At 63.8% G+C, this 56,172-nt stretch carries 56 protein-coding genes (2 of these 56 only partly in view); 33 read left to right on the forward strand and 23 right to left on the reverse strand.

Annotation, left to right across the window (positions count from 1 at the left end; all coding sequences use genetic code 11):
* Positions 1–160, reverse strand: the 5' portion of a protein-coding gene (locus CQ012_RS00910) for a CsbD family protein (RefSeq protein WP_105657701.1). 32 nt of this gene lie to the left of the window's left edge; only the first 160 of its 192 coding nucleotides appear in the window; the start codon lies at positions 158–160; its stop codon lies beyond the left edge, outside the window.
* 260 nt (positions 161–420) lie between these two features.
* Between CQ012_RS00910 and CQ012_RS00915 the strand changes: the two genes are divergently transcribed.
* From CQ012_RS00915 to CQ012_RS00925, 3 genes are read left to right on the forward strand one after another with little or no spacing between them, the layout of a single operon-like run.
* Positions 421–1,482 carry an acyl-CoA dehydrogenase family protein gene (locus CQ012_RS00915; RefSeq protein WP_105661185.1) on the forward strand — a complete coding sequence of 354 codons (1,062 nt, stop codon included), beginning with the start codon at positions 421–423 and terminating at the stop codon, positions 1,480–1,482.
* Positions 1,476–2,846 (forward strand): PIG-L family deacetylase, encoded by a 1,371-nt coding sequence (locus CQ012_RS00920; protein WP_105661186.1) that lies wholly within the window; start codon positions 1,476–1,478, stop codon positions 2,844–2,846. Before CQ012_RS00915 ends, CQ012_RS00920 begins: the two co-directional genes overlap by 7 nt.
* The gene (locus CQ012_RS00925; protein WP_105661187.1) at positions 2,839–3,573 is read left to right on the forward strand and encodes a glycosyltransferase family 2 protein; all 735 of its coding nucleotides are present in this window, start codon (positions 2,839–2,841) and stop codon (positions 3,571–3,573) included. The genes CQ012_RS00920 and CQ012_RS00925 overlap by 8 nt, the downstream gene beginning before the upstream one ends.
* A gap of 105 nt (positions 3,574–3,678) precedes the next feature.
* Here CQ012_RS00925 and CQ012_RS00930 read toward each other — a convergent pair whose 3' ends face one another.
* From CQ012_RS00930 to CQ012_RS00960, 7 genes are all read right to left on the reverse strand, one after another.
* Complete coding sequence (locus CQ012_RS00930) at positions 3,679–4,005, reverse strand: hypothetical protein (protein ID WP_286134535.1); 327 nt, start codon at positions 4,003–4,005, stop codon at positions 3,679–3,681.
* A gap of 359 nt (positions 4,006–4,364) precedes the next feature.
* Positions 4,365–5,792, reverse strand: coding sequence for a phytoene desaturase family protein (locus CQ012_RS00935; RefSeq protein ID WP_105661189.1), 1,428 nt, complete (start codon positions 5,790–5,792; stop codon positions 4,365–4,367).
* Positions 5,789–6,319: a hypothetical protein gene (locus CQ012_RS00940; protein ID WP_105661190.1), complete on the reverse strand. Its 531-nt coding sequence runs from the start codon at positions 6,317–6,319 to the stop codon at positions 5,789–5,791. Before CQ012_RS00940 ends, CQ012_RS00935 begins: the two co-directional genes overlap by 4 nt.
* A 120-nt stretch (positions 6,320–6,439) precedes the next feature.
* Complete coding sequence (locus tag CQ012_RS00945) at positions 6,440–7,054, reverse strand: flavodoxin family protein (protein WP_105661191.1); 615 nt, start codon at positions 7,052–7,054, stop codon at positions 6,440–6,442.
* A 43-nt stretch (positions 7,055–7,097) separates the two neighbouring features.
* On the reverse strand, positions 7,098–7,733 hold the full coding sequence (locus CQ012_RS00950; protein WP_105661192.1) for a cyclodeaminase/cyclohydrolase family protein: 636 nt from the start codon (positions 7,731–7,733) through the stop codon (positions 7,098–7,100).
* On the reverse strand, positions 7,723–7,926 hold the full coding sequence (locus CQ012_RS00955) for a DUF6480 family protein (protein ID WP_105657709.1): 204 nt from the start codon (positions 7,924–7,926) through the stop codon (positions 7,723–7,725). The genes CQ012_RS00950 and CQ012_RS00955 overlap by 11 nt, the downstream gene beginning before the upstream one ends.
* 141 nt (positions 7,927–8,067) lie before the next feature.
* The gene (locus CQ012_RS00960; RefSeq protein ID WP_286134536.1) at positions 8,068–8,793 is read right to left on the reverse strand and encodes a lipase family protein; all 726 of its coding nucleotides are present in this window, start codon (positions 8,791–8,793) and stop codon (positions 8,068–8,070) included.
* A gap of 843 nt (positions 8,794–9,636) precedes the next feature.
* Here CQ012_RS00960 and CQ012_RS00965 point away from each other — a divergent pair.
* The 4 genes from CQ012_RS00965 (at position 9,637) to CQ012_RS00980 (ending at position 15,543) form a co-directional block, all read left to right on the forward strand.
* Positions 9,637–11,280: a M23 family metallopeptidase gene (locus CQ012_RS00965; RefSeq protein WP_181148986.1), complete on the forward strand. Its 1,644-nt coding sequence runs from the start codon at positions 9,637–9,639 to the stop codon at positions 11,278–11,280.
* Positions 11,281–11,474: 194 nt separating this feature from the next.
* Entirely contained in the window at positions 11,475–13,040 is a 1,566-nt protein-coding gene (ffh, locus tag CQ012_RS00970) for a signal recognition particle protein (protein ID WP_105661194.1), read from the forward strand.
* Positions 13,027–14,250 (forward strand): hypothetical protein, encoded by a 1,224-nt coding sequence (locus CQ012_RS00975; RefSeq protein WP_146112881.1) that lies wholly within the window; start codon positions 13,027–13,029, stop codon positions 14,248–14,250. Before ffh ends, CQ012_RS00975 begins: the two co-directional genes overlap by 14 nt.
* A gap of 99 nt (positions 14,251–14,349) precedes the next feature.
* The gene (locus tag CQ012_RS00980) at positions 14,350–15,543 is read left to right on the forward strand and encodes a hypothetical protein (RefSeq protein WP_105661196.1); all 1,194 of its coding nucleotides are present in this window, start codon (positions 14,350–14,352) and stop codon (positions 15,541–15,543) included.
* A 77-nt stretch (positions 15,544–15,620) separates the two neighbouring features.
* On the opposite strand, the gene CQ012_RS00985 is transcribed toward CQ012_RS00980, so the two are convergent.
* Positions 15,621–17,333 (reverse strand): AMP-binding protein, encoded by a 1,713-nt coding sequence (locus CQ012_RS00985; RefSeq protein WP_105661197.1) that lies wholly within the window; start codon positions 17,331–17,333, stop codon positions 15,621–15,623.
* A gap of 295 nt (positions 17,334–17,628) precedes the next feature.
* Here CQ012_RS00985 and CQ012_RS00990 point away from each other — a divergent pair, with 295 nt between their 5' ends.
* Entirely contained in the window at positions 17,629–18,432 is an 804-nt protein-coding gene (locus tag CQ012_RS00990; protein ID WP_105661198.1) for an IclR family transcriptional regulator, read from the forward strand.
* A gap of 49 nt (positions 18,433–18,481) precedes the next feature.
* On the opposite strand, the gene CQ012_RS00995 is transcribed toward CQ012_RS00990, so the two are convergent.
* From CQ012_RS00995 to CQ012_RS01010, 4 genes are all read right to left on the reverse strand, one after another.
* Positions 18,482–19,444 carry a hydroxymethylglutaryl-CoA lyase-like TIM-barrel protein gene (locus tag CQ012_RS00995; protein WP_105661199.1) on the reverse strand — a complete coding sequence of 321 codons (963 nt, stop codon included), beginning with the start codon at positions 19,442–19,444 and terminating at the stop codon, positions 18,482–18,484.
* Entirely contained in the window at positions 19,441–20,682 is a 1,242-nt protein-coding gene (locus CQ012_RS01000) for a CaiB/BaiF CoA transferase family protein (protein WP_105661200.1), read from the reverse strand. Before CQ012_RS01000 ends, CQ012_RS00995 begins: the two co-directional genes overlap by 4 nt.
* Before the next feature lie 25 nt (positions 20,683–20,707).
* Positions 20,708–22,129: a GntP family permease gene (locus tag CQ012_RS01005; protein WP_105661201.1), complete on the reverse strand. Its 1,422-nt coding sequence runs from the start codon at positions 22,127–22,129 to the stop codon at positions 20,708–20,710.
* Between the two features lie 259 nt (positions 22,130–22,388).
* Positions 22,389–24,095, reverse strand: a complete 1,707-nt coding sequence (locus CQ012_RS01010; RefSeq protein WP_105661202.1) for an AMP-binding protein — start codon at positions 24,093–24,095, stop codon at positions 22,389–22,391.
* 756 nt (positions 24,096–24,851) lie between these two features.
* Here CQ012_RS01010 and CQ012_RS01015 point away from each other — a divergent pair.
* The 3 genes from CQ012_RS01015 (at position 24,852) to CQ012_RS01025 (ending at position 26,831) form a co-directional block, all read left to right on the forward strand.
* Positions 24,852–25,100, forward strand: coding sequence for a type II toxin-antitoxin system Phd/YefM family antitoxin (locus CQ012_RS01015; RefSeq protein WP_105657720.1), 249 nt, complete (start codon positions 24,852–24,854; stop codon positions 25,098–25,100).
* An 87-nt stretch (positions 25,101–25,187) separates the two neighbouring features.
* Entirely contained in the window at positions 25,188–25,298 is a 111-nt protein-coding gene (locus CQ012_RS17960) for a type II toxin-antitoxin system YoeB family toxin (protein WP_353615991.1), read from the forward strand.
* A gap of 663 nt (positions 25,299–25,961) precedes the next feature.
* Positions 25,962–26,831, forward strand: coding sequence for a VOC family protein (locus CQ012_RS01025; RefSeq protein ID WP_105661554.1), 870 nt, complete (start codon positions 25,962–25,964; stop codon positions 26,829–26,831).
* 77 nt (positions 26,832–26,908) lie between these two features.
* Here the strand turns inward: CQ012_RS01025 and CQ012_RS17965 are convergent, their stop codons facing one another.
* Positions 26,909–27,700: a CatB-related O-acetyltransferase gene (locus CQ012_RS17965; RefSeq protein ID WP_105661203.1), complete on the reverse strand. Its 792-nt coding sequence runs from the start codon at positions 27,698–27,700 to the stop codon at positions 26,909–26,911.
* A 78-nt stretch (positions 27,701–27,778) separates the two neighbouring features.
* Positions 27,779–29,587: a glycosyltransferase gene (locus CQ012_RS01035; RefSeq protein ID WP_105661204.1), complete on the reverse strand. Its 1,809-nt coding sequence runs from the start codon at positions 29,585–29,587 to the stop codon at positions 27,779–27,781.
* A 358-nt stretch (positions 29,588–29,945) separates the two neighbouring features.
* Here CQ012_RS01035 and CQ012_RS17815 point away from each other — a divergent pair, with 358 nt between their 5' ends.
* Positions 29,946–30,074 carry a hypothetical protein gene (locus CQ012_RS17815; protein ID WP_286134218.1) on the forward strand — a complete coding sequence of 43 codons (129 nt, stop codon included), beginning with the start codon at positions 29,946–29,948 and terminating at the stop codon, positions 30,072–30,074.
* A gap of 118 nt (positions 30,075–30,192) precedes the next feature.
* Here the strand turns inward: CQ012_RS17815 and CQ012_RS01040 are convergent, their stop codons facing one another.
* Positions 30,193–31,200 (reverse strand): ABC transporter substrate-binding protein, encoded by a 1,008-nt coding sequence (locus CQ012_RS01040; protein ID WP_105661205.1) that lies wholly within the window; start codon positions 31,198–31,200, stop codon positions 30,193–30,195.
* 253 nt (positions 31,201–31,453) lie between these two features.
* Between CQ012_RS01040 and CQ012_RS01045 the strand changes: the two genes are divergently transcribed.
* The 3 genes from CQ012_RS01045 to CQ012_RS01055 all read left to right on the forward strand — a co-directional run bounded on the left by CQ012_RS01045 (position 31,454) and on the right by CQ012_RS01055 (position 35,253).
* A complete protein-coding gene (locus tag CQ012_RS01045; protein ID WP_286134219.1) occupies positions 31,454–32,401 on the forward strand; it encodes a FecCD family ABC transporter permease in 948 nt (315 codons plus the stop codon).
* Positions 32,398–33,453, forward strand: coding sequence for a FecCD family ABC transporter permease (locus CQ012_RS01050; RefSeq protein ID WP_105661206.1), 1,056 nt, complete (start codon positions 32,398–32,400; stop codon positions 33,451–33,453). The genes CQ012_RS01045 and CQ012_RS01050 overlap by 4 nt, the downstream gene beginning before the upstream one ends.
* A gap of 63 nt (positions 33,454–33,516) precedes the next feature.
* Positions 33,517–35,253 (forward strand): HNH endonuclease signature motif containing protein, encoded by a 1,737-nt coding sequence (locus CQ012_RS01055; protein ID WP_105661207.1) that lies wholly within the window; start codon positions 33,517–33,519, stop codon positions 35,251–35,253.
* Between the two features lie 46 nt (positions 35,254–35,299).
* On the opposite strand, the gene CQ012_RS01060 is transcribed toward CQ012_RS01055, so the two are convergent.
* Complete coding sequence (locus tag CQ012_RS01060) at positions 35,300–35,929, reverse strand: LysE family translocator (protein ID WP_105661208.1); 630 nt, start codon at positions 35,927–35,929, stop codon at positions 35,300–35,302.
* A gap of 250 nt (positions 35,930–36,179) precedes the next feature.
* Here CQ012_RS01060 and rpsP point away from each other — a divergent pair, with 250 nt between their 5' ends.
* The 17 genes from rpsP (at position 36,180) to CQ012_RS01145 (ending at position 50,597) form a co-directional block, all read left to right on the forward strand.
* Positions 36,180–36,590: a 30S ribosomal protein S16 gene (gene rpsP / locus CQ012_RS01065; protein ID WP_105657730.1), complete on the forward strand. Its 411-nt coding sequence runs from the start codon at positions 36,180–36,182 to the stop codon at positions 36,588–36,590.
* Between the two features lie 2 nt (positions 36,591–36,592).
* Complete coding sequence (locus CQ012_RS01070) at positions 36,593–36,835, forward strand: RNA-binding protein (RefSeq protein ID WP_038991490.1); 243 nt, start codon at positions 36,593–36,595, stop codon at positions 36,833–36,835.
* 154 nt (positions 36,836–36,989) lie between these two features.
* Positions 36,990–37,532, forward strand: coding sequence for a ribosome maturation factor RimM (gene rimM / locus CQ012_RS01075; protein ID WP_105661209.1), 543 nt, complete (start codon positions 36,990–36,992; stop codon positions 37,530–37,532).
* A gap of 3 nt (positions 37,533–37,535) precedes the next feature.
* A complete protein-coding gene (trmD, locus tag CQ012_RS01080) occupies positions 37,536–38,360 on the forward strand; it encodes a tRNA (guanosine(37)-N1)-methyltransferase TrmD (RefSeq protein ID WP_105661210.1) in 825 nt (274 codons plus the stop codon).
* Positions 38,361–38,610: 250 nt separating this feature from the next.
* On the forward strand, positions 38,611–38,970 hold the full coding sequence (gene rplS / locus CQ012_RS01085; protein ID WP_105657733.1) for a 50S ribosomal protein L19: 360 nt from the start codon (positions 38,611–38,613) through the stop codon (positions 38,968–38,970).
* 13 nt (positions 38,971–38,983) lie between these two features.
* On the forward strand, positions 38,984–39,631 hold the full coding sequence (gene lepB, locus CQ012_RS01090) for a signal peptidase I (RefSeq protein WP_105661211.1): 648 nt from the start codon (positions 38,984–38,986) through the stop codon (positions 39,629–39,631).
* A 424-nt stretch (positions 39,632–40,055) separates the two neighbouring features.
* The gene (locus CQ012_RS17365; RefSeq protein WP_146112882.1) at positions 40,056–42,218 is read left to right on the forward strand and encodes a trypsin-like serine protease; all 2,163 of its coding nucleotides are present in this window, start codon (positions 40,056–40,058) and stop codon (positions 42,216–42,218) included.
* 230 nt (positions 42,219–42,448) lie between these two features.
* On the forward strand, positions 42,449–42,979 hold the full coding sequence (locus tag CQ012_RS01100; RefSeq protein ID WP_146112883.1) for a DUF3558 domain-containing protein: 531 nt from the start codon (positions 42,449–42,451) through the stop codon (positions 42,977–42,979).
* 164 nt (positions 42,980–43,143) lie between these two features.
* Positions 43,144–43,848: a signal peptidase I gene (gene lepB, locus CQ012_RS01105; protein WP_286134539.1), complete on the forward strand. Its 705-nt coding sequence runs from the start codon at positions 43,144–43,146 to the stop codon at positions 43,846–43,848.
* An 11-nt stretch (positions 43,849–43,859) separates the two neighbouring features.
* Positions 43,860–44,585 carry a ribonuclease HII gene (rnhB, locus tag CQ012_RS01110; protein ID WP_105661214.1) on the forward strand — a complete coding sequence of 242 codons (726 nt, stop codon included), beginning with the start codon at positions 43,860–43,862 and terminating at the stop codon, positions 44,583–44,585.
* Positions 44,585–44,905 carry a DUF2469 domain-containing protein gene (locus tag CQ012_RS01115; RefSeq protein ID WP_105657739.1) on the forward strand — a complete coding sequence of 107 codons (321 nt, stop codon included), beginning with the start codon at positions 44,585–44,587 and terminating at the stop codon, positions 44,903–44,905. Before rnhB ends, CQ012_RS01115 begins: the two co-directional genes overlap by 1 nt.
* A 161-nt stretch (positions 44,906–45,066) precedes the next feature.
* Positions 45,067–45,429 carry a YraN family protein gene (locus CQ012_RS01120; protein WP_105661215.1) on the forward strand — a complete coding sequence of 121 codons (363 nt, stop codon included), beginning with the start codon at positions 45,067–45,069 and terminating at the stop codon, positions 45,427–45,429.
* On the forward strand, positions 45,426–46,985 hold the full coding sequence (locus CQ012_RS01125) for a YifB family Mg chelatase-like AAA ATPase (protein ID WP_105657741.1): 1,560 nt from the start codon (positions 45,426–45,428) through the stop codon (positions 46,983–46,985). The genes CQ012_RS01120 and CQ012_RS01125 overlap by 4 nt, the downstream gene beginning before the upstream one ends.
* An 8-nt stretch (positions 46,986–46,993) precedes the next feature.
* Positions 46,994–48,238 carry a DNA-processing protein DprA gene (gene dprA, locus CQ012_RS01130; protein WP_286134221.1) on the forward strand — a complete coding sequence of 415 codons (1,245 nt, stop codon included), beginning with the start codon at positions 46,994–46,996 and terminating at the stop codon, positions 48,236–48,238.
* Positions 48,239–48,271: 33 nt separating this feature from the next.
* On the forward strand, positions 48,272–49,267 hold the full coding sequence (locus CQ012_RS01135; protein WP_105657856.1) for a tyrosine recombinase XerC: 996 nt from the start codon (positions 48,272–48,274) through the stop codon (positions 49,265–49,267).
* 141 nt (positions 49,268–49,408) lie between these two features.
* Complete coding sequence (locus tag CQ012_RS01140) at positions 49,409–49,912, forward strand: DUF3145 domain-containing protein (protein ID WP_105657742.1); 504 nt, start codon at positions 49,409–49,411, stop codon at positions 49,910–49,912.
* A gap of 298 nt (positions 49,913–50,210) precedes the next feature.
* On the forward strand, positions 50,211–50,597 hold the full coding sequence (locus CQ012_RS01145) for a VOC family protein (RefSeq protein ID WP_105657743.1): 387 nt from the start codon (positions 50,211–50,213) through the stop codon (positions 50,595–50,597).
* A gap of 6 nt (positions 50,598–50,603) precedes the next feature.
* On the opposite strand, the gene CQ012_RS01150 is transcribed toward CQ012_RS01145, so the two are convergent.
* From CQ012_RS01150 to CQ012_RS01170, 5 genes are all read right to left on the reverse strand, one after another.
* Entirely contained in the window at positions 50,604–51,179 is a 576-nt protein-coding gene (locus tag CQ012_RS01150; protein ID WP_105657744.1) for a dihydrofolate reductase family protein, read from the reverse strand.
* 193 nt (positions 51,180–51,372) lie between these two features.
* A complete protein-coding gene (gene fabF / locus CQ012_RS01155) occupies positions 51,373–52,620 on the reverse strand; it encodes a beta-ketoacyl-ACP synthase II (RefSeq protein ID WP_105657745.1) in 1,248 nt (415 codons plus the stop codon).
* A gap of 120 nt (positions 52,621–52,740) precedes the next feature.
* Entirely contained in the window at positions 52,741–52,986 is a 246-nt protein-coding gene (locus CQ012_RS01160) for an acyl carrier protein (protein ID WP_105657746.1), read from the reverse strand.
* Between the two features lie 219 nt (positions 52,987–53,205).
* Positions 53,206–54,129 carry an ACP S-malonyltransferase gene (locus CQ012_RS01165; protein WP_105657747.1) on the reverse strand — a complete coding sequence of 308 codons (924 nt, stop codon included), beginning with the start codon at positions 54,127–54,129 and terminating at the stop codon, positions 53,206–53,208.
* A 176-nt stretch (positions 54,130–54,305) separates the two neighbouring features.
* Positions 54,306–55,517, reverse strand: a complete 1,212-nt coding sequence (locus CQ012_RS01170) for a PucR family transcriptional regulator (protein WP_105657748.1) — start codon at positions 55,515–55,517, stop codon at positions 54,306–54,308.
* A 62-nt stretch (positions 55,518–55,579) separates the two neighbouring features.
* Between CQ012_RS01170 and CQ012_RS17820 the strand changes: the two genes are divergently transcribed.
* A complete protein-coding gene (locus CQ012_RS17820; protein WP_286134540.1) occupies positions 55,580–55,714 on the forward strand; it encodes a hypothetical protein in 135 nt (44 codons plus the stop codon).
* Here the strand turns inward: CQ012_RS17820 and aceE are convergent.
* A protein-coding gene (gene aceE, locus CQ012_RS01175) for a pyruvate dehydrogenase (acetyl-transferring), homodimeric type (protein WP_105657749.1) crosses the window boundary here: on the reverse strand, positions 55,674–56,172 show its final stretch. Its footprint extends 2,246 nt past the window's final position; the window shows 499 of its 2,745 coding nt (coding positions 2,247–2,745); the start codon falls outside the window, past its right edge; the stop codon is at positions 55,674–55,676. The genes CQ012_RS17820 and aceE overlap by 41 nt on opposite strands.

The following is a 56,172-nucleotide window of genomic DNA, read 5'->3' on the forward strand; positions in this document are numbered from 1 at the left end:
CGTCCTTGACGTGTTCTCCTGCTTGCTTTGCCTTGGCGGCGGCCTGGTCCTTCACCCCTTCGGCTTGCAGGCGCTCATTATCAGTGGCATCGCCGTAGGCCTCCTTGGCCTTGCCAGATGCTTCCTGGGCCTTGTTCTGGATCTTGTCTCCAATTCCCATGATTCTTACCTCCTGTGTGGATCTGGTTACTGACAATTTGAACTATAGGGCAGATTGCAAATCGGGGTCCCGAAGCTGAAAGTTTGCTTGCGGCCAACTTTACAGATCATCAAAGCGCCGCCGTCGCGGCGGCCAATCCCATAAGCTGCCTCGCCGCGTTGCGCTGTCCTTTGCGGTTATCAGGAGTCATTCAGCTGGGCCGGGCACGAATGGGCCGTGACCTAGACTGGCCAAAAGTTCCGCGCAGAGAAGGAGAGTCGATGGACCAGTGGCCGGTGTCGTTTAGTGCAGCCGAACCAGGATCCCGCCCCCGCAACAGCGAGTCATGGTGGGGCGCCGAAGTCGCGGTGCGTGCGGCCGCCGTGCGCTGCGAGGGCAACCCGGAAGCGATGCTGCGTACGCTGGAAAGCTCGGGGGAGGAACCTCCGGTGCCAGCGGCCGGACAGACCCAGCGCCTGTGGGAACTGCTGGCCTCCGTGGCCGCCACCGACCTGGTCGCGGCCAGGACGCTGGAACCGCATTTGGATGCCGCGGGAATCCTGAGCCAGGCGGGCATGTCGTGGCCGGGCGGCACTGCATGGGGCGTTTTCGCTGCGCAGCCGCCCAACGCCACCCTGGAAGCCGTTCGCCAGTCCGGCGGGGGATGGGAGCTGAATGGCATCAAGCCCTGGTGCTCGTTGGCCGCGCAGCTGACGCATGCCCTGGTCACCGCCCCCACGCCCGATGGTGGCCGGCTGTTCATGGTTTCCTTGCGGCATCCGGGCGTTGAACCGGTACCGGATGCCTGGGTCAGCCGCGGCATGGCGCAGCTGCCCAGCGGCAGCGTGAACTTCACCGGCGTGCCGGCCCAACCGGTGCAAGACGCCGGCTGGTACCTGTCCCGTCCCGGGTTCGCTGTCGGGGGCGTTGGCGTCGCCGCCTGCTGGTTCGGGGCAGCGGTGGGAATCTACCGCCATCTGCTGCGCAGCGCCCAAGCGCGCACCCCGGATCAGCTGGCCCTGGCTTGGCTCGGCGAAGCAGACCGCTTGCTGGCCGGCTGCGCCGCGCTGCTGGAACAGGCCGCCGGGCTGGCCGATGCCGGAACGCTGGATGCCATTTCGGCCCATCGGATCCGCGGCCAGGTGGCCGGGGCCTGCGAGCGGGTGTTGCAGCTCAGCGGCCAAGCCACCGGCCCGGGCCCGCTGACCGCCGATGAGGAGCATGCGCGGCGCGCAGCAGATCTGGGCATCTATCTGCGCCAGCACCACGCGGCCCGCGACGACGCGGCGCTGGGCCAGTTGATTGCGGACCGCGCCGGAACGGAAAGTGGCAGCGCATGGTGAACTTCTCGCATCAGGACCAGGGAACATCTGCAAGCTGCTGGCAGCAGGCTGGGCTTGAGCGGATCGCCGCACTGGATCCGGAGAAGCTCTTCCACGCAATCGCATCGGTGGTTGTCCTGGCCGCCCACCCGGATGACGAGACGCTGGGAGCCGGAGGGCTGATCCGCATGGCCCTTGGCCGGGGGATCGATGTCCACGTGATCGTCTGCAGCTTCGGGGAAGCCTCGCATCCGGATTCCACCACACACTCCCCAGCCCAGTTGGCCGCGCTGCGCCAGGCCGAGCTGGCCGAGGCCATGGACACGCTGCGCGCACAAGGACCGCGCAGCGGAACGCTGCATCTGCACTGCTTGGGCCTGGGCGACGGGAAACTCGAAGCGCAGCAGGAGCCGATCCGCGCAGCCCTTGAGCAGCACGCCGGCGAGCGCTGCCTGATCGCCAGCACCTACCGCGGCGACGGGCACCCGGACCACGAAATCCTGGGCCTGCTCGCCGCGGACTGGGCCCTGGCGCACAATGCCTGCCATCTGGAATTCCCCATCTGGTTCTGGCACTGGGCGCAACCGGGCCGGCAGCCCAGCTTCAGGCATTGGCGCCGGCTGGCCCTGGATGCATCCAGCGCGGATGCCAAGGCCCGCGCCCTGGAGGCCCACCGTTCCCAAACCCGGCCGCTCTCCGCCCTGCCAGGAGACGAGGTCCTCCTTAGCGAAGGCTTCCTTCAGCATTTTTCCCGCGGCGCCGAGATCTTCCGCGCCACCTGGCCTGGCCACAAGGACGCCGCGTCGGCTCCGGTGGTGTTCGAGGAGCTCTACGGGCAGCGCGAAGATCCGTGGGAGTACCGCAGCAGCCGCTATGAGCAGCGCAAGCAGCAGATCCTGCTCGCCTCCCTGCCCCGGGAGCAGTATGCGGCGGTTCTGGAGCTGGGATGCTCCATCGGGGTGCAGAGCGCCGAGCTGGCCCGCCGCAGCACCAGCCTGCTGGCGGTGGATGCCAGCGCTACCGCGTTAGCCCAGGCCCGGCGTGCCGTGGCCGGAATGGAGCATGTCAGCTTGCTGCAGGCCACGGTGCCTCGGCAATTTCCGCAGTTGGAGCCGGGAAGCGTGCAGCTGGTAGTGCTCAGCGAGATCGGCTATTTCCTGGCCGCCGACGAATTGGAGCAGGTGCTCGCCGCCAGTGCCGCCGCACTGGAAGCCGGCGGAGAGCTGGTGCTCTGCCATTGGCTGCATCCCATTGAAGGCTGGCCGCTGGACGGGGAGGATGTGCACCGGATGGCGGGAGACCTGGGGTGGGAGCGCATCGTGGAGCATCGCGAGGCCGATTTCCTGCTTGAAATACTGAGCAAGCCCGCTGGTGCCCATGGGTAGGCAGCTGGCGGCCATGGCGGTCATCATCCCGGCCCATGACGAGGAAGAACGCCTGGGCCGTTGCCTGGATTCGGTGCGTGCGGCCATGGACCGGTTGGCGTGTGCCCGCCCGCAGGTGCAGGTCCGGGCCATCGTGGTTGCCGATAGCTGCACCGACGGCACGGTACAGGTTGCCCAGCGGCAGATTAGCGCAGATCAGCGGATCAGCTTGCTGCAGGCCAGCTTCGGCAATGTCGGAGCCAGCCGGGCTGCCGGGGCGCGCCACGCCCTGGCCAGCTTCGGCGCGGACGCGGACCCGAGCGCCATCTGGCTGGCCAGCACCGACGCGGATACCTGCGTCGCCGAGCATTGGCTGGAGGGCTTTGCCACCCTGCACGCCGGCGGGGCCGATGCGGTGGCCGGAACCGTGGAACCGGACCGCGGCGAACTCGATGAGCATATCTTCGCCTTATGGGAGCAGGCCTACCAGCCGATCGAGGGGCATGGCCATATCCACGGCGCGAACTTCGGAGTGTGCGCTGCTGCCTACCTGGATGTTGGAGGCTTCGAGCCCTTGGCGGCCCGGGAGGATGTGGCCTTGGTCGAGGCGCTGCGCCGCGCCGGCTACCGGGTCCAGGCCACGGCCCGCCTGCAGGCGATCACCTCGGGGCGCTTGCGCGGGCGGTTGCGCGAGGGCTTCGCGGACTATCTTGCCGCGCTGGATCACCAGATGCTCCACGCCCGGTAGCGCCCAAGTAAGCGGTCCCGGTCCCTGGCATAGGAACAGCCCCCGGGGAATCTGCGCGGATGCGCGATTTCCCGGGGGCTGTGCCCGTTGCGGCGGTGCTTGCGGTTACACGCTGCTGCCGGACTCCTGCGTGGCGTACCTGTGTCCCAGCTTGCTGGCGTCGAAAGCCGGAACCGCGTGGGCGAGCGCAGTGTATTGCCAGTACTTCACACGGAATGCAGCCATTCCGCTGTGCTCGGCCTGGCCGAACAGATCCTTGATCTTGCTGCGCGGCGCGCTGGCCTGAACCACTTCCAAGACTGGAGACGGCTCGGAAATGTGCAAGAACTTCAGTTCCTCGGTCTGCGGTTCAACCATCGCGACCAGCACCGGCCGCTTGTGCACCGAGACCAGGCCCATCACATCATCGAGCGCTTCCAAAGGCTGTGTCATGACCACTGGCATTCCTTGGGTCCAGCCATAGCTGCTCAGATGCCTTCTTCCCTCGCGTGATCCCAGCAGCTCTGCTACGCGCAACGCGGTCTGGGACCTGACTAGCCTTCCTGGCATGTGAACTACCCTCCACTTCTAGACGATACTTCTCACTTCAACAATGCAGTTATCTGTCCCTCCGGACTGGGCAGCGTGGCCCTTGAAATGCGCTGTGGACCCTGCGGCCAGCGGTGGGGGACTCGATAAAAAATTATCATTGGCCCACCAAGTTGTTGCGAACAGGCTGCGATTCTGAGGAAATTCCCAGACTTTATTCTCTACTAGTCAGTATCCCTATTCAGCTACCGTGGTTGCGAGGCTCAGTGCCGCCCAAGATCACGCAGCGCCCGGTGCGCCGCATGCCAGCCGGCCATGCCATGCACCCCGCCGCCCGGAGGGGTGGAGGAGGAGCACAGGTACAGTCCCGGCACGCCCAGCGAATAGGGATTCAGCGAGGGCGAGGGGCGGAAGAACTGCTGGGTGCCGGCCAGTGATCCGCCGCCGATATCCCCGCCGACCAGATTCGGATTCCAGGCCTGCAGCTGCGCCGGGCCGGTGACTACCCGCTGCACGATCCGGTCCTTGAAGTCCGGCGCGAACCGCTGGATCTGCGCATCGATCAGCGCCCCGGCATCCCCGCTGTAGCCTTGGGGCACGTGGGCGTAGGACCAGATGATTTGGCAGCCGGCCGGGGCGCGCGAGGCATCGGCGCTCGAAGGCTGGACCACCATCACGAATGGGCGTTCGGGCATTGACCCGGCGGCGACCTGGCGCTCGGCCCGGGCCAGCTCGGCGGCATCGCCGATCACATGCACGGTGCCGGCCTGCGCGGTGCGCGCATCCTTCCAGGGAATCGGCCCATCGAGCAGGTAGTCCACCTTGTAGGCCGCGGTGCCATAGCGCCAGCGCTCGAACCGCCGGCGCAGTCGTGCCGGGAGCTGGTCGCCGGCGAGCTGCACCGCCTGGCGGGGCGTGGCATCCAGGAAGGTGAGGTCCGCGTCGGGAAGCTGCGCGAGGTGACTGATCTGGTGCCCGGTATGGATCTGCACCCCCAGCCCGTCGAGCACCCGCAGCAGCGCGTCGATGATGCTGCCGGTGCCGCCGTGCGCCACCGGCCAGCCCCAGGATTGGCCCAAGGCCCCGAAGAGCGCGCCGAATCCCGAGGTGAACGGGTGGGAGAGCGGCAGCATGGAATGCGCGCTGGATCCGGCGAAGAGCGCCGCGGCCTGCCGGGTCCGGAACGCGGCGGAAGCCAGCAGCTTCGCCGGCGGCAGCGCGCGCAGCCCGAAGCGTGCCATGAGCACCGGATGCGGCGGGATGCCCAGCAGCGGGCTGGTGGCGTTGTCCAGGATCTCCTGCGGATGGCGCACCAGCGGGTCATGCAGCAGCTGCCAGATCTTCCGGTCGGCGGGGAACTGCGCCATGGTGGCTTCCAGGTCCTGGTGCAGGAAGACCGACTCGGCGTCGTCCAGCGGGTGGGCCAGCGGATAGGTGTGGAAATCCCACTGCAGCCCATGGCCGGGCAGATCGAAATGCGCGAAGGCGCGGCTGCCATAGGCGAAGGGGTGGGCGGCAGCTCCCAGGTCCACGATGGTGCCTTCGCCCAGCGTGCTGCCGGAGGCCGCGGCACCGCCGGGACGGGCATTGCGCTCGAAGACCTGGACATCGAATCCCTGCTCGGCCAAAACCGCCGCGGCGACCAGCCCATTGGGGCCGGCGCCAACAATGTTCGCTTTCCTGCCGGTCATGGGCGGTGTTCCCCCTGTCCATCGTTCACTGGCGGGGCGAAGCGCTCGGGCCAGGTTTCGTCGCTGAGCGCCTTGAGCTGGCTGATCTGCGACTCTGCGCGGTGCGACAGGTCCTGCAGCAGCGCCTGGTCCAGGCGCGGATCATGGGGCAGCATCAGCAGCAGCGTCTGCCACATGCGCAGCTTGGCATTGAGCAGCCCGGTGAGCACATCGAGCTGCACCTGCGCGGCGGCCAGCTTGCGCATGCGCAGCGGATTGAACGGGTTGACGTGCCCGGCGAGCTTGGCCGCCGGAGCGAGCAGGCGGGCCATCGGCCGCTTGGTGCAGCCCAGCCGGTCCATGATCCGTTTCAGGTCATCCTGATCCGCTTTGACCTGCTGGTGCAGCGATTCGAAACGCTGGGCATAGGCGGTGTCCGCCCAGGTGCCGTGGGCGGCCTTGAAGTGGTTCAGCCCCGATTCGGAACCCAGCAGGTGCTCGCTCAGGTACCGGTGCAAGGTCGTCTGGTCGATGGTGTTGTGCGGCATGGGCCCGTCCTTAGTTCTCGCCTGGGGTCGCAGTCTTCTGCTGGCTGAAACGCTAGGGCACCGGCCGCCGCTGGCCAATGGCCGGACGCTGATCCGCAGGCAGCACCCAGCATCCGGCGGCTAGGGGGCCGGGAAAGGCCGGGCTTTGAGCAGCCGCGCCAGATGCGCCGCGTTGCGCGTGGCGATCTGCGTGGCGTTGGCCGTGACCTGCGGGGTCTGGTCCAGATCCTGGTAGTCGATGGTGTGCATGGCCTGCCCCACCCAATAGGTGGAGCCCTGGGCCGGCAGGGTGAACCCGACATCGGCCAGGCCCTGGCCCAGATCCGCAATCACGTGGTGCGCGCCGTCCTCATTGCCCACCACGGCCACCGCGCCCACCTTGCCGAAGAGGATCGGGCGGCCCTGCTCGTCGGTCTGGGACAACTCGGCATCCAGCCGCTCCAGCACCCGCTGGGCCAGACTCGAGGGGTGGCCCAGCCAGATCGGGGTGGCCAGCACCAGGATGTCCGCGGCCAGCAGCTTCTGCCGGATCCCCGGCCACTGGTCGCCGCCTCCCATGTCCTTGAGCACTCCGGGCTTCACGTCGAAATCGGCAATGCGCAGGATCTCGGAGTGGACCTGGTGCCCCGTGAATTCCGCCGCCACCTGCCGGGCCAGCAGATCGCTGCTGGAGGCTTTGGGCGAAGGGGAAAGGGTGCAGACCAGGATCAGTGCATTAATCGGTGTCTGGGCCATGGCTATCATTCCTTGTCATCGAGGGTGCTCCCGGGCAGCCGGATCAGCGCTTGATGCGTGCATCAACGCGTGCGGCCAGCTGCGTGGCGGTCTGCATCGCCCGCTCCAGCGATGCTGCGGTATCCCATAATCCGGAGTGCTGCGCGTGTGCCGGGCCGAAGGGCAGCTGGGACAGGTCGTAGCGCAGGTTGCTGCTGGCGGCCTGCAGCACTGCGCGGACCATGCCCAGCGCTGCGGCGACATCGGCCACCAATTGCGGTTTCGCATGCTGGTCAAGCCAGCGCAGTTCATTCACTGCGGTCATGGCCAGCGCGCCGAGTGCGGCCGAGGATTTCGCGGCCTGCAAGCAGGCCGCGGCGAGCTGGCGGTCGCGCTGCTCCGAGGGCGGTTGCGCGGACGCTTCCCCGAAATCCGCGGAGGCCTTGGCATCCCGGTCGGCCAGGCCCAGCGCGTCGATCCGCAGCTGCTTGGCCCGGGCCTGCAGGCCGGCGAGCTCTGCCTGTGCGGGTCCGGAGGCCGAGACGTAGCCGGCGGACATGGACATCAGCGCGGCGGCAGCACCGAGCATTAGTGCCGCCGCCGCTCCGCCGCCCGGATTCCCGTCCGACTCGGCCAGTTCTTCAAGCCAGGGTCCTATGCGCGCCTCGCTGATCGGACGCTGCGGGCCGCTATTCGCCATGCCCCTGGTCTTGGCTCATCGAGCCTTCACCGGGCGGGGTTTCGCCCGGCGGCACCGAACCGCCCGGCTCCAGTCCGGTAATCAGTTGCTGCTCTGGGTCGGGGTTGGAGGTGGCTGCGGCTTCGCGATTGGCCTCTTGGGCTTCATCCAACTGTGCGTCGGGCTGCGACGCGGAGGATTCCTGCGGGTCCATCGGCTGCTCCTATCTGCATCTGGGCTGCGGGCTGGGGATCCAGCCCTTGTCCGCTCACGCTAGGCCAGGGCCCCGGCGGGCTCAACAGCACCGGGCGATTCACACGGAACGCACGGATTGCGGTGCGCTGCCTGCCGGAATTCAGCTGGCCGGAGGCAGTCCAGGCGCCAAGTGCTTGAGCACTGCGGCGTGCAGGCGCGCATCGGCCAGCAAGCGGAAATGCCCCAGTGTAGGCAGCTTGATGTTGGTGGCTCCGGCCAGGTCGCAGCCGCCCGGGATGTGCGGGTCGAAGCTGCTGTAGATGGAGATGATCCGGGAATTCACGCTCAGGTTGGCCGAGAGCTTGAGCAGGCCCTGGTCGTTGGGCGACAGAGAACGCAGGGAGCGGACCGGCGCATAGCGTGCATAGCGCGAACCGGAGAAGGGGGTGCCAATGGCGATCATCCGATTGATCCGGTAGCCCTGCGGCGAGGCGGACATCAGGTACTTGCCGATCAGACCGCCCTTGCTGTGCGCCACCAGCACCGCATCGTCGAGCTGCGCCCGGCCCAGGTAGCTGGAGACCACCTGGGACATCTCCGGCACCGTGCCGCGGTTGAAGCCGAGCTGCGGGATCACGTGCACCGGGTGACCGGCCTGGTGCAGCGCGTCGGCCAGCGGGAGCAGGAATTTCCAGGATTCCCAGATACCCGGAATCAGCACCACCGGTTCGGCTGCCGGATGGCTGCCGGAGCGCAGCCGGCCGGCCTCCGTACCTGGCAGCAGCGAACGCAGCTGCCAGGCACCGGCATAGAGATAATCCTGCAGCCAGGCGCGGGACAATACCGCCCACCGCGACAGCCTGCTGGACAGGGTGCTGGTCTCCACCGGTGCTCCTTTGCTGCGTGTTGCGCTGTGGGACCGGTTGCGCCGCGGCGCGGTCCCAAGAGCATTATCACCACATGAGTAGGGCTGAGTCCGGCAGCGACATCGCCCGGCCAGGGAAATTCCGGGACTCGGGCCGCCCGCCAGACCGCTGCCGCGGCGAGCTGAAGCCCTCTTCACGGCCCATGCCAGCCCACATGCCATGTGGGGGCTTGAAATGCTTCAGCCCGAATCCGGTCCCTAACAGGTGCTGGCTGGGATGGCGAGGCATGGTGCTTTGGCGGATTCCAGGGTGCGTCGGGCCTCGCCCAGGTCCCGAAACCGCATCGAACCGGTGCTGGATTTCCACGCGCGTGGCGTGGCCGCGATGGCGCAGGGGGGAAAGCAGTGGTGCATGGAATCCTCACGCTGCTGAAGATGGCTTCAACTAGCCATGGATTAATCATCGTGCCGGGGCTATTCTGAGGTTCTGTTGAGTAGTTGCAGTTTTTGGGGGACTGGCAAGTTATGAAACGACAACATCATGGTTTAAGCAGCTCTGTGCCGCGCGGCGTTTTGGGGAATGGCCGGCGGCTTCCGTATGGGGCGCTGGCCATTGCAGCGGCCTTCGCTTTAAGCAGTGCATTGGCTTGGCCCGGGGCGGCCGGTGCAGTGCCAGCCAGAGCCCAATCAAGCACACTGGCCTTTCCCGCCGCGCCAGCGCCGGCGCTCGGGAGCGAGCCTGTCACCGCACCGGATCTGGGCGGAACATCCGCTATCCAAGTCCTCGGACTGAGTTCACTTGGCGGAAGGACCGGAGGGTCCGCGCCCGACCCGCTGGCCCACGTGGCCGCCAATCGGGCGGCGATGACAGCAAAGACAAGTCCTGGAGCGCTGGCACAGCCCGCGCCGCTAGCTGCCGACCAGGGCATCCGTCCGGCAATGCTGAGCCCTGGTCTGCTATTGGAGCATCCAGTGGCCACCCGCCGGATTTCCAGCCCGTACGGTTGGAGGTTCAACCCGACCGGGTTCGGCCGCCAAATCCATATCGGCCAGGACTATCCAATTTCCTGCGGTTCGCCCGTGCGCGCTAGCGAGTCGGGCCGGGTGGTCGTCGCGGGCTGGGCCGGGCATTCGGGCCAGCGCGTCACCATTGACCACGGGCATGAGGTGCAGACCGGATACAGCCACAACTCGCTCTTGCTCGTCAGAGTGGGCGAGCTTGTCGTCCAAGGCCAGATCATCGCCCTGGCCGGGACCACCGGCAACTCCACGGGGTGCCATGTGCACTTCGAGGTCATCGTCAATGGCCAATGGCATAATCCGCGCAACTACCTGCCTTCAGGCGGAGGGCAGCGCCAGGCATTGTTCGCTTCGACGCAATTTGCAGTCGATGCCGGCAGCGCGATCCGCCATCAACCGGCAACAGGAAGAAGCGGGCAGTACGCCGGGGCGGCCAGGCATCACGGATCGACCCGAACGGAGCATCCAGCGCCGCCGAAGACCACGAGGCACTCCCACGCGGATCCGCTCCAGCCGCCAGCGGCGAGCAAGAAGAAACAAGCCGCGCCAGCCAAGCCGAAGGCCCAGCCGAAAAAGGAATCCGGCAAGCTCCGCCCGACCCCGCGTCCCGCGCACCCGGCACCAGAGCCGAGCAAGACGCCTAAGCCGAGCGAGACACCCGAGCCACCACAAAAGTTGAATACCGGAAGCCCGAAGGCCACGCCATCTGCATCAGCGTCACCAGCACCCGTTTCGGCCAAGCCGAGCGCGCCGAGCGCAGCGCCGACGCCCAGCACTGCACCAGTTGCTGAGCCGAGCCCGTCGACGGCGCCGACCGCCTCGCCAAGTCCTTCGGCACTACCTTCCAGCGTGTCGCCATCAGCTCCGGATAGCGTTCCGGAGGCAACGGAATCGACCAACTCCACGCCAACCTCTGAACCAACCCAAGTGCCTGGACCCAGCGAGGAAACTGGCGTCGAGCCCCGGGAGGACCAGGGCCCAGGCGGTAAGGATGCTCCAGCCAGCGAGGAACCCACCGACCCTGCAGCTCGTGTCGAGCGCCAAATAGGTGCAGCCCAACCCAAGACCGTGGACTTGCAAGCACAAGAGCCGGAGAAGAAACCGCCAGTGGCCAAGGCCCTGCCACCGGCCAAGTCCACAACTGCGAAAAAGCCGGCCGCGAAGGAAGTACCGGCTGAAAAGTCCAAGCCCGAGGTCGCGGTGCCGGCTGCCAAAAAGCAGGCCAAGCCGCCAGTGAAGCCCAAGGCCCCGGCCCCGGCCAAGCCTAAAGTTGCAGCGCCCGTGAAGCAGGTAGCCAAGGCGCCGGTTGCAACCCTGCCCAAGCCCAAGCCTGCTATCGCAGCGCCGGCTGTGCAGAAAACTGTCCCGGCACCGGCCAAGCCGAAGCCTCAGGCGACAGCCGCGGTGAAGTCCAAGGCGGCGGTCCCGGCGAAGCTCCCGCAGGCGCCGGCTGCGGCCGCAGCACCTGCCAGCGAGGCCAAGCCGTAGTCCGTGGCTGCCCGGTTCCTTGATGCTGCTCCCGTCCCTTTGGACGGGAGCAGCGTGGCGCTGGGGAAGAGACAACGGGTGAAACGCTGCACAGCTGGTTAGTCCAGCGCCCGATTATTGATATTCTTGGGAGTTGAGTCCTGTGCGATTTTCCAATGCGCACCACAAGACCTATCGAAAGAAGTGCCCGGCACGTGTTTAATTCACTTTCCGATCGCCTGACAGCAACCTTCAAGAACCTGCGCGGCAAGGGCCGCCTGACTGAAGCGGATATCGACGGTACCGCACGCGAGATCCGCCGCGCCCTGCTTGACGCCGACGTTGCCGTACCGGTGGTCCGCGGCTTCGTGGCCCAGGTGAAGGAACGCGCTCTGGGTGCCGAGGTCTCCGAGTCGCTGAACCCGGGCCAGCAGGTCGTCAAGATCGTCAACGAGGAACTCGTTGGCATCCTGGGCGGGGAAACCCGCCGCCTGAACCTGGCTAAGAACCCGCCGACGGTGATCATGCTCGCCGGCCTGCAGGGTGCCGGCAAGACCACCCTGGCCGGCAAGCTGGCCAAGCACCTGAAGTCCGAGGGCCACACCCCGTTGCTGGTGGCCTGCGACCTCCAGCGCCCCAACGCCGTCAAGCAGCTGCAGATCAACGGCGAGCGTGCCGGGGTGCCGGTCTACGCACCGCACCCGGGCGTCTCCTCGGAATTCGACACCGCCACCGGCGACCCGGTAGCGGTAGCCCGCGACGGCGTCGCCGAGGCCAAGGCCAAGCTGCACGACATCGTGATTGTCGATACCGCCGGCCGCTTGGGCGTGGACACCGAGATGATGGCCCAGGCCGCGAACATCCGCGCCGCCATCAACCCGGATGAAGTCCTCTTCGTCATCGACGCGATGATCGGCCAGGACGCGGTCAACACCGCCCAGGCCTTCCACGAGGGCGTCGACTTCACCGGTGTCGTGCTCTCCAAGCTCGATGGCGATGCCCGCGGCGGCGCCGCCCTGTCGGTCGCCTCGGTCACCGGCAAGCCGGTCATGTTCGCCTCCACCGGCGAGAACCTGGACGACTTCGAGATCTTCCACCCGGACCGCATGGCTTCGCGCATCCTGGACATGGGCGATGTGATGACGCTCATCGAGCAGGCCGAGAAGAACTGGGACAAGACCGAAGCCGAGCGCATGGCGAAGAAATTCGCCGACCAGGAAGACTTCACCCTGGACGACTTCCTGGCCCAGATGGCCCAGATCAAGAAGATGGGCTCGATGAAGAAGCTGCTGGGCATGATGCCCGGCGCGCAGATCTCCCGCCAGCAGCTCGAGCAGTTCGACGAACGCCAGATCGACCGCGTTGAGGCCATCGTCCGTTCGATGACCCAGCACGAGCGCGTGGCTCCGAAGATCATCAACGGCTCCCGCCGCGCGCGTATCGCCAAGGGTTCGGGCGTTTCGGTCTCCGAGGTGAACCAGATGCTGGAGCGTTTCGCCGAAGCGCAGAAGATGATGAAGAAGATGGCTGCCGGCGGCGGCATCCCGGGCATGCCGGGGGCCGGCAAGGGCGCTGCCCGCAAGGCGAAGGCCAAGGGCAAGGGCAAGAAGCAGCAGAAGTTCGGCAACCCGGCCAAGGCCGCGCAGGCCGAGCTGGAGGCCAAGAACAAGAAGGCCGCCGCCCCGAGCGGTGCCGCCTTCGGGCAGGGCGCCAACCAGGACTTCGATCCTTCGAGCCTGAACCTGCCGGCGGGCTTCGAAAAGTACCTTGGCAACAAGTAGCAACCAGTCCTTGCAGGGCGGCGACCAGGAGCACACGCTGGTCGCCGCCCTGACTCTTTTCTTCGAAGAACCCCAGGCGCAGCAGGCCGAGGCCACGGTCCGCGAGCTGCTGGCCGCCCGCGAAGTGATCTCGCTGGTCTCCGTGCCGGTGCCCTGGAACGGGCTGGCGATGATCGAGGCCAGCCTGGCGGTGAACCACGAGGGGCTCTTGCTGCTTGCTGGCCCCGCGGGCGCCATCAGGCTGGGCCAGCAGGTCGAGGACTTCGCGCTGGCGCTGAAGCTGGGCACCGGTGCGCTGTACGTCGACCAGGACGACGCCGAGGTGCAAACCGGGGAGCCCATCGAGGATCCGCGGCTCGACGCCATGCCGCCGGGGCGGACCGTGGCCATCGGCGCGCTGAACGAGCCGGACATGGGGGTGTGGGCCGCCGCGAGCAAAACCAGCTGGCAGCTCCTGCCGCCGGAATCCGCCGGCGCCGCCGTGGCCGTGCACGAAGGCTTCCTGGTGGGCGGCGTGCTGGCTGCCAGCCAGCATCCGGCGATCATGCTCAGCCGCACCGGCGCGCGCTTCACCGCGAGCTTCTGGTTCGACAAGCAGCCGGCCAAGCTCGGCGGGCACCCGGCCTGGGTGCACATCTGGCCGGTCGCGGCCAGCCCCGCCTTCTGGCCGCAGGCCTCAACACCCGCCCGGCGCGAACTGGACTGGCTGCTCGCCAACCAGGACAGCGTCGATGGCCAGGAACTCGACGAGCTGGCCGGGCTTCTGGTCGGCGCCGAGCACATCGAGCGGCTCAAGCAGGCGCTGGTGGGCACCGGCAGCCTGCAGTCGGCCCAGCGGGTGCTGGAGACCTTCGGGCATCCACCGGTCCTGGCCCGCTATCTGGAAGACGCCGATCTTCCCGAGGGCGCGCGGCGGATCGAACCGGTGTCAATGGCCAGGGCAGTGGGCCGTGCACTGATCACCGAATCCCGCACCTCCGGTGCCAGGCCGCGATGGTACAACACGTTGTCGTGGAAACCCGCCGCGCAGCTGGCGCTGGGGCTCATCGAGGCCCTGGTATTCTCGCTGGTGCTTGCGGCCACCCATTGGCAGCAGCCCTGGGCGCCACCCTGGGTGATCTTGCTGTTGCTGGTGCTCGGCTTTGTTGATGCCACCGGGAATACCGTCCTCGGCGCGGTCCGCTGGTTCCGCGCCCGGCGCCGGCGCTAGCGCCAGGCAACCACCCGAGCGCTGCCTGCCAGGACGGCACGGGTTACCGCCTATGATTGACTTATCGCCATATCCAATTAACCAAAGGGGTTACTTTTCGTGGATTCAACCGGGTTCAACTACCTCAACCTAGAGTTCATTTTCATGGGCGACAAGCCTGAATCTGCACAACTGGTACGCACCGCGCTGGCCGATCGCCGCCTGCTGGGTTTCATCGGCGGAGCTGTTGAGCGCGAGAACTCCACTGAAGTAGCCGCCGAGGTGGCCACGGTGAGCGAAGCCCGCGATGCGGTGCTCTACCGCATCGATGCCAAGGGCAAGTTGCGCGAAGGCTCGCGCGTGACCAAACTGGTCCACGAACTGAAGAACTCCACCGGGGCCGATTACGTACTGGTGGACGGGGACGAAATTGACGGCCCCACCCCGGATGACGAGCAGCTCGGCGAGTACGGCGGCACCAACGAGCTGCTGCACGGGCCAAAGCTCAAGGGTTCCGAGCTGGTGCTGGCAGCGGGCTTTGCCGAGAACGAGATCACGGTTTGGGAGAACGCATCCGGCCTGATGGCCATGCCCAAGGAACCGGTCTATGCCCCGAGCATCTCGCGCTCGAACCGCCCGTACCTGTGCTTGGACCGTACCGGCAATGCCATTACCGCAACCATCGAGGCCAAGGGCTCGCGCCGGACCATGTTCGGTTCCTCGGTGTCCATGGTGGTGGACCTGGAACGCACGGCAATCCTGGAACCGGAAGCCGGTTCGCCGGCAGCGGTGCGCCTGGAGGAGCTCAACAGCTTGCTCTTTGGCTGGGACGAAGAAGAAATGCAGATCATCGAGCAGCTGATTTCGGATCCGGCCGACCGCGCCGAGGCCCAGCAGCTGCTGTGCAGCAGCGGGGACCTGAAGGACATGAAGCGCCTGGTCGCGCTCTTCGGCTTCGATCCGCGCAGCATCGATTACCTCACCGGCCGCCCGCTGCCCGAAGACCGAAGGGTGATCACCACCGGCGGCCCGTTCAAGACCTTGAAGTCCGCATTGGCTGAGCAGGAGCGCGAGGCCACGGGCCTGGAACGGCTGCTGTACCGGCACAACTGGAATCCGAAAGCGCTGATGGGTTCGGGTGCCGCCGTACTGGCCTCCGGCGCGGCAGCGCACCTGGTCCTGGCCAAGAGCGGCAAGTTCGCCTGGTTCCCCAAGCCGGCGCGCCAGCTGCTGATGCTGGCCTGGTACGCCGATGGCGCCTTCTATCTGGGCAAGGGCATCGTCGATGCGCTGAAGGCCAAGAACAAGAGCTAGGCGCTCACCGCAGGCAAAGGACAGCCCGGCGGGAAGCTGGATCCGCTTCCCGCCGGGCTGTCTTCTGCTTTTCGTTCCTAGCCGCGTTCCTTCAGCTCAGGGAAGTCGGTATCGCGGTATTCGCCGCTCGGGGTCGTGCCGGCCGCATGCTGCTCTTCCTCGGCCAGGCGCAGCTCCACGCGGCGGATCTTGCCTGAAATGGTCTTGGGCAGCGCGGAGAATTCGAGCCGCCGGATCCGCTTGTACGGCGCCAGGTGCTCGCGGCAGAAGCCGAGGATGTCCTTGGCGATCTCCGCGCCTGGCTCGACGTGCGATGCCAGCACCACAAAGGCCTTGGGCACCGAGAGCTTCAGTGGATCCGGCGAAGGCACCACCGCCACCTCGGCCACCGCGGGATGCTCCAGGACCACTGACTCCAGCTCGAAGGGGCTGAGCTTGTAGTCGCTGGATTTGAAGATGTCGTCGGCACGCCCCACATAGGTCAAGACGCCCTCATCATCGCGTTCGGCGATATCTCCCGTGTGGTACACGCCGCCACGCAGCGCCTCGGCGGTTTTCTCCGGATCGGCGAAATAGCCCTTCATCAACCCGGCAGGCCGGGGATCCAGTCGCAGGCAGATTTCCCCGATTTCGGCCAGCTGCCCGGTGGTCGGATTGCGCAGCTCCACCGCATAGCCCGGCATCGGGCGGCCCATCGCGCCGACCTTCACCTCGGTACCCGGCGAATTGGCAATCTGCACGGTGGTCTCGGTCTGCCCGTAGCCATCACGGATCACCTGCCCCCACGCGGTGCGCACATGGTCGATGACCTCGGCATTCAATGGCTCGCCGGCAGAGACCAGCTTGCGCGGGGGAGTCTGCAAGCTGCCTAAGTCCGCCTGGATCAGGTAGCGCCAGACGGTGGGCGGTGCGCAGAAGCTGGTGACCTTCTCCGTATCCATCTGGTTCATCAGCGCCAGCGGATCAAAGCGCTCGTAGTTGTAGACGAAGACCGTCGCTTCGGCGATCCACGGGCCGAAGAAATTCGACCAGGCGTGCTTGCCCCACCCGGGGGACGCCACATTCAGATGGACATCGCCTGGTTCCAGGCCGATCCAGAACATCGTTGCCAGGTGGCCGATGGTGTACGAGGTATGGGTGTGCTGGACCAGCTTCGCCAACGAGGTGGTGCCCGAGGTGAAGTAGAGCAGCATGTTCTCATCGGCCAGGGTCGGGGAGTCCAGGCGGAATTCGGCCGGAGCGTCGTGGGACTTGGCATAGTGCAAGGTCCCTTCGGCGGCCTGCCCGCGGACTTGCACGATCCGGTAGGCCCCGGGGACTGCTTCGAATTTGGCGACCTGGTCATAGCTGGTGATCACCCAGTTCGCGTTGCCGCGCTCGATGCGGTCGGCGAGGTCCGCGCTGACCAGCTGCGTGGTGGTCGGGATGATGACCGCACCGAGCTTCATGCCGGCCAGCATCACTTCCCAGAGGGCCACCTCGTTGCCCAGCATGACGATGATGGTATCGCCGCGCTGCAGGCCTTCGTCGGAAAGCCAGCGGGCCACCTGGGTGGAGCGGCGCGAAAGTTCGGCCCAGCTGTAGCGTGCCGAGCTGCCATCGGGTTCGGTGAGGATCAGTGCCGGCTCATTGGCTCGCGCCGGGTCCTTGGCTACCTCGTCGAACCAGTCGTAGGCGAAGTTGAAATCGGTGAATTCCGGCCACGTGAACTCTGCCCGGGCCCGGTCGTAGTCATCGCGTGCTGCCAGCAGCAGATCGCGTGCTGCGCGGAACTTCTCGGTATTGCCCATGGGGGTCCTTTGCGTGATGGGCGCCTGCGCCCGACAGAATTCTTCGGTCTTCAGGATTCAATATACTTCAGTGCACAGTTCTGGCGAATTGTTGCGTCACCATGCGCGGTGCAGGTGCTGAACTTCACGAATTATGTCCAGTAGCTTCCAATACGGGCATGCATAGTGACCGAACGCCCGATCCGGCTGAACCCGCTGGCGGGGACGCTGCCGGTGGCAGGCTGGCCAAGGCGCCTGCGAGCAGTGCCGGGCAGGCAACTGGACTCGCAGTTGCCGATGGTCTAGCGTCTGGACTATGCCAAAGGAAGAGACCCCCGCCAAGAAGCACAACCCCCTGTTGGTCTTGGGAAAAATCAGTTCCATCCTCGATTCCTTTTCACTGCGCCAGCCCGTGATGTCCTTGGCCGATATCCGTGAAGCAACGGATTTGCCTGCCTCCACGGTGCAGCGTCTTGTCGCGAATTTGGTGGGGCAGGGTTTCTTGGACCGCGAGGATGACGGCTTCCGCATCGGGATGAAGATGGCTTACTGGGCCGCGCCGGCGACCCGGGGGCGGGAAGTGCTGGACGTCATCAGCCCGTCGTTGCGCGAACTGCGCGACTTCACCGGGGAAACAGCCTGCCTTTTCCGTGCCGAGCAGCAATTCCGCGTGTGCGTGGGCATTGCCGAAACGCGCCACGCGCTGCGCAGGGAAATGCACTTGGGTGAGCTCGCCCCATTGCATGCCGGATCTGCCGGCCGCGTGCTGCTGGCCTGGAAGCCCGAGCTCATGCAGCGGTTGCAGGAATCTCAGCTGCAGCCGTTGACCGATGCCACGATTACCGGCATGGCCAACCTGGAAAAAGCGGTTCAGCAGACCCGCGCCGATGGCTTCGCGATCACCACGGGGGAGCGTGAAAGCGGGGCCTCGGGACTGTCCGCACCGGTGTTCGATTCCGCGGCGGGCCTGGTGGCGGCGGTGACCATCAGCGGACCCACCCTGCGCATGCCGCGGGAGACCTGCCAGAGCTGGATCGAGCCGTTGCTGGACACTGCTGAACGGATGACCCGGCTGATCGGCGGACGCTTCCCGGGCGAAACCCACCGGCCTTCCGCCTAGCGCCGCCCGCCCGGTCCGAGGGCTGCGGCGGCACCAGGCAATAGCGGCTCTAGAGGCTGGTACCGCAATCCGGGGTGGCATCAGAGGGGATCACCCAGGCAAAGGCTTCTGCCTTGGAACGCGCCCCCTGGGCCGACTTGGAACGGTTCGGCTCGCCCAGCTCCTGCAGCAAGGATTCGGAGAGCCCGACGAGCCCGGCAAAGCGCTGCGGCGTGAGCCATGGCGGCTGGGTGGCGAACAGGATGTCCTCGCTGGAAGTGTTCCCGCTGGCTCCGGGGGCGAAAGGACAGCCTCCCAGGCCGCCGAGCGCTCCATCAACCAGGGTGGCTCCTGCCGAAATGGCTGCCAGCGTATTGGCAACACCCAGCCCCCAGGTATCGTGGCCGTGGAACACGATGCGCCGTTGCGGGGTTTCGCCGCGGACCCTGGAAATGAGCGAGGCGACCTGTGCCGGAACTGCTTGGCCCAGGGTGTCGCAGATGACGATGTCGCAGGTGCCCTCGGCCCGTGGATCATTGGCGATCTCCAGCACGCGCTCGGCGGGGACCTGCCCCTCGAAAGGGCAGGTGAACGAGGTGGCCAGGCACAGCTGGATGCGCCCGCCGGCTTCCTGGGCATAGCGCACGGCTTCTGGCAGGGCGGCGAGGCTCGCCTCCGTGCTGCGCCCGATATTCGCCTGGTTGTGCGCATCGGAAACAGAGAGGCAATACTGGAAGTTCCGGATACCCGCCTTGGCCGCCTTGGCCACATGCCCCGGGGTCGCCACCCAGATCCAGCAGCGTTCCAGCTCGTCGGGGCGCAGCCCCCGGGCAACATCGAGGGTATTGGCCATGGTCGGCACCAGGTCGGCACGCGCCATGGAGCCGAGCTCGATTTCCTGGACTCCGAGCCGGATCAACTCGCGCACGGTCCTGATTTTCTCCGGGGTGCTCAAAAGCTTCCCGGTCAGCTGCAGCCCGTCACGCAGCGTGACGTCGCGCAACGCGGCTGCGGGGGTGAATGAGTAGCTCACGCGATATTCCTTTCGCCAGCCGAGGCTTGCGCAATTTGCGCATCGGTCATTCCCAGCAATCCGCCCAGTACCTGTTCGGTATGCTCCCCGAGGTCGGGGCCGAGATTCCGGATGGGCAGCGAGGTGCCTCCCATGACCGGCACGATGCCGGGGAAGCCGACACCTTGCAAGGTTTCCTCGCCGGTGGAGACATCCAGATGCTGGATCATGTTCCGGCAGATGTATTGCGGCTCGTTGGCAATGTCCTTTGCGGTGTAGATCGGGCCGGCAGGAACTCCTGCCGCATCGAGGATGGCCAGGACCGTGCTCGAATCCACGCTTGCGGCCCACTGGCCAATGGCGGCATCCAGCATTTCCCTGGCCTCCCAACGCTGGGCATTGGACTGCAGCCGCGGATCGGCCCCGAGCTCCGGCCTGCCGATGGCTTCCATGTAGCGGCGGTAGATTCCGTCACCGTTTCCGGCGACGACAATGCTGGCCCCATCGGCGCAAACGTACGCATTGGATGGTGCAATGCCTTCCATGCGTCCACCGGTGCGGGTCCGGGTTTCGCCGTAGGCGCCGTGGTCAGGGAGCAAAGATTCCATCATGGAGAACATCGCCTCGTGCAGCGCAACATCGATCACGCGATGGTCCAGCCCGAGGGAGGCCTTTTCCCCGCGCGCCATCTCCCGCTGGTAGAGCGCCATCACCGCGCCGAACGCGGCGTACAGTCCGGCAATGGAATCGCCAATCGATACGCCGACACGAACCGGCGCGCGATCCGGATCGCCCACCAGATTGCGGAAGCCGCTGAAAGCTTCGGCCACGGCGGCAAAGCCCGGGCGCTCGGAGAGCGGCCCGGTCTGGCCGAAGGCCGAGATGCGGGTGATCACCAGGTCCGGATTCACGGCGCTGAGTTCCTCTGGACCCAGGCCCCACTTCTCCATGGTGCCCGGTCGGAAGTTTTCCAGCAGCACATCGCAGTGCTTGGCCAACTCCAGCACGGCCTCCCGGCCGGCGTCGCTGCGCAGGTCCAAGACGATGGACTTCTTGTTGCGGTTGATCGTCCGGTACAGCATCGAGACGCTGCCCTTCTTGAGCCGCCAATTTCGCAGCTCGTCCCCGGTTCCCGGGCGTTCCACCTTGATGACTTCGGCGCCGAAGTCCGCCAGGAGCCGGCCTGCAGTGGGGGCGGCAATGTAGTTGCCCAATTCGAGAACGCGGACACCCTTCAATGGGGCGATGTGCTCTGACATGTTCTGCCGTTCCTTTGCTGTCGCGCTAAATGAAGATGTTGAGGATCATGACCATTCCAAGGGCCACGATGGATGCGACCGACACGCCTACGCTGACGGTCTTCAGCGCACCGCGCACGGTCTGCCCGAACAACGACTGCAGGAGCCAGAAGGTGTTCGAGGTGACATGGACCATGAACAGCGCTCCGGAACCTGCCGCCAACGCGATGAGCACCGGGTCGATGCCCAGGCTCGGGGCGATCGGTGCCAAGAGGCTTGCCGCAGTAATCCCGGAAAGGGTCACCGAGCCAACGGCAATGTGAAGCAGGGCCGCGATGCCCCAGACCACTACCAGTGGTGCAACGGTGCTGGCCGAGAAGAACTGGCCCATGATGTCGCCCAATCCAGCCGTGGAAACCGTGGCTGCCAAGGAGCCGCCGACACCGGTCAGCAGCAGGATCTGCCCGCTTTCCCTGAACCCGCTGGCCACGCCGCGGTCAATCGCCTTCTGGCCGATGGTGTAGCGTGCCACGGCGATCGTTCCGACCAGGCCGATGAGCAGGGCAACTACCGGATTGCCGACCAGCTGGATCCAGCTGGCCTCATAGCCGAGGATTTCGGCCAGCGCGCCGCTGGCGATGAGCAGCAAGGATGCGAGCAGCGGCAGGAAGAGCAGGAACAGGGGCGCCTCGCGGCGCTGCCCGGTCTGCACCGCGGTGGCCGCGGCGGCCGTTCCGGCGTTGCCGGTGCGTGCCGCATCCTGGCCGGTCCCTTCGCCGCGCTCCAGCTTGCGGGTTCCCGGTGTCGGCTCGTCTTGCGCCAGCAGCTGCTCATCGCTCTCGGCTTTCCAGAAGCCGCGGTCGAAGAAGAAGGACATGATGGCGACGGAAATCAAGACCGTGGGCACGACGACCAGCAGGCCGAAGATCAGCATCTTGCCCAGGGGAACTTCAAGCATGCCGGCCAAGGCGACCGCGCCGACGCCAGGAACCATGAGGACGATGCCGACCTCGCCGGCGATGGCCATGGCCGTGGCAAAGCGCGCGGTTCCGTGCTTGCCGATTTTCGGCGCCATGCGCCGGGCCAAGGGGGCCGCGATGACCAGCAGCACATCGAGGAAAATGGTCTGCAACGCGGTGCTGACAGCCAACGCCATGGTGTATGGCAGTCGTTTGGGGCCGAAGGTGTTCAGCAGGTGCTCGACCAGGCGGCGGATGGCGCCGGTCTCATTGAGGATGGAACCCATCAGCACGCCGAAAGCCACCAGGAGTCCGACTTCCACCATGATGTCGCCGAAACCCTGGGTGATGGTCTCGATGGTCTTGGTGACTCCCAAGCCGGTGGATAGGCCCAGGTAGAGCGAGCCAATGACCAAGGCGATGACTGGGTTGACCTTGAATCTCACGATAAGCACCACGGCGGCAAGCACGACCACCGCGGTATTTATCAGAATCGCGATATCGGACATGTTGGATCCGTTCTAGAGGAATCGGGGAGCAGTGTGACATAAGCCACGGCATAAGAACTCATAGTATGAGTGTCAGCTCACGATGTAAACTATTGGCTTCTTAAGCGGGAAACCTCTGGAAATAAACCCGATGCGAACCCTGGCGGCTTGACGCGAGGAAGGGGAGTAGCGATGGGCTGGCGAAAGTTTCGAGGGAAGAGAAAAATCCAGGGCGCCTGCCGAAGCCATGTCCGGAACGCGCCCTGGATGCTCGAGGTCTCTACCCCTTGAGATTCGGGAAGTCGGTGTCCCTGTATTCGGTGCCCGCCGGGGCGCCGGCGCGGTGCCGGTCCTCTTCAGCCTGGCGCAGCTCCACCCGTCGGATCTTGCCCGAGATCGTCTTGGGCAGGTCCGCGAATTCCAGCCGGCGGATGCGCTTGAAGGCCGAAAGGTGCTCGCGGCAGTAGGCCAGGATCGATTCGGCCAATTCCGGTCCGGGCTCATGCCCGCCGGAAGTGACGATGTAGGCCTTGGGCACCGTGAGCCGCAGCTCATCCGGTGCTGGAACGACGGCCGCTTCGGCCACGCCCGGATGCTCAATCAGAACCGATTCGAGTTCGAAAGGGCTGATCTTGTAGTCGCTGGATTTGAAGACGTCATCGGCGCGCCCCACATAGGTCAGGACGCCGCGTTCGTCCCGCTCGGCGATATCCCCGGTGTGGTAGACCCCGTCCCGGAAGACCTCATTGGTCTTTTCCTCGTTCTCGAAATAGCCTTTCATCAGCCCCAGCGGGCGCTGGGCGGTGACCAGGCAGATCTCGCCCACATCGCCTTCTTCCCCGGTGGCCGGATCGCGCAGCACGATCTCGTAGCCGGGCATCGGGCGCCCCATGGCGCCGATGGTGATGGGCTCTGCCGGGGGATTGGCGATCTGCACCGTGGTTTCGGTCTGCCCGAACCCGTCGCGGATCACCTGCCCCCAGGCCTTGTGGACCTGGTCGATGACCTCTGCGTTCAGCGGCTCGCCGGCCGAGACCAGTTTCTGCGGCGGATGCTCCAGCGCACCGAGGTCGGCCTGGATGAGCAGGCGCCAGACGGTCGGCGGCGCGCAGAAGCTGGTGACCTGCTGGGCGTCCATCTGGTTCATCAGGGCCACTGGATCGAAGCGGTCGTAGTTGTAGATGAAGACCGTCGCTTCGGCGATCCACGGGGTGAAGAAGTTGGACCACGCGTGCTTTGCCCAGCCCGGCGAGGCGACGTTCAGGTGGACATCGCCTGGTTCGAGGCCGATCCAGAACATCGTGCTCAAGTGCCCGACCGGATACGAGGTATGCGTATGCTCGACCAGCTTGGCCTTCGAGGTGGTGCCGGAAGTGAAATAGCGCAGCAGCGTTTCATCGGCGCGGGTCGGGTGCTCCAGGGCGAAGGCCGCTTCTGCCGAGGATGACTGGGAGTAGTCGAGGATTCCGGCCGGCGGCTGCCCGCCGATCTGGATCAGCGTGTAATCGCCCGGCACCGATTCGAACTTGGGGATTTCGCCCTCGTTGGTGACGACCCATTGGATATGGCCGCGGGCAATGCGGTCGGCCAGATCGGTGGGCGTCAGCTGCGTGGTGCAGGGGACCATGACCGCACCCAGCTTGATGCCTGCCAGCATCGATTCCCAAAGCTCGACCTGGTTGCCCAGCATGATGGCGATTGAATCCCCGCGCTTGATGCCCTGGTCGCTGAGCCAGCGCGCAAGTTGGGTGGACCGGGTTGATAGTTCTGCCCAGGTCCGCTGGGTGCAGCTGCCGTCGGATTCGGCGATGACCAGTGCTGGGCGCTCGGAGCGCTGCGGATCCCGGGCGACGTGGTCGAACCAGTCGAAGCCGAAATTGAACTCGGTGAATTCCGGCCATGCGAACTCGGCGCGAGCCTGGTGGTAATCCTCCCTTAGCTCCAGGAGACGGTCACGGGCTGCTCTGAATTCTTCGGTAACGCTCACAACTAACCTTCCGTAGCTCTGGGTAAACCACCAAAACCCAAGGTGAGGTGGATCACCAGTCAATATACTTGGAAGTCCTAGCGAGTGGCAGATCGCCACCGATATAAAACCGGGCCACCCCATGATGACCGTGCAAAGTCGGACTGAATCCCGGTCCCTGGTTACGCGGTGGCCAGAGCCCAGCTAGCAGTTTGTTCCCGATATCCCGTCTGCAGCCGCGGCGTGTGGCCTTGCATTATTTCTGGGGTCCGACTGCCCGGATGCAGGCTTCTTCGTTGTTGGCCTTTGAGGTCTTCGGCCAGGGCTGTTAATGCTGCATTTCCAGGGCAGTGGTTTTACCGATCCTCGCGGATGCAACCCGTACGCCGGGGCAACGGCATGGAATGCAGTGGCTGCAGTGTGGCCCGGGGCCGCTGCGGAATCTGCCTGATCGGCGAGCTCGTCTGCCTGTTCCATTGTTGTCGCATCAGCGGTTTCGCTTGCGACCGGAGTAGTTGAAGCGGGTAGAAACGTGCTGTTGATTGATCTGGATCCACGAGCAGTCCAGACCTATCCTCTATTAAGTGCCGACGAAGAAATGGGACTGGGTGACCCATGGTTAAAGCCAAGCGGCTTTGTCCGGGCAGCCCATTTTCCGTGAAATCTGAGTATCAACTGCGATGCCCCATGGAAACAGGGATCGGGTTGCACTTGGGGATAGAGTCTCTCGAAGACGGCTAGAAGTTGTACCATATCCAGTACTGACCAAGGAGGGGCATGGCAATCACAGCGAGTGAGGCGCGCCGCGATCTTTTCGGCTTGATCGAACGAGTCAATCTTGACCGTGCCGAAGTGGAGATCTTGTCAAAGCGCGGATCTGCAGTCCTCATGTCAAAAGATGAGTATGACTCTCTGGTGGAAACGAGCTACCTTCTGCGCTCGCCGAGGAATGCGCTCCGCCTGCTTGCTTCGCTGGAAGCGGTACGCGGTAGCCAAGTGTCCGAGCGTGGACCTATTGATCCCTGAGTGAAAGACTGCTGACCTGGACGGCTGCCGGCTGACTATTTCCACTGGCAGACCCAAGATCGCAAAACGCTCAGGCGCATCCATGCGTTGATTGAGGCTGTGCTGCGCTGTGACCCATTTGAGGGTATTGGCAAGCCTGAACTGTTGAGGCGTACCCTGGCTGGCGCGTGGTTGCGCCGCATTGATGAAGCTAATTGACTGGTCTATATTGCCGATGATCGCGCGGTGGCAATCCTGCAGGCCAGATACCGTTAGTGAACGGTTTCAAGCATTCGGTCGCCTGGCAGGCGTGCGTTGTCGCGGCGCTTCGAGGGGAACGCGCGGGCGATATCTCTATTGATGGGCAGATCGCTTCCAGGGACGGCCGCAAGGGTCCGGCACGCATGGTCCGTGCGGGGCACGTTGTAATCCCAAGCTGACTCTTTGTCCTGCCGGCAGGGCGTGCTCAAGATATTCGGCAGCCGCTGGCCCGAGGCATTTGACCCCATTGCCCGGGTGAATGGCTTCGGGGATGTCGATGTTCAGCAGCTGGACTCGAGTTTCTGCGCCCGCCACCTTGGCATCCATGGTGTCGCCATCGCCATCGGCAACCCGGGTGGCCGTACCGCGATTCTCCGATCCGCCACTGCTGGTGAGTTCTATGGCACTGGCAAACAGCGACCCTGCCCCGCAAGGAAATCCGGATGGCCTTCGTAGTTTTTGCAGCGGGGTTCTTGGTGTGCGAGCAGGGGAGGCTAATGCCATCCCCGGAACAGAATTCGCTGTGATCGGCTGAACATCCCAATTTCATTGAAGCATCAAGTAATTTGCGATAGGCTGTTAATCAATAAGGAATCGATGCACTTGGAAAAGGAGCTTGCCATGTCAGTACTCCAGCAAGACAAACTAGCGGCCACCACCCGCATGAACGCAGTCCAGCTCAAGGTCGGCGACATGAAAACCATGAGCGAGTACTACCAGAAGGCCCTGGGCCTTGAAGTGCTGGCCGAATCAGCCGAAGGCACCCGCCTGGGCCGCGGAACCCAGGAACTGGTCAACCTGCAGAACGCGCCAGGACTGCAGCTCCCATCGCGCAACGAAGCGGGCCTGTTCCATACCGCGCTGCTCTTCGACACCAAGGCTGATCTGGCTGCGACCGTCCTGTCGGCAGCCCAGTTCGACCAGAGCCGCTTCGTGGGCAGCTCCGATCACCTGGTATCCGAAGCGTTCTACTTCACCGACCCGGAGGGCAACGGCATCGAGCTGTACTGGGACCGCCCGCGCGAGACCTGGAGCTGGAGCGGCGGCGAGGTGGCCATGGACACCATCTACCTGGATCCGAACAAGTTCCTCAATGAGCACCTGACCGAGCAGTCCATTGCCGGACAGCGCAAGGCCGCCGCGGATGTAGGCCACGTGCACCTGCAGGTGGGCGATGTCGCAACCGCCCGCCAGTTCTACGTCAGCACCCTGGGCTTTGACGAAACCACCACCCTGGGCGAGCAGGCACTGTTCGTCTCGGCTGGCGGGTACCACCACCATATGGCCATGAACGTCTGGAACTCGCGCGGAGCCGGCCCGCGCAAGGACACGCTGGGGCTGGGCGAAGTGCTGATCAACGTCCCGACCGAAGAAGAAGTGGGCAAGCTCGCCGAGCGGCTGGCCTACGCCAAGGTGGCAAACCACCACACCGGAGCCGAACTTCGCTTCCGGGACCCCTGGAACAACGAACTGCGCGTCGCCGTAGGCTAACGCGGATCCGGCACACCGAGGCTTCATTGCCCCGGGCGCTCGCCGAATCGGCGAGCGCCCGGGGGCACTTCCTGTCTTCACCCGGTTCCGGTGCCCAGGGCCTCCAGGTGCTCGGCAATGGTCTTGGCGGTCAAGGGCCTCGTCTGGAATGGCCGCACAGTCCCTGCCTCGGCCTGCTCGAGCACCTGCTGGGCGAAGGCGGCCGGGTTGGCCACGTCCAGGTGGGTCAGGTTCTCCGGGGCGTACTGCCACCACTGCGATGCCTGGAGGGCCTGGACGGTCGGCGCATCGAAGCGGTCGCGGATCTTCTTGGCCGGCAGGCCGCCGACCACGGTGTACGGCTCGACGTCGCTGGTGACTACGGAATTCGAGGCGATGACCGCGCCGTCGCCGATGGCGACCCCATGGCCCAGCGTGACCTTTTCGCCGATCCATACATCGTTGCCGATGGAGATCTTCCCCGGCGTGTAGCCGTACTTCGTCGTCCCCAGTTCCGCGCCGTGATCAGCCGCGTAGGTGCGCATCAGCAGCCGCTGGTTGTAGAACACCGGGCTGGTCGATGCCCACTCCAGGGGGTGCTTGGCTCCCATGACCGTCATGCCCTTGGCGATCGAGGTGAACCGTCCGACGCTGATGGCCTTGTTGAGCTTTGAATGGGTGTAGGAGAACGCGCCCATGCGCGGAAGGGCTGTTCCGCTGGTTCCCCAGAAGGTGGTGTAGGGATCCAGCGCGAGGTCTTCCTGGTAGCTGATCCACGCCTCGGGATTGCAGGTGCTTCCGGTGTCCTGGAAATCCTTCATGCCCGGAACCGTCATCAGGATCCGGTGGCTTTTGAGCAGCGGTCGCAGTTGGGACATCTGAATTCGCATGCGATCGACTTTATGGGACCGGACTTGGAGAATTGTCAGCAAGTCCCGAACGCGCGCTGGATGCGAGCTGCTGCCCGGCTACTGCTTGGGGCGGAAGGAGAGGTTCTTGTGCGTGGTGAAGTACGGCAGGATCATTGTTTCGGGCAGACCCAGGCGCTTCATTTCCATGGCCTTGCCCACGCGCAGGCGCAGGTTCACGTCCACCGCCGCATCCTGTTCCTGGGTCTCGCCCAAGAGCTGCGGCTCCACATCGAAGACCGCCAGCTGCTCGTCCACACTGCTGCTGGCCACGGCCGCGATTTCTTCCTTGCTGTCCCGATTGACGAAGACCAGCTCGAAGGTTGCCGGATCGGGCAGGTCTTCGACGTGGGCCCGATGCTCCACCCGCACCTGCAATCCCTGGCCGTCAGGGAAGTCGACGCCCCGCAGCCTTGCTTCGAAATGCGGGACGCGGTTCTTCGCGCCGAGCTTCTTGAGCATCTTCGCTATGGACATGGTGTCCTCCCAAAGTGAGACTAGATCGCGGGCTTGGTACTCGCTGGCAAAAGTGCGGGCCTGCTGCGACATCCGGGCGGCCAGGGCGGGATCGTCCATGAGCTGCTGCACCCGGTTGGCCATGGCCTGGATATCGCCATGGCGGACCAGGAAGCCGTTATGCCCATCGGTGATGCTGTCGGCAGGGCCGAAGTTGATGTCGAAGGACACCGGGATGCATCCCTGGGCCTGGGCCTCGAGGATGACCAGCGCCTGGCCCTCGTTGGTCGAGGTGAATAATTGGGCCGTGCAGGAAGCGAAGTGCCGGGGGAGCTGGTCGGAGTAGCCGTGGAAGATCACCGACTCGCGCAGGTCCAGCTCGGCGGCCCGTTCTTCCAGCGCGGCGTGTTCGCTGCCCTCGCCCACAATGTGCAGGGTCGGCCGCTTGCCGCGAAGGACCAGCTCGTGGAGGACATCCAGGGCGGCGGCTACGTTCTTGTTGGGGGTCAGCGAGCCGGCCACGATCAGGCTGGTCGAGCTGCGTTCCGGTACCGGCGGTTGCACGGTGGACGGGTTCAGCGGGTTGGGGATGACGAATGCCGAGTCGGCTTCGCCGAAGCGGTCGACATAAGCCTGGCGCTGGGCCTGGGTCAGGAAGACGAAGGCATCCCAGTTGGAGCGTTCTTCGATGATGGGCCCGTGGCCCTTGGAGAGAAGGCCGGTGGCAAGGTCCTGCCCCTTGGCCACATGGATGCTGTGGAACGCGAACACCTTGGGCACATGCACCGGTTTCCAGGAAGCGAGCATGGCCGCGGTGTACTTGCTGTCGATGACCACCAAGGAGTTCGGATGGTCGACGATCTGCGACAGCCAATGGCGGTAGAACGACGCCGCGCTGGGGAAGCGGGCCACCAGGGTTCCGTTGCGGTCAAAAGCCTCAACGATGCGGCGGGCCTTCCCGTCGTGGAACTTCATATCGGACAAGAAGGCGGTGCCATCGGCCCGGTAGTACGTGGTCTTCTTGATCCCGCCTTCGGGGCCGGCAACGCTGTGCTCGCAGAACAAGGCGGCGTCCTGGCCAGGGTGGTGGACGGACTTGCGTACCGTGAAGTCCAGGCAGGCCGGTTCGGCCTTCCGCTCGGGGATGCTGGCCTGCGGCTGCAGGTCATGGTCCGCCAGGTGGAGGTAGGGATTGAGCACCCGGACCGTGGGCGAAAGCTTGCCGCGCGCGACGAGTTCCTCGACAATCTGCGGGAGCTGTTCGTTGGGGCCGAAGGTCACCACCGCGGCAGAACCGTGCCGCTGGGCGAAAGCGGCCGCGCGCTGGGTGCAGACGGTGGTCATCCCGCCGAATTCGCGCTCAAGCTTCCACGTGACCATGTAGGCGTCCAGCTGCTGTTCCCTGATATCCACGGAGAATGATCCTTAGTTTGACCACGGAAAAGTTAATTTCGCGCGAGGATATGCAGTTCCTCGCGCCAAGTTCCAGACTACGCGGTGAAGCTAGGCGGGCGCTGGGAAGGCGCCGTCGTGTCGGTCTCGATTTCCCTGATCTGCACCGCATGGCAGGCCCAGTGGCCGAAGAAGCCGCCAACGCGGATTCGAACGTATCCTCGAAAACGCCATGGCGCTCGCCGAAAGCCGTGGGAGAATCGCCGGGAAGGCTCCAGCCCTTGCTCTTCGGTGCGAAACTTCCTATGGTTCAGGTCATGGGGTACTCTCCCCACATTTGTTGGAGGCGCAGCGCGTCTCCGGTAAAGGACGGCACGTCATGTCGAGCAAATCCCCACGCAAGGGCGAAGCGAAAAAACCAGGCAAGAGCATCAAGGAAAAGCGCGCTGAGAAGCGGCTGAAGCACGCGGAGGTCGCTGTCGATCCGGTGCGCAAAGCTGCCAGATAACCACTGATTGGCACCGGTTCCCGCGCGCGGAGCCGGTAAATGAATCGAGTCCCTGCCTACGGCGAACGACGCCGGGCAGGGACTCGAGTATTTTAATTGCCGGTTTTCCGGGCGCCGCTTAGGGCAGCTGCGGGTCGACCTCGAAGTGCTCGGCGACCTGGGTGATGACCTCGTGGGCGCCCTGCAGCGACACCGAGGAGAGGAAGATCGAGTCGTCGACCTGCATGACCTCGCCTTCCAGCTTCTCCCACAACGGGTTGGAGGTGAACTTGTCTTCCTGGGCGCGCGACGCGTCGCCCTCGGCGCCTTCCGGGGCCCAGGTGGACTGGAAGATCACTTCGGCGTCGGCCTTCAGGATTTCCTCCGGCGACAGCGGAACGAAGATCGACTCGGTGGTATCCGGGGCATCCTCCGGGCGCGGAATGCCCATGTCCACCATGATCTCGCCGATGAACGAATCGGTGGCGTACAGGCGCGCGGTGTCCTCGCCGGCGAAACGGACCAGCGAGTAAGTGGTCTCGGGCTTCTTCGCCAGGATTTCCTTGCCCACCGCGGAGGCGCGGGCCTCGTAATCAGCCACGGCCGTTTCCGCCTGCTCCTTCTTGCCCAAGGCCTCGCCCAGCAGCACCACGTTTTCCTTCCAGGTTGGTCCGGTGGACTCGGAGAAGATGGTCGGGGCGATCTTGTTCAGCTGGTCGTACATGGCGCCCTGGCGCACGTCGGCGGAGATGATCACGTCCGGCTCGGTGGCCAGCAGCTTTTCCAGATCCGGTTCGGTGATGGTGCCGACGTTCACGGCTTCGTCGGTCAGCTCGGTGATGTCCCCGAGGTACTCGGGGAAGGGATTGTTGCCCTTGCGGTATTCGGTGTAGGCCACCAGCTCGGCTCCCAGCAGCATGGCGGCATCCACGTAGGAAGGGTCCAGTGCGGCGACGCGCAGCGGGCGTTCGGCCAGCTCGGTGGTGCCGCGGAAGTGCTTGATGGCCGCCGGGAAGCTGGAATCGGCTTCCGCGGTGGCGGCGGTTTCTGCTGGCTCGGTGCTCGGGGAAGAGCTGGCGCAGGAGGACAGGGCCAGTGCGGCCGCGGCCAGGGCGGCGCTCAGGGCGAGAATGCGGGGAGTGTGCATGCGAGTGCTTTCCATGAAGGTGATTGACTAATTAGCGCATGATGTATTTTTGCTTGCCCCACTTAGGCAAGGGTAAGCTTAGCGCGCGAGAAGAACAGTAGCATGGATCCGGCCGTCCTGGTCAAGGTCCTGCGACATCATTGCTTCGCATATCCTGCACGCACCCGCCGCGCACTCCGCGGCCCGAGAAAGGCCACCGACCATCGACCGCACCACACCGCGCATCAGCTCGCTGCTGGCCCTGGCCGCCGGCGTGGGCGCCGCCATCGGGCTCAGCCTGTGGATCGGCAGCACCACCTCCAGCTTCGCCGAGCTGCGCCACGCGCTGCTGGCCCCCGACGGCCAGGTCAGCGACATCGCCATCCGCGAGATCCGCTGGCCGCGCACCGTTACCGCGCTGGCTGCTGGCGCCGCTTTGGGGATGGCTGGCACGCTGATCCAGGGCCACACCCGCAACCCGATCGCCGAACCCGGCCTGCTGGGCATCAACCAGGGGGCGGCCCTGGCCATCGTCTCGGTCGCCGCTTTCACCGGCCCGCTGCCGGCGTGGACCCAGGCGCTGCTGGCCCTGGGCGGAGCGCTGCTGGCGGCCCTGGTGGTCTTCGGCATCGGGCGCATCGACGGGCGCGGGGGATCGCCCATCACCTTGCTGCTGGTGGGCGCCGCGGTCACCGCGCTCTGCGCCGGAGTGGTCTCGGCCATCGTGCTGCTGAGCGAGGCCGCCCTGGAAACCCTGCGCTTCTGGCAGGTCGGCTCCGTGGTCCAAGGCTACGAATCCTTCTTGTCGCTGTGGCCGCTGCTGGTGGCCGGCACCGTGCTGGCGCTGGCCAATGCCCGCGGGCTGAACGCGCTGACCCTGGGCGAGGATTCCGCCCGCAGCCTCGGGGTCACCGCCCTGCATGCCCGCGGGCTGGGGCTGGCGGCGATCGTGGCACTGTCCGGGCTGGCGGTCACCCTGGCCGGGCCGATCGCCTTCCTGGGCCTGCTGGTACCGCATATTTCCCGGCGCATCTTCGGCGCCGACTACCGCTGGGTGATTCCCGGCTCGGCGCTGTGCGGCGCGCTGCTGCTGTGCGTGGCCGATGTGCTCGGCCGCATGCTGGCCCGCCCCGGGGAACTGCCCGTGGGCGTGGTCATCGCGCTGCTCGGTGCGCCCTTCTTCATCTACGTGGCCCGGCGCCGCAAGGCGGTCACCGTATGAGCGCCCCGGCGATCCGCACCCCCGCTTCCGCGGTGCGCGCCCGGCGCGCTGTGGCCACCGGCCTGATCCTGCTGGCCGTGGCCCTCGCGGCCTTCTGCCTGCACCTGGCCATCGGGGGCACCCCGATCGCGCTGGGCGATGTAGTGGCCACGCTCTTCGGCGCGGCCCCGGATCCGCGCACCGAGCTGTCGATCATCGAGTTCCGGCTGCCGCGCAGCGTGGCTGCGGTGCTGGCCGGGGCCGGCTTCGGAGTGGCCGGGGCGCTGACCCAGAACGTGGCGCGCAACCCGCTGGCCAGCCCCGACATCCTCGGGGTGACCAACGGCGCGGCCCTGGGCGCAGTGGCCGTGCTGGCCCTGAGCGTGCACGCCGACGGGCGTTCGGAACTGCTGGTGCACTACGGGCTGCCCATTGCCGCCACCTTGGGCGGCTTGCTGGTCTCGACCCTGGTCTTCGCGCTGGTCTGGCACAGTTCCCTGGAAAGCAACCGGCTGGTGCTGGTGGGCCTGGGCTTTTCCGGGCTGTGCGCCGCACTGACCTCCTGGATGCTGACCCTGGGAGAAATCTACAACGCCCAGCAGGCGCTGACCTGGCTGGCCGGGACCATCAACGCGATCTCCTGGGCCGACCTGGCCTTCGCGCCGGTGGTCATCGTGCTGGGACTGGCCGCGGCCGCGCTGCTGCGCAACCAGCGCGAGGTGCTGGCGCTGGATTCGGATACCTCCCGCGCGCTGGGCATGAACCTGGGGCGCGACCGGGTCCTGATGCTCGGCATCGCCTCGCTGCTGGCCATCGCCGCGACCGTGATCGCCGGGCCGCTGGCCTTCGTTGCGCTGGCCAGCGGGCATGCCGCGCGGCTGGTGGCCCGCGGCACCATCCCGCCGGTGCCCCATGCCGCGCTGATCGGGGCGATCTTCGTGCTGCTGGCCGACCTGGTTGCGGCCCGGGCTTTCCCGGTGATCCTGCCCGCCGGGGTGGCCACCGCGGTGATTGGCGCCCCGTACCTGATCTTCCTGGTCATCCGCCAATCCAAGGTCCGCCAACGCGGCTAGCGGTTTATCCACAGTTGGCGATGGCTGCCAGCTCGGGCCTCTGGCCGCGCCCATGATGGGTCCATGGGCATCCACCAGCTAGCCGCAGCGATCCAGATCCTGCGCGAATCCATCACCGGGTCGCTCCCGCGCGGAGCGATCCAAGTGCTCCTTGAGCTGATGGCTTCCTGCTGCGCGCTGCTGGCCAAGCTCTCCTGCACCCTGCGCGAGTCCGATGACCCGCGGGTGGCGGCGGGGCATGCACGGCTGATTGAAACGCTCTACCGCTACACCCTGCGGGAGCAATTGCACTGCGCTATCCATCTCGAATCAACCGGCGCCCACCTGCTGGAAGACGATGAGCTGGCGGCCGTTTCCGCATCGCGGACCAGTTACGACCGCCCCGCCCGCCAGCATTCAGGCCGCGCCCACTACCAGAACACCGGCGACTTCCTGGCCAGCTGGCTGGGGATCAACGCCCATGAGGGGCAGCACCGGGTGAATGACGCGCACCTGCTCATCGCCCGGCGCCTCATGGATGGCAGCACCGCCGCGCCGCGCTTGTCCCAGCTGGCCAGGCTCTACGCCGAAGCGCCGGACCTGGACCCGCGGCTGATTGCCCGCACGGCCCGCGCACTGGACAAATTCGAGCCGGCTGACACGAGCTTCCAAGGCCGGCCGCTGGAATCGTCCGCCCGCGATGAACAGGGCCAGCTGCTCGATCACCAAGCCGCCGTGCTGCTGCAGGAACCTGACCGTGCCACCCGCGAGACCCAGCTCGCGGCAATGCTTTCCGCTGAGCGCAGGGCCCGCAAGCAAACCAGGAACCCGGCACCCGGCATCTATCCGCGAGGCACCGTGGGCGACTGCGACAAGTACGAGCTCTACATCGCCGGGACCCAGCGCGAGGAATTCCGCTCCACCCTGGCCCAGGCCGATAACCCGCGTACCAAGGCAGGCAAAGCCGCCCGTGCCGCCAAATCCGGTTCAAGCGCTGCCCCTGATGATGGCCAGAACGCCTCAGAGGACCAGCAGGAAGCGGATCCCGGGGCAAATGCCGGGCAATCAGCCACCGACGACCTGTTCAGCAGCAAGGAACCACCACCGCCATGGGCCCAGGACGGGCACGGGGAGGAAGAATCCTTGTCCGGAGCGCAGCAACAACCTGACAAGCTTGTTGATGAGCAGGAAACGCGCGGCGCAGGCGGAGCAGGCGAAGGCCTCCAAGCGTCCCTGCTGCTTGGCGATGGGGAGGTTCCGGTGGCCCAGCGCCGGCTCAACGCACTATTGGCCGCGCTGAGAGGGCGCACGGCAGGTGCCGCGCCCAATGGAATCATTCCAAGGATCGGCATCCATATCCAGTTGCGCGATCCGCAGGATCTTGGAGATCCGGCCAAGCTTCGCGCCACCTCCGACCACGGGGTGAAACTCGATTCCGCGGACACCGCACAGCTGATCTGCCAAGGCGAGATCTACCGGGTGGTCTTCGGACCCGATGGGCAACCGCTGGATGTAGGACGCAAGGAACGCTTCTTCACGGATGCAATGAAGCGCGCAATTTTCGCCCGCGACCGCGGATGCATCGTCCCGGGATGCACCGCACCGCCTGAAATGCTCGAATACCATCACGACAACTGGTGGGAACGTGGCGGGTGCACTTCATCGCGCAATGGCAGCTGCCTGTGCCGGAGGCACCACCATGCCATTCATGCAGGATTGCTGACCCTGGTTACCGTTGGGGGACTGGCTCACATCCTGCTGCCCAAGCACCTGGACCCGATGCAGGTACCGCGAAGAAACAGTGTTCCGGTGGCCGCCTGAGCACCCGGAGCCGCGAACTGCTGCACCTGCCGGCGTGGCCAAGATGCTATGGGCGCGAGAGCGCAACTTTCAGTCCGAACCCGATCAGCACTGTCCCGGTGATCCGGTCCATCCAGGACACCGACTTCGCTGAGCCCAGCCAGCGGCCAGCGATCCGAACCCCGTATACCAAGGCCACTGCCCACACCAGGGTCAGTGCAACATGCACCGCCGATAGCCCCATGCCCATGAATAGGGCGTTGGTGCCCGCCGGGGTGAACTGCGGGATCGCGGCGATATAGAAGACGCCGATCTTCGGGTTCAGCACGTTGGTCACCAGCCCGGTCAGGTAGGTTCGATACCTGCTGTGCGATACCGGGACATGGATCGTGGCCAACTGCTTGCCCCGCAGGCTCCGATGGATCATCTGCCCGCCCAGGAACACCAGATAGGCTGCGCCGGCATAGGCCAGCACCTGGTAGGCCAGGGATGAGGCGGCCAGAATTGCCGAAGCTCCCGCGGCCGCGGCCACACCCCAAACGAATACTCCCGTGCAGATCCCCAGCGCCGCCAGCAGCGCTTCACCGCGTCCCCGGGCAATGGCCGATCGCAGGATCAGCGCGGTATCGACACCCGGAATCAACGTCATCAGGGCGGCAACTATACTGAAACCCAGCAAGGCGGAAGCAACGGTCATGCACTCAATGCTAGAAGCTGCAGCTGGGCGCAGGCCCCAGGGTGAGCAAGCTCATGATCTTCGCCCGACGCGCGGGGCCAATTAGAGTTGGCCACCGCGCACGCTCTCTGGCATAATTGCAGGGTACTCGATTCGCAGTGGCCCCTCTCTCCGCTATGAGTCCTGTCCTTTTAGAATCCGACCAGTAAGGCCTGCCCCACAGGTGCTAAAAATTGGATTCGACCATGTTGAGAAACAGGAGACCACAAAAGTGGCCGTAAAGATTCGTCTGAAGCGCTTCGGTAAGATGCGCGCACCTTTCTACCGCGTTGTCGTCATGGACTCGCGCGCTAAGCGCGATGGCCGTGCCATCGAGGAGATCGGCAAGTACCACCCAACCGAGAACCCATCGGTTATCGAGATCGATTCGGATCGTGCACAGTACTGGCTGTCCGTTGGCGCTCAGCCAACCGAGCAGGTACACGCACTGCTGAAGATCACCGGTGACTGGCAGAAGTTCAAGGGCATCGATGGCCAGGAAGGCACCTACAAGGTTGCCGAGCCTAAGCCAGCATTCGTTGCTCCTGACAAGGGTTCGGTGATCCTCCCAGAGGCAATCACCAAGAAGGCTGAAAAGCCAGCTGCTGAAGAGGCAGAGGCCGAAGCTACCGAGGCTGAGTAACAGTGCTCGTTGACGCGCTAGACCACCTGGTACGCGGGGTTGTCGAGGAACCGGAAGACGTCAAGGTCGCCTTGAAGTCCACCCGCCGCGGCGACCTGCTCGAAGTACGTGTGAACCCTGAGGATCTCGGTCGTGTGATCGGACGCCAGGGACGCACCGCACGAGCACTGCGCACCGTAATGGCAGCGTTGGCCAAGGAGCCGGTACGTGTCGATGTAATCGACACCGACCGTCGCCGAGGCTAAGCAACTTAGAGGTCTGGCTTTTAAGTTGGCTTCGAAACGAAAGGAGTTTCCGTCCTAACTAGTGACGGAAACTCCTTTCGTGTTTACCCCTAGAATTTCCATTCCAGTCTCCCGGCACACGCCACGGAACACAGTGCAGAAAGAGCAGCAGACTATGCGATTGCAGGTTGCCCGCATCGGCAAGCCCCACGGCATCCGTGGCGAAGTCACCGCCCAGGTCATGACCGACACCCCGGAAGAGCGCTTCACCGCTGGCGAAGAACTCATCGTCGTCGACGGCCCTGTCAAGACGCTGACCATCGCCAATGCGCGCTGGAACAAGACCATCCTGCTGCTCTCCTTCAAGGAAATCGCCGACCGCAACCAGGCTGAAACCCTGCGCGGCGCGCGCCTTGAGATTGAAGTTTCCGACGAGCCGGAAGACGACTCGGACGAATGGTACGAGCATGAACTGCTGGACCTGAAGGTCATGCTCGATGGCGAGCAGGTCGGTACCATCACCGCACTGCGCACCAATCCCGCCCAGGACCTGTTGGTCTTCGAAGACGCTGACGGCCAGGAGATCTACCTCCCGTTCGTCGACGAATTCGTCCCGGAGATCGATCCGGAAGCCGGCATCGTGGTCATCACCCCGCCGGCAGGCCTGCTGACCTTGAACAGCGATGAAGACTGCAGCGACGAAGAGGGACAAGAGTAAGCCATGCGTCTTGACGTCATCTCGATTTTCCCTGAGTACCTCCAGCCACTCTCGCTTTCGCTGATCGGCCGCGCCGCCGAAGACGGCATCCTGGATCTGAACGTCACCAACCTGCGCGACTTCACTGCCGACAAGCACCGCAAGGTCGACGACACCCCGTACGGTGGCGGCGCCGGCATGGTGATGATGCCGGAACCATGGGGACAGGCACTGGACGCGGTGCGCCCAGCCGATGCTGGCGGCCCCAAGCCAACCCTGATTGTCCCTTCGCCTGCAGGCGCCGTCTTCAACCAGCAGATGGCTTACGACCTTGCCGAGGAAGAGCATCTGGTCTTCGCCTGCGGCCGCTACGAAGGCATCGATGAGCGCGTCATCGAATACGCGCACGAGAACTTCAACGTCATCCCCGTATCCATCGGCGATTACGTGCTCAACGGGGGAGAAGTGGCCGTGATGGTGATGGTGGAAGCCATCGCCCGGCTGATCCCAGGAGTCATCGGCAACCCGGAATCGCTGGTAGAAGAATCCCACTCGGATGTTCTGCTGGAATACCCGGTGTACACCAAGCCGGCCTCCTGGCGCGGCCGCGATGTCCCCGAGGTGCTGCTCGGTGGCAACCACCAGCGGGTGGGACGGTTCCGCCGCGACGAGCAGATCAAGCGCACCGCAGCGCGTCGCCCCGACCTGATCACGCAGCTGGATGCTGAGAGCCTGAACCGCAGGGACCGCGATGCCCTGTGGCACAGCGGATTCGCGCTCGTTGACGGTGCCATAACCCCCAAGTCCGAATTGGACTGGGCTACCGGCGCTGGCACCGAGAGCGACTAAGAGGCCAAAATCACTCGAAAGCCATTTCGGGCAAACTCGCATCGGCTTCGCTGATACGGCATAATTGTTTCTTGGTGTGTTTTTGTTCGACTCCTGCCGCAGGGGGAAGTTCGAGCCACAGAAGACCGCCGCACCGTTTGCTAGAGGCAATCGGTGGTACAACGTTCCGGGGATTTCACTGGTTTCGACCGGTGTCGGGCCCCGCTACGAGGATTCGGTGACCTGCGGCATTGATCCTAGGAGATGCACTATGCATATTCTTGACTCTGTTAACGCAGCCTCGCTGCGCTCCGACGTTCCAGCCTTCGGCCCAGGCGACACCCTGAAGGTTCACGTCAACATCATCGAAGGCAAGAACTCCCGTGTTCAGGTCTTCCAGGGCTACGTCCTTGGTCGCCAGGGCCAGGGTGTTGGCGAGACCTTCACCGTTCGCAAGGTTTCCTTCGGCACCGGTGTTGAGCGTACCTTCCCAGTTCACTCCCCAATCATCGACAAGATTGAGGTTGTGACCAAGGGTGACGTTCGTCGTGCAAAGCTGTACTACATGCGCGATCGTCACGGCAAGGCTGCTCGCATCCGCGAGAAGCGCGACTTCAGCGCAAAGAAGTAATCTGCGTTCTTCAATGAACCGGATTGCACGCACTGAGCGGGCAACAATGAAGCGCCGGGCCTTTTCATGGGTCTGGCGCTTCGCTGTACTCGCCATCACTCTTGGTCTGCTGGCCACCATCGTCATTCGCGCCACCCTGATCGACGTCTTCCATATCGAGTCCAACTCCATGGAATCCACGCTCAACCCTGGCCAGAGCATCGCCGTAGACCGCCGCGCTTACTCGGATGCCGAACCGCAACGCGGAGACATCATCGTCTTCGATGGCCGCGGCTCGTTCCTGCCCTACGCCAAGGCCAGCTTCGCTGATGATCTGCTGGGGGCGTTCAGCCTCACCGGCAGCAGCAATAAGTACGTCAAGCGCGTCATTGGCGTTGGGGGAGACACCGTGGAATGCTGCAGCGCTGATGGGCGACTGCTCGTCAACGGCGAGCCTGCAGACGAGCAGTACATCTTCGCCGGGGATGCTCCGAGCGACCAGAAATTTTCCGTAGAAGTGCCAGTTGGCCGCTTGTGGGTCATGGGCGATCACCGCTCCACTTCCAAGGATTCGCGGGCATTGCTGGGCGCAAGCGGCGGCGGAATGATCAGCGTCGAGCGCGTCACGGGCAAAGCGACCGAGGTGATTTGGCCGCTCGATCAGCATTCAGTAATCAGATGACACGCCGTAGCAACCGGCGATTTTGATAGCGCCAGATGGGTAGAACTACCCATCTGGCGCTATTTTTCTAGGTTAATGGAATTAATTCGGATGGATTTCCATCCCACCCGATTTGCTGTGCAATTGGTGTGTAAATTTCGCGACAACACTCAGGATTCACCAAGCTGACTAGGGATTAGAAAGAGAAGTCCAATCTTAAACCAATACTACTGGCACGTAAGTTGCAACCAAGCTAGATGAGGGTAGAGCTATTTGACTAGGTGAAACGGGTTCTGGAATTTATATTTTTGTTGGATTCGATGGTTGAAAAGCTGTGTCCGAACCAAGTATTGTTTCATTTTGGTAACAACACCTGTGCTTACGCGCGCGCCCTTAGGTAAGGGGACGCGCGGGCACTCGCACCATAAATCTGGGAGAAGCATTAATGCCACATCCAAAAAAGAAGACTGCGCAACGCGGCATCGTTGCAGCAGCCGCGACCGCCTTGGTGGTCGGCTCTAGCTTCATGCCTGCCGCAGCGGCGCCAACGGCCTCCGAATCGCCGTCTGCGTCCGCTACGGCAAGCGAGAAGCCTTTGGCCAGCGAAACCGCTCTGGACACCGAGGGGCTCGGCAAGGCTATTGAGAAGGACCTCAATAAGTCCGTTGAAGAGTACGTCAAGGACGGGGAGACCAGCGACGCTGCTTCCAAGGTCCGCGACGAACTGAATGCTAAAGGCATTGACGCCACTGCCTCGGTGAAGGACGGCAAAGCCGAGATCACCGTAAGCAAGAAGGACGCTGCCAAGGCCAAGGAAATCGTCAAGGCCAGTGCAGCTCCGGCTCCTATCGTGGTGACCGAAGTCGACTCGCAGGTCAAGACCGTAGACAAGGTCTACACCGAGCTCTTGGCCAACATCGAGCCGAAGGAACTGAAGCGCATCACCGCTATCCTTCAGACCAACGATGGCTTGAAGATCTATGCAAAGGGCTTCGACGAGAAGGAAGCTGCGGACGACCTGAAGTCCAAGTCCGCTGGCTCCCTGCCTGAGAAGCTGACCGTTGAGCAGTTCGTCAGCGAAGCTACGCACGTTGACGGTGTAGAAAGCTCGGGTGTTGCCAAGACCACCGCCGCAGAGGATATTTACGGCGCCTTGGGTTACGCAATGGACAAGTCCGGCGCACCTACTAGTAAGTCGACCGTCTGCTCGCTCGGATTCACCGCGTGGACCGCAGAGGGCGAAGATGCCATCATCTCGGCTGGGCACTGCTCGGAAGATGGCGCCACCAGGATTTTGGGCCTTGCCGAACAGTCGGTTCCAGGCCAATCGCCAATTCTGGGTGCCGAGCTGGGTACTTTTGGATTCAACCAGTTCGGTGGTCCGGGTAATTCGGGCCTATCCGCCGAAGAGCTGGACTCCATGACCGAGGAAGAGTTCAATAACCTGGAACCAGGCACGGACATCTCGGTGATCGATAACATCAATCCTGCGCTGAACTTGCACGCTGCTGTGTCCGAATGGGCTGACGGCAAGGAACCTCGCGACGAAGTTATCAACGTGACTGGCACGACCAAGGCTCTCGTCGGGTCGGAAGCTTGCTCTTCGGGTCGTACGACCGGTTGGAGCTGCTCCCCGATTATCGGTGAAGGCGTCTTCTTCGTTGGTGGCTCGGATAAGACCTACCGTTCAGTTGCTGGCTATGTCGCTGAAAATCCTGGCCAGAGCGTGCTTGACCAGGGTGACTCCGGTGGCCCAATGCTCGTAGGCAGCAAGGCGGCAGGCATCAACTCGGCCAACGCCGCAGGTGAAGACCTGAAGGAAAACACCGCTGATGACATCGCCATGTACACCTCGCTCGATGATGTCTTCGACAAGGGCTACATTGATGGCTACACGCTGAAATTCCATATCAATACCCCTGCCATCACGGTGGAAAACGGTACTGAAGTTGAACCTGGTGAAGCAATCACCGGTACCCTTGCCAATGCTCCGGCTGGCACCATCATCCGTGTGGTCGTTGACGGCAAGCTCTACAAGAAGGTGGAGCTGGACGCTGAAGGAAACTTCTCATTCCCTGCCCCGGAAGAAGCAGGAAAGTTTGCGTTCAGCGTTGTGGCCAAGAACGGCTTCAACACCTCTGAGCGGGTCAACGCCGACGTCGTGATCGTTGCTGCGCCGACTCCGACGCCGACTCCAACCGAGCAACCGACTGAGGAGCCTACCGAGGAACCGACTGAGGAGCCTACCGAGGAACCGACTGAGGAGCCTACCGAGGAACCGACTGAGGAGCCTACTGAGGAACCTACTGAGGAACCAACTACGGAGCCTTCCGAGAGCACCTCGCCATCGCCTTCCGAAGAAGAAAGCGACAAGCCATCGGAGAGCACCTCTCCTTCCGCTTCGGAGGACGATAAGTCGGAAGCTCCGAAGGACCAGAAGGACGACGAGCCAAGCAAGTCTGCAACTCCAAAGGAAACTCCTAAGAAGGACGATCCTTTGGCGGATACCGGTTCGAACAGCGTTCCGCTGATCGCCGCCGGTGGCGCAATGGCCCTGGCCGGTGCGGCATTCCTGCTGTTCCGCCGCAACGCACGTCGCCACGGCTAAGGGATTCTGTTCCGGCGGGACTGGGTCCTGCTGAAAATGCCCCGCTACTTGAGAACAAGTAGCGGGGCATTTTTACTTGGCACACATGTAGTTCCTTGGTTGCTCTACGATTTCGGCACTAGTCTCAAAGCTAAGATCGTTGCGGCAACGTGAATATCACCGAGGTGTAAATTATGAATTTCAACGCTAGAGCTTCACGCACGCCAATCATGCTGGCCTCTACTGCCGCCATGGCTGCCCTATTGCTAACCGGCTGTGGTCAGGGAACCGATCCAGGTGCGCAGGCTAGGGCCAGCGCCACGGCATCGGAACCCTCGCAGCAAACAGAAAAATCGAGCGGGAACACCGTGGACCAAGACGCATTGCTCCAGACCAATGACCAGCTCTCCGAAGCCTTGGGCGATGAATACGTCCAGGGTTGGATCAAGGACGGGCAGCTGAATGTTTCGACGACCAGCGAAGAGCAGCTATCCGTTATTGAAGAAGCCGGGGCTATCGGGCACCTAGTCCAATTCAGCAGCGAGGAGCTTCGTTCGGCGATTTCCGAAATCATGAAGTGGCAGGGCAAGCAGGACAACCCCGTGCGCACTGCCATCCATGCATACACGCTGAATCCTGAAACGGGCGGCATCACCCTGTCGGTGGATAAGAGCCAGCTGGACGAAGTCCAAAAGCTGATTGAAGCTGAGAAGCCCATCGGCGAAATCCCCGTGGACTACAAGCAGAGCGGTGGCATCATGTCGCCTGCTGCCACCCAGTAGCCCGCAGCCCGCTTGAACGGACGCACCAATGGCCAGGCCCGGCGACGGACCTGGCCATTGGTGCGTTTCTGGGCAACTGGCCGTGGCTATGCAATGATCCGTTGCGCCTGGCAAGACACGTAAGATGGGGATTACACGCGACAATGGAAGGTACTAATCGAATCGTGAGCGCAGCATCAGCAGAGACTCCTCCAAGCAGGGGACCCCTATACAAAATATGGCGCTTCGTCCGCGAGATTGTCATCATCATCGCGATCGCGCTGTTGCTCTCGTTCGTGATCAAGACCTTCTTCTTCCGTGCCTACTACATCCCGTCAGGCTCCATGGAGCATACCCTCGAGGTCAACGACAGGATTTTCGCCAACCTCATGGTTCCCGGGCCGTTCGAGCTGGAACGTGGCGACGTCGTCGTCTTCCGCGATGACCAGGAATGGCTGCCACCGCTGACCGAGTACCCCACCGCGTTCCAGAATGCGCTCTCCTTTGTCGGAGTGCTGCCAGCGGCTGATGAGCAGTACCTGGTCAAGCGCATCATCGGCATGCCCGGTGACACCGTGGAATGCTGCACCGCGGAAGGTGCCATCACGATCAACGGCGAGCCCATAGACGAGCCGTACATCTTTGACGGCGACAGCCCGTCAGACATGGAATTCAAGGCGACCGTCCCAGAGGGAAAAATCTGGGTGATGGGTGATCACCGAGGCGCCAGCGCGGATTCCCGCTTCCACGCCGATCGCCAGGGTGGCTTCGTCGACCTCGAATCCGTCCAGGGCCGCGCTTCGGTGATCTCTTGGCCAACCTCGCGCTGGGGCATCGTCGACTCGCACGAAGAAGTCTTTGCCAACGTCCCGCACGCAGTGGCGAAGTAGGGGCACCGCCCATGGCCGTTTTGAAGAGCAAGGCAACCACGCTAGAACATGAGCGCGCCTTGGCAGCCAAGCATGGGTTCCGCTATATCGCAGCGGTCGATGAGGTGGGACGCGGCGCCTTGGCTGGTCCGATTACCGTCGGCATGACGGTGATAGATATTGAGCAGGTCACGGAGTTCCCAGCGCTGCGCGACTCCAAGCTGCTGAGCCCGGAAACCCGTACGGAACTGGTCGATCCAGTTCGCCAGTGGGCCGTGGGCTACGGCGTCGGGCATGCCTCTGCGGCTGAAATCGATGAGCTGGGAGTTACTGGCGCCCTGCGCCTGGCCGGATCGCGGGCCATGGAGCTGTGCGCGGTACAGCCCGAGGCGGCGCTTCTGGATGGCAGCTACGACTGGCTGACCGCACCGGAACCGGATCTCTTCGACATCCTGGCCGATGACCGCGAACCCGTGGGCCTGCACATCCCGGTGACGACCATCATCAAAGGCGACATGACCTGCCAGGCGATCGCCGGAGCTTCCATCCTGGCCAAGGTCGAACGCGATGGAATCATGGTTGATCTGGCCACCGAGCATCCGGCCTTCGGCTGGGAGATCAACAAGGGGTATGCCACCGCTGCGCATCGTGCCGCGATCGTTGCGCAGGGTCCCTGCGACTACCACCGCAAGAGCTGGAACTTGACTTCGGGTGCTGATCAGGCCCAAGGTGAAGCCACGACAAAGAAAGCAAAGTGATGGCTGCCGACGACCTGGAAAACTACGAGTCCGACATGGAACTGCAGCTATACCGCGAGTACAAGACCGTGGTGGGGCTGTTCAATTACGTGGTCGAGACCGAGCGCCGCTTCTACCTGGCCAACCAAGTGGACGTGAAGACCCTGTCCAACGCCGGGGAAGTGTACTTCGAGTTGAACCTCACCGACGCGTGGGTCTGGGACATCTACCGCCAAGGGCGCTTCGTGAAGTCCGTCAAGGTGCTGACCTTCAAGGACGTCAACGTCGAAGAACTGAACCCTGACGAGTTCCAGATCCCGAAGGATGGGCTGGGCTCCTAACAAGAGGCACTGCGGCATTCGATCGCTGGCTCTGTTCCTGGAACAGAGCCGGCGATCTCGCTTAAAGCGAATTGTCCACATTCCGCGGCGGGCGCCGCCGCTGTGGACCATAATTCTCCGACGATGTTTCCATTACGGATCGCAGACATCGAGGAGCAAACATGCAGACCGCGAAGCAACGCCTAGGGACCGATGGCGAACAAGCTGCCGCCGCATTTCTCACCGGGCAGCACTACGAAATTCTCGATCGCAATTGGAGATGCCCAGCAGGGGAGCTGGACCTGGTAGCAAGAGCCGGCAACGGTCAGATCACCGCCATCGAAGTCAAAACGAGGTCCTCGCAACGCTATGGATCAGGCTTCGAGGCGATCAGCGCGGAAAAATTCCGCCGGCTCAACAGGCTGCTGATTTCCTGGGCCCAATGCCATCGCATGTTTCTCGCCGAACTTCGCGTGGACATCGTCGAGGTCTATCTGACAACAACAGGGTTCGAATGCCGGCTGCATGAGAACGTGCGCTCATGAGCACCGCGCGCACCAGCGCAGTGGCCCTGCACGGGGTCAGCGCCTCACTGGTGGAAGTCGAGGCCGACCTCGGCAACGGCATCCCAGGATTCGTCCTGCTGGGCTTGCCCGATGCATCTTTGAGCGAGGCCCGTGAACGAATCAAAGCCGCGGCAAGGAATTCAGGGATTCCTCTGGCAAACCGGAAACTGACGGTCAATCTTTCGCCAGCCACCCTGCCCAAGTATGGATCAGCTTTCGATCTGGCCATCGTCATCGCCGCCTTGGCCGCTGATCAACAGCTGTTCGCGTCACCGAGCACGCTGTACATGGCGGAACTCGGCTTGGATGGCACCTTGCGGCCAGTACCCGGGGTGCTGCCAGCGGTGCAGCTAGCCAAGGTCCATGGTCTTGACCGGGTGATCGTGGCCGAGTCTAACGGGGCAGAAGCGAGGCTGGTGCATGGAATCGAGGTCATGGCGCTACGCCATCTGGGACAGGTTCTCACCTGCTGCGGAGCCCCAGCCGAACAGGTCACCACTTACCTGCGCCACCGGCAGCCGCAGGCGCCTACCGAATCTGCCGGCCCTGCCGCAGGAACTGCTGCCTCGGGCGATGCGGACCTGGGCCTGGTCAACGGGCAGCAGGAAGCACGGCTCGCCTTGGAACTGGCCGCGGCCGGCGGGCACCACCTGATCATGGTCGGACCGGCCGGCGCCGGCAAAACCATGCTGGCCAAGTGCCTGCCATCGATTCTGCCGCCACTTGATGACGTACAAGCCCTTGAAGCCACCGCGGTGCATTCCATTACTCGGGGCGGATCCGGGGAATTGGACCAGCTGCAACGCACCCCGCCTTTTGTGGCACCGCACCACACCGCGTCCCGCTCAGCCCTGATTGGCGGCGGAACCGCACAACTCATTCCCGGGGCCATTACCCGCGCGCACCAGGGCATTCTATTCCTCGATGAAGCAGCGCAATTCCAAACCGGAGTACTTGATGCGCTTCGCCAACCGATCGAGGAAGGCTATATCAACCTCGCGCGGACACGCGGCCACCAGCGGTTGCCGGCCCGTTTCCAACTCATCATGGCCTCCAATCCGTGTCCCTGCGGAAAAAACTTCGGCACCGGTACCGGGTGCACCTGTACGCCCATGGCCCGCCGGCGCTATTTCGCCCGGCTTTCAGGACCCATCCTCGACCGTGTGGATCTGCAAGTCAGAGTCAATCCGGTAGCGCAGGCACAGCTTCTTAGCGGAGTACCAAATGAATCCAGTGCACAGGTGCGTGAACGCGTCTTGGCCACCCGGGCACGCAGCAAGGAGCGGCTGGGAAAGTTCTCTATTGCTTGCAACGCGCAAATACCAACTCAGATCCTCAGGAATGAACTGGAATACTCGGCCAAGACCCGGGCGGCGCTTGAACAACTCGCCACACGACGCGGGCTCTCTGCGCGTGCCATCCACCGCCTCCTGCGGGTCGCGTGGACGGTTGCAGACCAGCAAGGGCATGCAGCACCGACCGAGGATGATCTGGCCATCGCCGCTCACCTTCGCCAGAACTTGGAAAATAGCTAGGTAAGGCCATGACTTTCAACGATGTGAACACTGCCGGAAAAGCTTCGGCTCCAACCAGCCAGGAGCGCCGGGTCTACGCCCATCTGAACCAACTTATCGAGCCCAACGACTATGTGGCCACGGCCTTGCTGGAATTGATGAGCCCACAGGAACTGCTGCGCCTGATCCAGCGGGAGGATTTCTATCCGGCCGCGCTCAAAGCGCCGGTCGACGGAATCCTCGGATTCCACCCGCCCGGGGATGGCGCACAAGACTTGAGGGTAGCCTTGGCCCGATGGAGAAAGCGCCTGTCGCTGAGCAACCCGGCGGGAGCCTTGGATGCCGCTGCGCACGCGGGTGGCGGATTGCTGATCCCGGACGATGCTTCGTGGCCGCGACAGCTAGCCGACCTGGAACTGGGACGTCCCCTGTGCCTGTGGTGGCGTTCAGCGAACCCGCAATTGCTCGACGGCCAAGAGCTGGCGCGCAGCGTGTCCATCGTCGGCTCCCGCGATGCCAGTGACTACGGTGATCAAGTCACCTTCGATCTTGGCCGGACCCTGGCCTTGAACGGGTACACCATTGTCTCGGGTGGCGCTTACGGCATTGACGCCAGCGCGCACCGGGCCGCTCTGAGCGTGGACGATTGGCAGCATCCGAACCCGCCAACGATCACGGTTATGGCTGGCGGCATCGATCGGCTCTACCCTTCGGGCAACAGCAACCTGCTCAACCAGATTGTTGCTCGCGGCGTGCTGATCTCAGAGGTGCCTCCCGGAACCACATCAGCACGCTTCCGCTTCCTGAACCGCAACCGGCTGATCGCGGCATTGAGCAGGCTGGTTATCGTCAGCGAAGCGCGCCACCGCTCAGGAGCGCTGAACACCGCCAGCCATGCAGTCGAGTTGGGACGCGATGTAGCGGCCGTTCCCGGAAGCGTTTTCGCGCCCAACTCCGCAGGGTGCCACCGATTGATTGCAGAAGGCAGTGCGGCCTTGCTCGCCAGCCCGCAAGATGCGCTGGGCCTGGTTGGCCACCACTGCCAAGCAGAGCCGCGGAGTGCCAAAGTTCAGCAACGCCCGACGGACATCCTGGGTAGGGACGAAGCAATGGTGTACGACATCATGTCCTTCACCAAAGGACTGCTGGTCGATGAGATCTCTGCCCGCAGCGGGGTGCCGCTGATCCAGACGCTACGCGCCATCAATCGATTGGAGACACTGCAAATGGCTGCCACCGATGGCCTGGCATGGAAGTTGGTGCGCCAAAACTGACCGGTGACGCAGCTGAGGGTATCCTCAATAGTGATGAAGCAAGAATCAACGACGCACGCCAGCAATGCGACGTCAGCAAAATTCGCTGAGCCGGTGGCAGACTACCTGGAGTACCTGCAACGCGAACGCGGCCGCAGCACTAATACCCTGCGAGCCTACGAAGTGGATTTGCGGAACCTCGGCCAGTTCTTGCTCCACCATGCGCAGGATCCGAGCCTCAAGCAGATTTCAGTTGATACGCTCCGCGATTGGTTGGCACAGCTTCATGAATCGCAGATTTCCCGCACCACCTTGGCCCGCAGGATCTCTGCGGTGAAGAGCTTCTTCGCGTGGGCGCTGAAGCATCAGCTGATCGACGCGGACCCTGCCCTGCGGCTGGCCGCGCCCAGGAAGGAACGGCGTCTTCCGCATGTTTTGCAGCCAAGCCAGATCGACCGCTTGCTCTCCGAAACAGCCCAGCCGCCTGCTGGAAAAGAAGTCAGCGAGAGCAAGCCGGAACCTGCCCCCGATGCCAAGAGCCAGGCCGTAGCGGCACGCGATAAAGTCATCGCCGAGTTGCTGTACGCATCCGGCCTGCGTATCAGCGAGCTCGTGGCCTTGGACGTTGACGACATCGACTTCGAACGACGCACCGTCAGGGTTCTCGGCAAGGGCAACAAGGAACGGGTTGTTCCGTTTGGCAAGCCCGCCGAACGCGTGATCATCGGGTGGATTCGGTCGCATCGCAAGGTCCTGGCCCGCCAGGAAGCTCAAGGCGCTTTGCTCGTAGGGGTGCGCGGTGCGCGCTTGAATGTACGCCAGGCACGAGAGGTCATTTCCAAGGCCTTGCAATCGCTGGGGGATACCGCTGCCAGCGGCCCGCACGCGTTAAGGCACACCGTAGCCACGCATCTGCTGGATGGCGGCGCAGATTTGCGTGCTGTCCAGGAATTCCTCGGGCATGCTTCGCTGGCAACGACCCAGCTATATACTCACGTTTCGGTTGACCGATTGAGGCAAAGCTACCGCCAAGCCCATCCCCGAGCCTGACTATTTGGTACCAATCTGCAAAAATAGCCTTTCTGGGTGGCGAAAGGCCTCTTCATCGGGCAAAATGGAAGTATCGGCGGCGATGGCACCGGAACGATGTTGACGTAGGGGAAGACGATCAACACCGCAACGGAGGATGGCATGTCTGCACCGATGTCCAGAGGCGTGATTTATATTCATTCCGCCCCTGCAGCGCTATGCCCACATCTGGAATGGGCAATCGGGTCCGTGCTCGGTACTCCAGTAAAAATGGAGTGGACCGAACAGCACGTCGCACCCGGATTTTGTCGCGCCGAAATCGAGTGGGTAGGTACGCAAGGTACCGGCGCTTTGCTGACCAGTGAGATGCATGGTTGGCAGCACCTTCGTTTCGAAATCACCGAAGACCCAAGCCCGGGTGCCGACGGCAGCCGTTGGTCCGTGACCCCTGATCTTGGCATCTTCCACGCCACCGTTGATTGCGCTGGCAACGTCATGGTCAGCGAAGAACGCATCCGGTGGGCCTATGAAAAGGGCGACGGCAATCCCTCGGTCTTCTACCAGGAGATGTCCATCGCTCTCGGCGAGCCCTGGGATGAAGAACTTGAACCCTTCCGTCACGCAGGCGAAGACGCGCCTGTTCGATGGCTCAACCAGGTGGTTTAGCAACTGGTTATCTAGTCCCTGAGTGACTTATCAACAGACACTCAGATACAACCCCGATGGTGCGGGGTTGTTACCCAAAAGAAGTGGGATCCCATGCCGGGGATCCCACTTCTTGCTTTAAAAACTGCGGTTGTGGAGAAGTGCCGAAGCGCAGTGCTATGCTCGATGGCGATGAAGACCAGTCAGGCCGCATGCGGCCACTCCCGGAACGGCAAACTGGTCGTTCCCTGATCCGCGGCCCTCCCGTGCCAGATGCATTCCACCAAAGAACAGCACATCTGAACCACGAAAGGGAGACATGACCGCACAGTTCAACCACACCATCATCGCTTCACTCGACCCGCAACGCATGGCAAAGTTCTATCTTGAGTTGCTCGAAGCCCGCGCGGAATCAAGCTGGGGACCATTTACCAACATCAGCCTGGCCCACGGGGTGCTGCTTCAATTCGCTGCACCACCGATGGACTTCCCAGCGCAGCACTATGCCTACCTGCTCGATGACGAGCATTTCGACCGCGCCTACGCGACTATCCGCGAGGGGAAAATGGAGCATTGGGCCGATCCCCAACGGCAGCTGCCAGGGCAGATTAATCATGAACACGGCGGCCGGGGAGTCTATCTGCTTGATCCTTCCGGGCACTACCTGGAATTGATCACCCGGCCTTACCTGCCCGCAGCCAGCTAGGACCAGCTAGCGCTGAACCTTGAACACGTTCTTCTGGATGCCGTTGGAGTAGACCTGCGAATCAATAAGGGCCAGCTTCTGCGCGTCCAGGCTCGCGTCGCTGAAAAGGCGCTTGCCTGCACCAAGCAAAACCGGGAAGACCAGCAGGTTGTACTGGTCGATGAGCTGATGTTCTTGCAGCGAGTGGACCATCGTTGCCGATCCATGGATACTGATCGGGCCGCCGTCGCCGGCTCGAAGCCGCGCCACATCGGCGACCGAGCGCAAGATCGCAGTCTCGCCCCAGTTCCCGGCCAAGTCCTTCTCCCGCAAGGTAGTGGAGAGCACGTACTTGGGCATCGCGTTGTACTGCGGGAACTGCTCGGTCATCGAGGGCCACACCGCGCAGAAGGCCTCGTAGCTGTGCCGGCCCAAGAGCATGGCGCTGGCTTCTTCTTGCTCGGCGCCCTTCAGTTCGTAGGCGGCGGGGTCGAACTCGACCGAGTTCATCGTCCAGCCTGAATTGCGGTAGCCGGGTTCGCCGCCCGGGGCTTGGACGACACCGTCCAAGGAGACGAAGGAAGTGGCGATCAGGGTGCGCATGGGAAGGGATCCTTTGCTCGTGGCATGTACCGTCAGTTGCCTCCGACATGAGGCGGTACTTGAGCTTAACGAACATGTCAGGACCGAAGCAATGGCTCTGAGCCAATTCTTTCGGGGTTAAAGACCACTGGGCTGGTTGAAGATTGCTCTTCAACCAGCCCAGTGGCGCGCTCGCCTGCAGCTGCCGGAACGGCTAGACGCTGCGGATGGCGACCACGGCGTTATGGCCGCCGAAGCCGAAGGAGTTATTCAGCGCAACGATGGAGCCCTCTGCAGGCAGCTGCGCAGGCTGGCCGGTGACGACCTTCAACGGGATCTCTGGATCCTGGTTGTCCAGGTTAATGGTCACCGGGGCCTTGCGGTTGTAGATGGCCAGTGCGCACAGCACGGACTCCACGGCACCGGAAGCGCCCAGCAGGTGGCCCATCTGTGACTTGGTCGCGGATACCCACACGTTCTCGAGGTGATCGCCCAGGGCGTTCTTCAGCGCAGCGTATTCCGGCTTGTCGCCAACTGGGGTGGAGGTTGCGTGGGCGTTCACATGGACCACGTCCTCTGGCTGGATGCGGCCATCGAACATGGCAGCCTTCAGCGCACGGGTTGCACCCATGCCTTCTGGATCCGGTGCGGTGATGTGATGCGCATCGGAGGTGACCGAGGAACCTGCCAGCTCGGCGTAGATGCGGGCGCCGCGGGCGATTGCATGCTCTTCGGCTTCCAGTACCAGCGCTCCAGCGCCCTCGCCCATGACAAAGCCATCACGGTCGGTGTCGTAGGGACGCGAAGCCTTGGTCGGATCATCGTTGCGGCGGGAGAGTGCATGCATGGACGCGAAGGCGGCCATCGGCATGGGGTGGATCGCGGCTTCTGCGCCACCGACCATGACCACATCGGCCTTGCCCGAACGGATCAGTTCCAGACCAACGTGCATCGCTTCGGTACCCGAAGCGCAAGCCGAAACCGGGGTATGCGCGCCACCGGCGGCACCCAGGTCCAGCGACACGGCAGCTGCTGGGCCGTTAGGCATCAGCATTGGCACGGTCATGGGCAGGACGCGGCGTGGGCCCTTTTCACGCAGGGTGTCCCAGGCGTTGAGCAGGGTCCAGACGCCGCCGATGCCGGTAGCGAAGGCAACGGCCAGCTTGTTCTGGTCCATCTCTTCCTTGACCAGGCCTGAGTCGGCCCAGGCTTCACGGGCCGCAACCACAGCGAACTGGGTCGATGGGTCCATGCGCTTGGTCTCCGGGCGGGAGAGTACCTCGGTCGGCTGCACAGCAGCGCGGGCGGCGAAGGTGACCGGCAGGTCGTATTCCTTAACCCAGTCATCTTCCAGGGTTACGGCGCCGGAGACGCCCTTGAGGGCGTTTGCCCATAGGGTGGGGACATCCCCGCCGATTGGGGTGGTGGCTCCGAGACCGGTGATCACTACTTTGCGCGCCATCATCAAACTCTCTACTGTGCGAATAAGAACTGTGCTTGGAAATTCAGGGGGCCGGCTTGACGTACCGGCCGGTGTGCGCGGCTTGCCCGCACAACGGTGTGGCGAAAAACGCCGGGAAGCTTAAGCCTGTGCCGCAGCGATGAAGTTGACGGCGTCGCCGACGGTCTTCAGGTTCTTGACCTCTTCGTCAGGGATCTTGACCTCGAACTTTTCCTCAGCCTCAACGACGATGGTCATCATCGAGATCGAGTCGATGTCCAGGTCCTCGGTGAAGGACTTGTCCATCTGCACGTCTGCTTCGTCCAGGCCGGTCTCGGAGTTGACGATTTCGGCGAGGCCCGCCAGGATTTCTTCGTTGCTAGCCATGGATGGCTCCTTTTCTTCTTAGCCGGAGGACTCCGGTCATTTTTGTGGCTGGGCGCAGATCCTGTTTCCAGGAACCGGTTCCAGCCGGCTTAATGAAACTTTGGTGGCGCATCAAGAATGCGCGGCACGTTTCGTCGGTTTAAAGCTTAGGCCAGAGACGCGCTCGGCGGACGCAACATGACGTTCCCGGCGTGCACAATCTGTGAACGGCGCAAAAGCCTAGTTGGCGGTGTGCTCGGCGATGAACGCCTTGGCAGCTTCCAGATCCGCTGGACTCTTCACCGCCAGGGTCTTCACGCCCTTGAGCCCGCGGCGGGCCAATCCCACCAGGGTTCCGGCCGGTGCCAGTTCCAGCACACCGGTCACGCCAGCTTCGGCCAGCGTCTGCATGCACAGGTCCCAGCGGACCGGACGCGATACCTGGGCGACCAGCGAATCGAGGTTCGCCTGGCCATCGGCTACGGCCTTGCCGTCGAAGTTCGAGAGCAGGGTTTCCGCTGGTTCCTTCGGGGTGATGGTTCCGGCCAGTTCCTCCAGGATGCCAACTGCGGGCTGCATGTGCGCGGTATGGAATGCGCCGGCAACCTTCAGGGGGATCACGCGAGCCTTGGCCGGCGGGTTCTCGCCCAGGGCCGCGAGCTGCTCCATGGTTCCTGCGGCCACAATCTGGCCGCCGCCATTGGCGTTGGCCGGGGTCAGGCCCAGTTCGTCGAGCTTGGCCAGGACCTCATCCGGGTCGCCGCCGAGCACTGCTGCCATGCCGGTCGGAGTCGCCGCAGCGGCTTCGGCCATGGCGTTGGCGCGGACCTTCACGAAATTCATGGCGTCAGCTTCGTCCAGCGCGCCGGCCAGGGCCGACGCGGTGATCTCGCCAACCGAGTGGCCGGCCACAACGGCGCCTGCCGGCAGCGAGCTGCCAAAGAGCGCACGGGCGGTGACCAGGCCGGCAGCGACGATCAGCGGCTGGGCGACGGCGGTGTCCTTGATGGTCTCTTCATCGGAGGTGGTGCCGTGGGCGGTGAGGTCGCGCTCGGTGATCGAGCTGAGCGCCTGCAAATGCTCGGCCACGCCATCGACGTCGAGCCATTCGGTGAGGAAACCTGGGGTCTGGGAGCCCTGTCCGGGGCAAACGATTGCTAACACTCTTACAGCTTTCCAAATGTTGGGAGCTTTTGGCGCTTCATTTGAGTACCAAGCTCGTGGTGACTGTTTGTAGGATCTCTACAAAAGCCTAACGTATCCAGAAGCTGAATTCCGCTGTAATGCGCGATCAACTCGGAATTATCGGTGTTGGGACCTCGACGCTCTTTGGCTGAAGCCTACAAGTTCGATTCGTGAAGCCGTCCGAAAAGCAGCGCGGTTTGCAGGACGAAGGCATCCCGGGGAACCAGTGGATCCCAACCGGTGACTTCGCTGACCCGCTTGAGCCGGTAGCGCACCGTGTTTGCATGGACAAACAGTTCCCGGGCGGTGCCTTCGAGCGAGTGGCCGAGCGCCAAGTAGCTGGAGAGCGTTTCAGCCAGGCCATTGGAGGCCTGCTGCAGCGGAATGTAGACCTGGTCCACCAGCGCCGTGCGGGCCAATTCATCGCCGTTGCAGGCGCGTTCTGGCCACAGGTCATCGGCACCGACCGGATTCGGCGCTTGCGGCCAGGCCTTGGCAGCGCTGAATCCCGCCACGGCTGCCACCGCGGCGTGGTGCATTTCCTTCACCGTCGGAGCCATGGGGGAGTAGACCAGCGGGCCGGGCCCGAAGAACCGGGTCAGCCGGCTCAGATCCGCTTCTTCGAATTTGGTGTCCGAAAGCATCAGCACCGAGCGGTCGCCGAGCACGCCCACCAGCGAATCGCGCGAGTAGCGGATGGCAATACGGCGCAGGGCCGAGACGAAGGTGGCCGGGTTGGACGAAGGGGTGGTGCCCACCAGGATGCGGATATTCTTCTGCGACTTCCAGCCAATGGCCGCAATGCGCGAGGAGAGCGAGTCGTGGGCCTCGCCGTGCAGCACCGCGTCGACCACGTGGGCCTCCAAGCGCGAGTCCCAGGCGCCGCGGGTTTCGGCGGCGCGGGCATAGACATCGGCGGCGGCAAAAGCGACCTCGCGCGAATAGCGCAGCACCGCTTCGCGCAGGGCTGCCTGCTCATGCTCGGCGGCGATGTCGGGCACCTGGGATTCGACCACTTCCACGATGGTGCGCAACAGGCCCAAGGCCTTCTGCAGGGAGATGGATCGGGTCAGCTCCGTGGGAGCGGCGCCGAAGACGTCGGTCACCACCCAGGACGGGGTGGAGGAGGGATCCTCGTACCAGGTAACGAAGGTGGAGATGCCCTTCTGGGCGATCAGTCCCAAGGCGGCGCGCTCATTGGGCGCCAGCGATCGGTACCAGGGCAGTTGCTGGTCCAGGTACTTCAGCGCGGTGGTGGACAGGACGCCAATATGGCTTTTGAGTCGCTTGAGCGTTTCACTGCTGGGTGCCTGGGATCGGCTGGGACGGTTCTTCGGAGCTGCGGCGGCATCCATTTCAGGACTCATGGGTTCCAGCTTAGTTTCTTTTCTTCCCCCGCGCCCGGCACAGCAGGTAAAGGTGAGATTAAATGAGCCAGCTGCCCGGCAACGAGGAAAACCTCGTCATCGGGCAGCTGCTCAATGCGGCGCCGGAGCAAGCTCCGGGCACCTGGACCCTGGGGCCTAGGCGTCGCCGCCAGCGTTGCCGGACTGGCCGGCGTTAGCGTTATTCAGGTCGTACTTGGCGTGCGCCTTCACTGCGGTGTCCGCAGGGATTTCGCCGCGCTCAACCAGCGACTGCAAGGTCTGCACGACCAGCGAGTGCGCATCGATCTTGAAGAAGCGGCGGGCCGCGGCACGGGTGTCCGAGAAGCCGAAGCCGTCCGCGCCCAGGGTGTGGAATTCACCTGGCACGTACGGGCGCAGCTGCTCGGGCACGGCGCGCATGTAGTCGGTGGTCGCGATGACTGGGCCCGGGGTGGACTCCAGCTTCGAGGTCACGTACGGGGTGCGCCGCGGCTTCGATGGATCCACGAGCACGTCGGCGTCGGCGCGCTGGCCGTCGCGGGCCAGTTCGTTCCACGAGGTGACCGACCAGACATCAGCCGAAACGCCCCACTCCTCGGCCAGGATGGCCTGGGCTTCCAGCGCCCATGGCACGGCCACGCCCGAGGCCAGCAGC

Source organism: Arthrobacter sp. MYb214, assembly GCF_002979865.1.
Lineage (GTDB): Bacteria > Actinomycetota > Actinomycetes > Actinomycetales > Micrococcaceae > Glutamicibacter.

What these genes read in the sequence shown, in the direction of transcription:
- CQ012_RS00915 (WP_105661185.1), top strand. Translation starts at nt 421, where the DNA reads ATGGACCAGTGGCCGGTGTCGTTTAGTGCAGCCGAACCAGGATCCCGC.
- CQ012_RS00920 (WP_105661186.1), top strand. Translation starts at nt 1,476, where the DNA reads ATGGTGAACTTCTCGCATCAGGACCAGGGAACATCTGCAAGCTGCTGG.
- CQ012_RS00925 (WP_105661187.1), top strand. Translation starts at nt 2,839, where the DNA reads ATGGGTAGGCAGCTGGCGGCCATGGCGGTCATCATCCCGGCCCATGAC.
- CQ012_RS00930 (WP_286134535.1), bottom strand. Translation starts at nt 4,005, where the DNA reads ATGACACAGCCTTTGGAAGCGCTCGATGATGTGATGGGCCTGGTCTCG.
- CQ012_RS00935 (WP_105661189.1), bottom strand. Translation starts at nt 5,792, where the DNA reads ATGACCGGCAGGAAAGCGAACATTGTTGGCGCCGGCCCCAATGGGCTG.
- CQ012_RS00940 (WP_105661190.1), bottom strand. Translation starts at nt 6,319, where the DNA reads ATGCCGCACAACACCATCGACCAGACGACCTTGCACCGGTACCTGAGC.
- CQ012_RS00945 (WP_105661191.1), bottom strand. Translation starts at nt 7,054, where the DNA reads ATGGCCCAGACACCGATTAATGCACTGATCCTGGTCTGCACCCTTTCC.
- CQ012_RS00950 (WP_105661192.1), bottom strand. Translation starts at nt 7,733, where the DNA reads ATGGCGAATAGCGGCCCGCAGCGTCCGATCAGCGAGGCGCGCATAGGA.
- CQ012_RS00955 (WP_105657709.1), bottom strand. Translation starts at nt 7,926, where the DNA reads ATGGACCCGCAGGAATCCTCCGCGTCGCAGCCCGACGCACAGTTGGAT.
- CQ012_RS00965 (WP_181148986.1), top strand. Translation starts at nt 9,637, where the DNA reads ATGACAGCAAAGACAAGTCCTGGAGCGCTGGCACAGCCCGCGCCGCTA.
- CQ012_RS00985 (WP_105661197.1), bottom strand. Translation starts at nt 17,333, where the DNA reads ATGGGCAATACCGAGAAGTTCCGCGCAGCACGCGATCTGCTGCTGGCA.
- CQ012_RS00990 (WP_105661198.1), top strand. Translation starts at nt 17,629, where the DNA reads ATGCCAAAGGAAGAGACCCCCGCCAAGAAGCACAACCCCCTGTTGGTC.
- CQ012_RS01000 (WP_105661200.1), bottom strand. Translation starts at nt 20,682, where the DNA reads ATGTCAGAGCACATCGCCCCATTGAAGGGTGTCCGCGTTCTCGAATTG.
- CQ012_RS01005 (WP_105661201.1), bottom strand. Translation starts at nt 22,129, where the DNA reads ATGTCCGATATCGCGATTCTGATAAATACCGCGGTGGTCGTGCTTGCC.
- CQ012_RS01015 (WP_105657720.1), top strand. Translation starts at nt 24,852, where the DNA reads ATGGCAATCACAGCGAGTGAGGCGCGCCGCGATCTTTTCGGCTTGATC.
- CQ012_RS01025 (WP_105661554.1), top strand. Translation starts at nt 25,962, where the DNA reads ATGTCAGTACTCCAGCAAGACAAACTAGCGGCCACCACCCGCATGAAC.
- CQ012_RS17965 (WP_105661203.1), bottom strand. Translation starts at nt 27,700, where the DNA reads ATGCGAATTCAGATGTCCCAACTGCGACCGCTGCTCAAAAGCCACCGG.
- CQ012_RS17815 (WP_286134218.1), top strand. Translation starts at nt 29,946, where the DNA reads ATGTCGAGCAAATCCCCACGCAAGGGCGAAGCGAAAAAACCAGGCAAG.
- CQ012_RS01040 (WP_105661205.1), bottom strand. Translation starts at nt 31,200, where the DNA reads ATGCACACTCCCCGCATTCTCGCCCTGAGCGCCGCCCTGGCCGCGGCC.
- CQ012_RS01050 (WP_105661206.1), top strand. Translation starts at nt 32,398, where the DNA reads ATGAGCGCCCCGGCGATCCGCACCCCCGCTTCCGCGGTGCGCGCCCGG.
- CQ012_RS01055 (WP_105661207.1), top strand. Translation starts at nt 33,517, where the DNA reads ATGGGCATCCACCAGCTAGCCGCAGCGATCCAGATCCTGCGCGAATCC.
- CQ012_RS01060 (WP_105661208.1), bottom strand. Translation starts at nt 35,929, where the DNA reads ATGACCGTTGCTTCCGCCTTGCTGGGTTTCAGTATAGTTGCCGCCCTG.
- rimM (WP_105661209.1), top strand. Translation starts at nt 36,990, where the DNA reads ATGCGATTGCAGGTTGCCCGCATCGGCAAGCCCCACGGCATCCGTGGC.
- trmD (WP_105661210.1), top strand. Translation starts at nt 37,536, where the DNA reads ATGCGTCTTGACGTCATCTCGATTTTCCCTGAGTACCTCCAGCCACTC.
- rplS (WP_105657733.1), top strand. Translation starts at nt 38,611, where the DNA reads ATGCATATTCTTGACTCTGTTAACGCAGCCTCGCTGCGCTCCGACGTT.
- lepB (WP_105661211.1), top strand. Translation starts at nt 38,984, where the DNA reads ATGAACCGGATTGCACGCACTGAGCGGGCAACAATGAAGCGCCGGGCC.
- CQ012_RS17365 (WP_146112882.1), top strand. Translation starts at nt 40,056, where the DNA reads ATGCCACATCCAAAAAAGAAGACTGCGCAACGCGGCATCGTTGCAGCA.
- CQ012_RS01100 (WP_146112883.1), top strand. Translation starts at nt 42,449, where the DNA reads ATGGCTGCCCTATTGCTAACCGGCTGTGGTCAGGGAACCGATCCAGGT.
- rnhB (WP_105661214.1), top strand. Translation starts at nt 43,860, where the DNA reads ATGGCCGTTTTGAAGAGCAAGGCAACCACGCTAGAACATGAGCGCGCC.
- CQ012_RS01115 (WP_105657739.1), top strand. Translation starts at nt 44,585, where the DNA reads ATGGCTGCCGACGACCTGGAAAACTACGAGTCCGACATGGAACTGCAG.
- CQ012_RS01120 (WP_105661215.1), top strand. Translation starts at nt 45,067, where the DNA reads ATGCAGACCGCGAAGCAACGCCTAGGGACCGATGGCGAACAAGCTGCC.
- CQ012_RS01125 (WP_105657741.1), top strand. Translation starts at nt 45,426, where the DNA reads ATGAGCACCGCGCGCACCAGCGCAGTGGCCCTGCACGGGGTCAGCGCC.
- dprA (WP_286134221.1), top strand. Translation starts at nt 46,994, where the DNA reads ATGACTTTCAACGATGTGAACACTGCCGGAAAAGCTTCGGCTCCAACC.
- CQ012_RS01135 (WP_105657856.1), top strand. Translation starts at nt 48,272, where the DNA reads ATGAAGCAAGAATCAACGACGCACGCCAGCAATGCGACGTCAGCAAAA.
- CQ012_RS01140 (WP_105657742.1), top strand. Translation starts at nt 49,409, where the DNA reads ATGTCTGCACCGATGTCCAGAGGCGTGATTTATATTCATTCCGCCCCT.
- CQ012_RS01145 (WP_105657743.1), top strand. Translation starts at nt 50,211, where the DNA reads ATGACCGCACAGTTCAACCACACCATCATCGCTTCACTCGACCCGCAA.
- CQ012_RS01150 (WP_105657744.1), bottom strand. Translation starts at nt 51,179, where the DNA reads ATGCGCACCCTGATCGCCACTTCCTTCGTCTCCTTGGACGGTGTCGTC.
- fabF (WP_105657745.1), bottom strand. Translation starts at nt 52,620, where the DNA reads ATGGCGCGCAAAGTAGTGATCACCGGTCTCGGAGCCACCACCCCAATC.
- CQ012_RS01160 (WP_105657746.1), bottom strand. Translation starts at nt 52,986, where the DNA reads ATGGCTAGCAACGAAGAAATCCTGGCGGGCCTCGCCGAAATCGTCAAC.
- CQ012_RS01170 (WP_105657748.1), bottom strand. Translation starts at nt 55,517, where the DNA reads ATGAGTCCTGAAATGGATGCCGCCGCAGCTCCGAAGAACCGTCCCAGC.
- CQ012_RS17820 (WP_286134540.1), top strand. Translation starts at nt 55,580, where the DNA reads ATGAGCCAGCTGCCCGGCAACGAGGAAAACCTCGTCATCGGGCAGCTG.